The organism is Comamonas sp. 23, from assembly GCF_049601575.1.
GTDB lineage: Bacteria > Pseudomonadota > Gammaproteobacteria > Burkholderiales > Burkholderiaceae_C > Comamonas > Comamonas squillarum.
Window position 1 is genome coordinate 2,562,825 of record NZ_CP187127.1, and the last position, 57,671, is coordinate 2,620,495.

Here is a 57,671-nt window from a genome sequence, read left to right on the forward strand (position 1 = left end):
TAGGATGGCAGGTTTTGGGACTACCACCGTACCGATATGACCTCTCACACACTCGCTTTGGGTGCTGGCCTGGCCGCCTTGCTCGCTGGCAGTAGCTGGGCAGCTTCAAGCTCGCCATCCACCCCCACCCCACCATCGGCACCACAGACCTGTACCGAACAGGCTTCAGACGCCTGTTTCCAAGGCTTTGCGCTGCCGGGCCAGGCCGGGCGCATGCATTTCTATGCCTCGCAGGCGCCGCAGGCCGAAAAGGCCGACGGGTCGGCCGGGCCGCAAACGGTGCTCTTGATCATGCATGGCTTCCCGCGCGATGCCAACCGCAGCTTCAATGCCGCGCTGGACGCCGCGCGCAAGGCGGGGCGCCTGGATGAGACCCTGGTCATTGCGCCGCTCTACCAGGTGGGCAGCGACAAGGCCGAGCACTGCCGTACCAAGGGCACGCCTGCGCCGGAGCCAGGTGATGCCTTGTGGACCTGTGGCAGCTGGCTGGCCGGACAAAACTCCCAGGCCGGTGCTGGCAGGACCCCGATCAATGCCATTGCTGCGCTCGATGCCTTGGTCGCCCATATCCACCAGCGCTGGCCCAGCGTGCGCCACATCACCTTGGCGGGATTTTCTGCCGGTGGACAAATGCTCCAGCGCAGCATCGGCTTTGCCCAGCAGCCGCCTGCCGGTGTATCGCTGCGCTATGTCGTTGCGGACCCTGGCACCTGGCTGTACTTTGATCCGCTGCGCCCGCAGCCCCAGCGCGCGGGCCGCGATGTGGACTGGGCGGCCTGCAGCGATGGTGGTTGCGACTACCGCATGCAACTGCCTCAAGAGGCATCCTGCCCGGGCTACCACGACTGGAAATACGGCACGCAGGCGCTGCCGTCCAGCCTGGGGCCCGCCGCTGCGCAGGCGCGCGAGCGCTACCGCCAGGCGGATATTCACTATCTGGAAGGTGCCCTCGACAACCATGCCGGCAAGGGCACGAGCTATGGCGCGCTCGATAAATCTTGCGCTGCCATGCTGCAAGGGCCGTTTCGCCGCCAGCGGGGGGAGGGCTATGCCGCCTATGTGGCCCAGGTGCTGCAGCCAGTGCGCCCGCAGCCGCTGTCCATCGTGCCGGGCTGCGCCCATGATGTCGCCTGCGTATTGCCCTCGGATGCAGCGCGGCCGGCCTTGTTTGGCATCCTGCCTTGATGGCGCGCTGTGCGGCTCTAACGAGGCGCGCGGAGCGCTTTAGCGTGCGGGCTGGGTTGCAGGCAGCGCAGCTGGGATTGCCGCAGCAGGTGCCGTGCTGGTCAGCATGCTGCGGTCCAGCACCTCGATATCGTTCAGCGCCAAGGTGCCGGCCGCCTGCTTGAGCTTGAGCTGGCCCAGCAAGGTGTTGTAGCGGGCAAGGGCCAGGTCGCGCTTGGTCTGGTAGAGCTGGCTTTGGGCGTTGAGCACATCGATATTGATGCGCACACCCACCTGGTAGCCGGTCAGGTTGGCATCGAGCGCGAGCTGGCTCGATGCCTCGGCGGCTTCCAGTGCCTTGACCTGGCTGGCGTTGGACTGCAGGCCAAAGAAGGCGCTGCGCACGTTCTGCGCCACGGTGCGGCGGGCATTGTCCAGGTCGGCCTCTGCCTTGCTCTCCAGCGCCAGGGTTTCCTTGACCCGGTTCTGCACGGAGAAACCGGCAAACAGCGGCACATTGAGCACCACGCCCACGGTGGCCTGGTTGGCGTTGTAGCCATGGGTGGGCATGGTGATGCTGCCCTTGGGGTAGAGCTGGCGGCCAACAGTGGCCTGCAGGTCGATGGTGGGCAGGTGGCCGGTTTCGGCCTTCTTGGTGTCCAGCCGGGCGTTGGTGGTGGCCAGCTGGGCGATGCGGATCTGGGGCTGCTCGCTCTGGGCCTGGTCCACCCACATCAGCACATTGTCGGGCGTGGTCGCCGGCAGCAGCACCGGTTGCTTGAGCGGCCAGGGCTGGTTGCCAGGCGTGCCCACGGCATTGTCCAGCGCCAGGCGCTTGACGGTCAGGTCATTCTCGGCGGCGATCTCTTGCGCACGCACCAGGTCATAGCGGGCCTCGGCTTCGCGCGAATCGGTGATGGTGGCCGTGCCCACATCAAAGTTGCGTTTGGCAGCGGCCAGCTGCTCCTTGACGGCAGCCTTTTGGGCCTGCACAAACACCATGCTGTCCTGCGCGGCCAGCACATCAAAGTAGGCCTGGGCCACCCGCACCAGCAAATCCTGGCTCGCGGCATCGAGCTGCAGCCGGGCGATATCGCCGCCCAATTTGCCTTGTTCCAGCGCAATGCGGTTGGCCGGGCGGTAGAGCGGCTGGCTGGCCGTGATGCCAATCTGGTGGTCGGGGCCGTTCAGGCGCAGCTCGGGGTTGTTGATGGCCGTGTGGCTGTACTGCGACTGCGCCTGCAGGCCCACCTGCGGCAGCAGCCCGGCGCGTGCCTGCTCGCCCCGGGAGATGGCCGCGTCCAGGTTGGCGCGGGCCGACTGCCACTGCGCGTCATAGCCGCTGGCCTGCTCCACCATCTGCATCAGGCTCTGGGCCTGCGCCGGCAACTGGGCCAGGCCCAGCAGCAGCGCAGCAGCTGCGGCGCAGGTTGTTCTCAGACGAGGCAGGGCAGGGGCTTGGTGCATGGTGCAGAAGGGGGTGGTACAAGGGGAGGCGCGGCCAGGCCAGAGGCCCGATGCCGCGCCGCAAACGGCGCGGGCCGCAGGTCAGTAGCGCGGCACCGAGGGGTCGCGCTCGGCCGTCCAGAGGTCGATGCCACCAGTCAGGTTGCTGACCTGGCTGTAGCCCTGGCGCTCCAGGAACACGGCGACCTGCATGCTGCGCATGCCGTGGTGGCAGAGGCAGGCGATGGGGCGGTCTTCATCGAGTAGGTTGAGCGACGCGGGAATCTGCTGCATCGGGATATTCAGCAGCTCAAAACCTTCGGGCTTGACCGACGCAGTCCGCAGCTCCCAGGGCTCGCGCACATCCAGCACCAGGGGGTTATGGTCCGCATGCTGGGCCAGCCATTCGTTGAGTTGCGCGGGACGGATTTGCTCCATACATCACTTTCTGCAGCGCAGCCGGCCCCCAGGCCGCCGCGCTGCGGGGGTCATCAGAACTTGAAGCGGGGTGCCTCGGCAAAGCCCTTGAGGCGGGCCACCACGGTGTCCCAAGGCTGGCTGATCGTCAGCTTGCCTTGCGTGCGGGTGTAGACGGTGGTGCGCATCATCGGCTCCGTGCCCACAAAAGCGATCAGACGGCCGCCTTCCTTGAGCTTGTCGAGCAGCGCCGCTGGCACTTCGTAGACCGAGCCGCTCAGCACGATCACGTCATAGCTGCCGCCGATGGCCTGGGCGTTGGAGCCGTCTTCCAGCACCACATCGACATTCTTGATCTGGGCGCGGTGCAGGTTGGCGCGGGCCAGCTCGACGAGCGCGGGCTCGATCTCCAGCGAGGTGACCTGCTTGGCCAGGCGCGACATGAGCGCAGCCATGTAGCCCGAGCCGGTACCGATTTCCAGCACGTTTTCATGGGCTTGCAGCTTCAGGTCCTGCAGCACGCGTGCTTCGACGCGGGGAGGAAGCATGCAGTGGCCATTGGCTACGGCTTCTTCGCCATCATCGCCCAGCAGTGGCAGCTGGATGTCCATGAACGCCATGTCCTGCAGGCCATCGGGAACAAATTCTTCACGGCGCAGCGTGCCGATCAGCGCCAGCACCTGTTCGTCGCCCAGGCTCCAGGGGCGAACCTGCTGCTCGACCATGTTGTAGCGTGCTGCGCGGTATTTATCATCCGTGCTGGGGGACATGTTCAGTGGCAAACTCATTGCAGACTCCGGTTGGCTTGTTGGGGGTGGGGCAAGAAAAAACCCCTTATTTTAGGCCGCTTAGGGTTCCATAGCGGGACGCCGCCACTTTTGGGAGGCCCATTTCGCAAAATCATCGAGGTAGCAGTACACCACGGGCACCACCACCAGGGTCAACAGCGACGAGGTGATCACCCCGCCAATCACCGCCTGGCCCAGTGGCGCGCGCTGCTCGGCCCCTTCGCTCATCGCAAAGGCCAGCGGCACCATGCCAAACACCATGGCCAGGGTGGTCATCAAGATGGGGCGCAGCCGCACCTGGGCCGCCAGCAGCAGTGCCTGCTCACGCGGCAGGCCCGGCACCATCTGGCCGTCTTCGCCGGGTTGGGGCTGGCGGGCGCGTATCGCAAAGTCCACCAGCAAGATCGCATTCTTGGTGACCAGGCCCATCAGCAAGATGACGCCGATGATCGAGAACATCGACAAGGTGGTGCCAAACATCATCAAAGTGAGCACCACGCCAATCAAGGTCAGTGGCAGCGAGGTCATCAGCGCCAGCGGCTGCAAAAAGCTGCGGAACTGGCTGGCCAGGATCATGTAGATAAAGATCACCGCCAAGGCCAGTGCCGAGAGCGCGTAGCCAAACGACTCCTGCATGTTCTTGGTGCTTCCGGCAAACTCGTAGCGGTAGCCGGGCGGGAAGGTGGTCTGCGCCAGCACCGCGCGGATATCGGCTGCCACTTCGCCGGCGCTGCGCTGGTTGGCGTTGGCATTGAAGGCGACTTCGCGGTTCATCGCGCGGCGGTTGATGCGGTTGGGGCCGGTGGTCTCGGTCAAGGTGGCCAGCTGGCTCAGGCGCACCGTATGGGGCTGGCCATTGGCGCCGATCGCCGTCAGTGGCAGCTGGGCCAGCATCTGCGGGTTCTCGCGCGCCTCGGGCGCCAGGCGCACCCGCACGTCATAGGTCTGGTTGTCGCCCGCGCGCCAGTTGCCCACCGTGTCGCCTTCCACCAGGGTGCGCAATGCGGTGGCCACCTGGCCCATCGGCAGGCCCAGGTCGGACGCGGCATCGCGGTTGAACTGCAGCTGTACGATGGGCTCGCGCTCCAGCACGCTGCTGTCGAGGTCCACCAGGCCGGGGATGTGCTGCAGGCGCTCGCTCACCTGGCGCGCCAGGCGCTCGAGCTCTTGCAGATCCGGGCCTTGCAGTGAAAACTCCACCTGCTTTTGGCCGCCCACCGCTTCGAGCAGGCCCACGTGCGTCACCTGGATGCCGGCGATCTGGTTGAGCTCAGCGCGCAGGCTGGCCGATATCTGCTGCACATCCTGGCTGCGTTCGCTGCGGTCCACCAGGCGCACATACATGCTCGCGTAGTTCTTGCCATTGGCGTTACCGGTGTTGATCGTGGTCAGGGTGTAGCGCACGGCCGGGTTGCGGCGCACCACGTCCTCGACCTGGCGCGCGCGCGCCTCGGTCGCCTCTACCGACGCGCCCACTGGCACATTGAAGCGGATCTGGGTTTCGGAAAAATCGGCGCGCGGCACAAACTCGGTGCCCAGCAGTGGCAGCAGCAGCAGGCTGAGGATAAAGATCGCCAGCGCCACCAGCAGGCTGGTCAAGCGGTGGCGCAGCGCCCAGGCCAGCATGCGCTGGTAGCCGGCGCTCAGCTGCTCGGTGGCGGCCTCAAAGCCGGCCAGCGCCCGGTCGAGCGCCCGTGCAAGCCCGTTGCGCGCGGGCTTGCCGCCCTTGTGCACGCTGGGGTCATGCCAGACGCTGGAGAGCATCGGGTCCAAGGTGAAGCTGACAAACATCGACAGCAGCACGGCGACCACAATGGTCAGGCCAAACTCATGAAAGAACTTGCCGATGATGCCGCCCATAAAACCGATGGGCAGAAACACCGCGACGATCGACAAGGTGGTGGCCAGAACGGCCAGGCCAATCTCCTGCGTGCCTTCCAGCGCCGCGCGGTAGGCCGATTTGCCCATCTGCAGGTGGCGCACGATGTTCTCCCGCACGACGATGGCGTCATCGATCAGCAGGCCCACGCACAGCGACAAGGCCATCAGGGTCACCATATTGATCGTGAAACCAAAGGCATACATGAAAAAGAAGGTGCCGATGATGGAGATCGGCAAGGTCAGCCCGGTGATGACCGTCGAGCGCCAGGAGTGCAGGAACAGATACACGATCAGCACGGTGAGCACGGCGCCCTCGACCAGGGTCTGGCGCACATTGTCTACGGCAACCCGTATCGGGCGCGAGGCATCGGCAATCGGCTCCAGCCGCAGGCCCGGCGGCAGCTCGGGCGTGATCTCGGCCACCGCGCGGCGCAGGCCGTCGACCACCTCGATGGTGTTTTCCTCCTGCGATTTCTGGATCGACAGCAGCAGGGTGCGCGTGCCGTTGTACAAGGCCAGGTTCTTCAGCTCCTGCGCGCCATCCTGCACGCGCGCTACCTGGTGCAGGTAGATGGGCGCGCCATTGCGGCGGGCCACGATGATCTGGTTGAAGTCCTCGGGCCGCTTCATGCGGGAGTCAATCTGCACCAGCCGGTCCTGCTCGCGCGAGCGCACCGAGCCCAGCGGCAGATCCTGGTTTTCGCGGCGCACGGCATCGGCCACTTCGCTCGCCGAGATGGACAGCGCCTCCATCTGCTGCGGATTCAGGTAGACATTGATCTCGCGCGGTGTGCCGCCCACGAGGCTCACGGCCCCCACGCCGCGCACATTCTCGAGGCGCTTCTTGAGCACCTGGTCCGCCCAGGAGGTCATCGCAATCGCGCTCGGTGGCGTGCCCCGGCTCGGATCGGGCAGCAGGGCCAGCGACCAGACGGCGGCGTCCGCCGGGTCAAAGCGGATCACGCGCGGGTCTTTGACCTCGTCGCGCAGCAAGGGGCGCACGGCAGCGATCTTCTCGCGCACATCCTCAGCCGCGCGGCGCCCGTCCACATAGATCTGGAACTCCATGATGATGACGGCCGTGCCCTCGTAGCTGCGCGAGGTAAGGGCGCTGATGCCGGCGACCGCATTGACCGCTTCCTCGATCTTTTTGGTGACTTCGCTCTCGACAATCTCCGGCGCAGCGCCGGGGTAATCGACCGTGATGACGACCACCGGAAAATCGATATTGGGAAACTGGTCGACCTTGAGGCGCTGCAGCGAGAACAGGCCCAGCACCACCAGCGCGGCCATCATCATCGTGGCCAGCACCGGGTTGTTCAGGCTGAGGCGGGTGAACCACATGGATCAGGACGCGGGCAATGCGGATGGGGGCGGTGCTGCAGACTTAGGCGCATGCTTTGGGGCGGCATCTGGCGCAGGGGCCAGCCGCACCGGCGTCGCTGCGCGCAGCTGGCCCACCTGGCCACCCAGAATGCGTTGGCCGGCCTGCAGGCCCTGGGTCACCGCGACCCAGGTCTTGCCATCGCGCTGGCTGCGCGCGCCCAGCACCACGGGCTGGTGCTGTACCCGCAGCGTATCGCTGCGTTCGCCCGATCCGCCGTTTGGGCTCAGCAACTGCACATAAGGCTCTGGCTTGTCGGTGCGCACGGCAGCCAGCGGCACGGCAAGCGTCTGCAGCTCGCCGGTAGCCAACTGCCCCTGCAGGTACAGCCCTTGGCGCAGCGCCGGTGCGGCAGCGCCTGCGGGCGCCGCTGGCGGCGCAATGCGCAAATACACCGTTACGCTGCGGCTGCTGGCATCGGCTTGGGGGTTGATGCGCACCACCTGTGCGCTGACGGTCTGGCCGCTGCCATCGACCTGCAACTGCGCCGTCTGGCCCAGGCGCAGCTGCAGCGAATCGGCCGCCGGCATCTGGGCCTGCAGCTCCAGCTCACGCAGGTCGACAATCTCCAGCACATTGGCGTCCGGCCCGACCTTTTCACCGTTGCTGACCCATTTGCGGGCCACCTGGCCCTGGATGGGGCTGCGCAGCACCGTGTCACTGAGGTTTTTGCGCAGCACATCGGCGGCCGAGCGGGCCGCCAGGTAGTTGGCCTGCGCAGCCTGTAACTGCGACTGCGAAGATTCAAGGGCCGTCGCCGAGATAAAGCCCTGGTTGGCCAACGCGCGGTTGTTGTCGTACTGGCGCTGCTGGATATCTTGCTGCGCGCGGGCGGCGTCGGCCTGCTGCTGGGCCTGGGCCAGGCGGGCCTGGCTCTCGGTGCTGTCCACCCGGGCGACGACCTGGCCCGCTTGCACCGGGTCCCCCTCGCGCAGTTGCAGCTGCTGGAGCTCGCCGGCAATGCGGGCCTTGATGATGGCGGTATGCACCGCCTGCACCGTGCCGCTGATGGGCAGGCTCAGCACCAGGGTCTGCGGCGCCACGGTGATCGCGTCGCTGGCGGCCAGCTGGTAGACCGCCTGCGCCTTGGCCTGCTCGGCCTGGGCGAGGGCTTGCTGGCGCTGCTGTTGGGTTTTCAAACCACGCCACAGCCCGCTGGCGAGCAGGGCGACGACCACGGCAGCGGCCAGCCAGGGCAGTGCGCGCTTCATGGGACAGCACCCTGAGGTGGGCGGCCCAGCCCATGCATCAGCGCATCGGCTTGCATCTGCAAAAAGCGTGGCACATCAAAATCCGGGTTGGGCAGGCAAAAGCCGCCGGTGCTTTTGACGCTGGCGCAAAAGATCAGCGGGGCCAGCACCAGGGTCACGCCATAGTCAAGGTCCAGCGGGGCGAGCTCACCGCGCTCCATGCCCCGGCGCAGCACGCGCTCGATCAGGCGGTTGCCAGGCAGCACCACTTCCTGGCGGTAGAAGGCCGCAATCTCGGGAAAGTTATGCGCCTCGGCCATCACCAGGTGCGGCAGGCCGCAGGCCTTGGTCGAGCCAATGCGCTGCCACCAGACCTCGTAGCAGTAGTGGACCAAGGTGGCCGTGTCATGCTGGTAGCTGTCGAGCTCCAGATCCCACTCGGCAAAGCGGCTGCTGAGCACATGGCGCACCACGGCCTGGAACAGCTCTTGTTTGCTCGGAAAATACAAAAACAGCGTGCCCTTGGAGACCCCGGCCTGCCGGGCCACTTCTTCGACCTTGGTGGCCGAATAGCCTTTGCTGACAAACAGGTCCAGCGCCGCATCCAGCAGCTCGCCGGGCCGGGCCTCTTTGCGGCGGCTGCGGCGGGGCGCAGGCGTGGCCAAAGCAGGTGGGGGAGGCGGGGAGGACACGGTGGGCAGCGCAATCAAAACAGTTAATGACCAATGGGTTAGTAATGTAGGCGGCTGCCCGCGACAAGTCAAGCAAAACGACCTGAAAGAAATAGAGCACCCATTCGCATCAGGCTGTCTTTTTCTCTGTTAAAAATGGTTCCGGCCCCCGCCTTTTCTCAGCGAGCCGGAGTCCATTTTTGCCCTTTTTGTTGCCGGAGTCATGATGTCCAGTGAAACCCAGTCCCCCGTGGAAAAAATCTATCTCGCCGGTGGTTGCTTTTGGTGCACCGAGGCCGTGTTCGGGCGGGTGCGTGGCGTCGTCAAGGTCGTCAGCGGCTATGCCAATGGCCAGATCGCCAATCCCACGTACGAGCAGGTCTGCACGGGCACGACGGGCCATGCCGAATGCGTGGAGCTGACTTTCGAGCCGCAGGTGCTGCCGCTCGATAAGGTGCTGCACATCTTCTTTGCGACGCATGACCCCACCACCTTGAACCGCCAGGGCAACGATGTGGGCCCGCAGTACCGCAGCGGCATCTACACCACCACGCCCGAACAGCTGGCCCAGGCTCAGGCATTTGTCGACAAGCTCAATGCCTCGGGTCAGATGGGCGCGCCGGTGGTCACCGAGGTGGAGCCGCTGCAGCATTTCTGGAACGCCGAGGCCTACCACCAGGACTATTTCGACAACAACCCGCGCCAACCCTATTGCACCTACGTGGTGGCGCCCAAGGTCGACAAGCTGGAAACCCGCTTTGCAGACTGGTTGAAGTAGGGCCGCTTGCCTGCCGGGCCCGTACGATGGGCATAATGCAACACAATTGCATCAAAGCCATTGCTCCCAGCCACCGATGTCCGCCCGCACTCCATCCCCCGCCACTGCCGCTTTAAGCGTGCAGTCCCTGCCGCCCGGCATGCGTGCCACGCGCGCCACCAAGGCCTTGCTGGCTCTGGTCGGCAGCCAGCCGGGCATGCAGTGGTCCGTGGCCGAGGTGCAGGCCCGTCTGCAGAAGATGGGCGTCGATGTCAACCGGGTCACCAGCTACCGCCTGCTCGACCGCCTGGCCGCTGCCGGCAAGCTGGTCAAAAGTGTAGATGCCGAGCGCCTGACGCGCTATGCGCTGCGGGCTGAAGCACAGGAGCCGCTGCAGGTGCGCTATGAATGCACCGACTGCCATTCGGTGCAAAGCCTGGAGGAGCGTGCCGGTGACGCCGCCACGGCCCAGGTCAACCAGGCGATGGCGCAGTACCTGCAGGTGCTGCAGGAGCAGGGCCTGGCGCCGGAACAGACCGAGCTGCGTCTGCAGGGACTATGCGCCGACTGCAAGCACGACCCCAAAAAATCCTGATCTCCACTCAGGCCCGCTTGCGGCCAATCAGCCCCGTCGACAGCATGGTGCCGCCAATCACGACGGCACCGCACCCCAGCATCCAGGCGGTGATGGGTTCTGCCAAAAACCAGTTGCCATAGACCAGCGCAAACACTGGCGCCAAAAAGGTGACCGCAATCGCGCGGCTCGGCCCGGCCGTCTGGATAATGTGGAAATACAGGATATAGGCCACGCTGGTGCACAGCAGCGCCAAGGCCGCGACGGCCAACCACGAGCCCCAGGACGGCGTCTGGCTGGGCCACATCGCAATCGTCGGGATCAGCAGGCAGAGGCTGGCACCGACCATGCTGCCGGTGGCGGTTGCCAGCGGTGGCACGCCCACCAGGTAACGCTTGGCAAAACTGGCTGCCACGCCGTAGCTCAGTGACGCACACAGACAGGCGGCGATCGCGGCATAGGCGCTCCAGCTGGCCGCGCCAGCGGTGGCGGGCTTGTCATGCAGCGCGAGCAGGGCCACGCCGGTAAAGCCGATCAACAGGCCGGTGACGCGCAGGCCGGTGATGCGGTCGCCCAGCCAGAGCCAGGCCACCAAGGCGCCAAACAGCGGGGCGCAGGCATTGAGCACCGAGGCCATGCCGGTGGGCATATAAACCACGGCATAGGCGAACAGCGAGAAAGGAATGGCCGAATTGATGATGCCCGAGAACAGCACCGGCTTCCAGTGCTGGCGCAGCGCGGGCCATTCGCCGCGCAGCAGCATCAGCGGCAGCAAAAACAGCGCAGCCAGGATGACACGCAAGCCGGCCGTAGGCACGGCACCAAACTGCGAAGCGCCCAGGCGCATGAACAGAAAGGACGCGCCCCAGAGCACCGCCAGCAGCACAAAGGGGGGCAGCCAGCGGCTGGCGCTCGGCGCAGCTGCGGCAAGGGCGGGGCTAGGGACAGACGCAGCAGCAGAGGATGGGGTGGGGCGCATAGGATCTCGCAAGGGCAGACAGCATGCTAGCGGGCACCGTGCTTGCCATTGGTGACATTCTTGCGGTGTATTGATGCGCGCCGTGCAAGGAGCAGTAAAAGCGCAGTGGCGGCGCGGCAAACCCGCGTCTGGCTGGGTCCCATTGTGCGTTTGGCGCTGCGGCGCCCTGGTCACCATATGGACAACTGGCCGGCCATCGCCTCGAGCGTGCCTACAATAGCTGTCTCGCAGCAAAGGCGCGGCTTCTCATGGAGGCCGTTTTTCATGCCTGTTTTGCGCCAACAACAAGGTGAGTTCTGTGCCGATTTCTTCTGCAATCTTCAAAGCCTATGACATCCGCGGCGTTGTGCCGAGCACGCTCAACGAGAGCGTGGCACTGAAGCTGGGCCGGGCCTTTGGCCAGCAGGCGATTGCCGCTGGCGAGCTGGTGGTCGCCGTGGGGCGTGATGGCCGGCTGTCAGGCGATGCGCTCAGCCGCGCGCTGATGCAAGGCCTGGTGGAAGCCGGTATCGAGGTCATCGATGTGGGCCGCGTGACCACGCCCATGCTGTATTTTGCCGCCAGCACCTTGTGCCACAGCGGCATCCAGGTGACCGGCAGCCACAACCCCAAGGACTACAACGGCTTCAAGATGGTGCTGGCCGGCCGCGCGATCTATGGCGAAGAGATCCAGAAACTGCGCCAGATCATGGAGAAGGAATGCTGGCGCTTCCAGGGCGGCGGCAAGCTGCGCCAGGCCGATGTGACGGCCGCCTATGTCGAGCGCATCGTCTCGGACATCAAGCTGGCGCGGCCCATGAAGATCGTCGTGGACAGCGGCAACGGCATTGCTGGCGCCACCGCACCTGGCATCTTCCGCGCGCTGGGCTGCGAGGTGACTGAGCTCTTCTCCGAGGTCGATGGCAACTTCCCCAACCACCATCCCGACCCCAGCAAGCCCGAGAACCTGCGCGACCTGATCGAGGCACTGCAGACCGGTGATGCGGAACTGGGCCTGGCCTTTGATGGCGATGGCGACCGCCTGGGTATCGTGACCAAGGATGGGCAGAATATTTTCCCCGACCGCCAGATGATGCTGTTCGCCCAGGATGTGCTCTCGCGCGTGCCTGGTGGCGAGATCGTCTACGACGTCAAGTGCTCGCAGCGCCTGGCGCCGGCCATTGAGGCGGCCGGCGGCAAACCGGTGATGTACAAGACCGGGCATTCGCTCATCAAGGCCCGCATGCGCGAGACCAATGCGCCTTTGGGCGGCGAGATGAGCGGCCATATCTTCTTCAAGGAGCGCTGGTACGGCTTTGACGACGGCACCTACGCCGGCTGCCGCCTGCTGGAGATCCTGAGCAAGGCCCAAAACCCTTGCGCGCTGCTGCATGCGCTGCCCAGCAGCTACAGCACGCCCGAGCTCAATGTGGAATGCCAGGAGGGCGAGCCGCACAAGCTGAGCGCCCAGCTCCAGGAGATGGCGGCCGATGTGTTCAGCGCGCCGGCCCAGATCAACACCATTGATGGCCTGCGCGTGGACTGGCCCGATGGTTTTGGCCTGATCCGAGCGAGCAACACTACGCCCGTGCTGGTGCTGCGCTTTGAAGGCCATACCCAGGCAGCCCTGCACCGCATCCAGAACGAGATGAAGGCGCTGCTGCTCAAGGTCAAGCCCGATGCCGTCATCGGCAGTGCGTCGCACTGAAGGACGACGCAGTCCATGGGTCTGAGCCTGACGCTCTACGGCTGGGGCGCACGGCTTGCCCGCCCGCTGGTGCGGCGCAAGCTGGCGCGCCGCGCGGTGCAGGAGCCTGGCTACGCCCAGGGGGTGGAGCAGCGCTTTGGCAATTATGGCGACCTGCCGCGCTACCAGGCCGTGCCCGAGATGCCGCTGGTCTGGATCCATGCGGTTTCGCTGGGCGAGACAAGGGCTGCTGCCATCTTGCTGCGCGAGCTGCGGCTGCAGATACCGGCCTTGCGCCTGCTGCTGACCAATGGCACGGCCACCGGCCGTGAAGAAGGGCAAAAGCTGCTGCTGCCCGGCGATATCCAGGTCTGGCAGCCCTGGGATGACCGCGCCAGTGTCAGCGCCTTTTTGCGCCATTTCCGCCCCACCATCGGCATCCTGATGGAGACGGAGATGTGGCCGGGGCTGGCCTCTGGCTGCCAGCGCGAGCGCGTGCCGCTAGTGCTGGCCAATGCCCGGCTCAATGAGAAATCGCTGCGCGGCGCCCAGCGCCTGGCTTGGCTCGCGCGCCCGGCCTACCGCAGCCTGCGCTCGGTGATCGCCCAGACCGAGGCTGATGCCAGCCGCCTGCGCTCCGCAGGCGCCGAGGTGACTGCGGTGCTGGGCAATCTGAAATTCGATGTCGAGCCCGATGCCGCGCAACTGGCCCAGGGCCAGGCCTGGCACCAGGCGGCGGGCAAACCGGTGGTGATGCTGGCCAGCAGCCGCGAGGGCGAGGAGGCCCTGTGGCTGCAGGCGCTGGCGCAGCTGCGCAGCAGCGACCCGCAAGCCGCCGCAAGCGTGCAATGGCTGCTGGTGCCGCGCCACCCGCAGCGTTTTGACGAGATTGTGCAACTGCTGCAGGGTGCCGGTTTGCAGGTATCGCGCCGCAGCCAGTGGCAGAGCGGGCCGCAGCCCGCCGATGTCTGGCTGGGCGACAGCATGGGCGAGATGCAGCTGTACTACGGTCTGGCCGATGTGGCCTTGCTGGGCGGCAGCTTTGCACCGCTGGGCGGGCAGAACCTGATCGAGGCGGCCGCTTGCGGCTGCCCGGTCGTCATGGGGCCGCATACCTTTAACTTTGCGCAGGCGGCAGACAGCAGCGTGCAAGCCGATGCCGCCCTGCGCGTGGCAGGCATGGACGAGGGCCTGCAGCAGGCTGTGGCCATTGCCAGCGATACGAGCCGCCACAGCCGCATGCGCCGCGCGGCACTGCAGTTTGCCCAGGCACACCGGGGCGCAGCCAAGACCACGGCGCAGCTGGTGGCCGCGGTGCTGGAGTCGACCGAGGGCTTTGTCAATTCCAGCTTTGAGGCCTCGCTGTTCGACGAGGATTCCGTCTAAACCGTTTTCGGGCTGGCGTTCATGCCTTGGGGCGGGTGGCAAAGGCCAGCACAAAGGTCAGCGCCAGGGTCGGCAAGGCCGATCCCGCTTGCGGCGCCCAGGCGGCCAGGCTGTGGTAGAGCGCGATGCCGCCCAGCCACAGCGCCAGCGGCAGCAGCTGCACGCCGGCCTGCGGGTAAGAGAGCTGGTAGCCGCCCCATGACAGCCGGCCCAAAATCACGCCAAACAGCGGTACAAAGACAGAACTCAGGATCAGCAAGAACGGCTCGAGGCTGTGCATCGGCAGCACCATGGCGAGGCCGGTGCTGGCCACCGCCATCACAATGCCCCAGGTACGCACACGCCAGGCGGGCAGCAGGCTGTGGGCCGATACCGCGCCCGAGTAGGCATCGCCATAGGCGTTGTCCACTTCGTCGAGCAGCACCAGCGACAGCGCAACCAGACCGCCCTGGGCCAGCAGCAAGGCGGCCACCAGGTCGGTGCTGGGCAGCACCAAAGCCACCAGCACGCCCAGCGCATAGCACCAGATATTGGCAATGCCAAAACCGATCCAGGTGCCGGCCATCGCGCTGCGGCCATGGCGCCCGTAGCGGGCATAGTCGGCCACCAGCGGCAGCCAGGAAATGGGCATGGCCACCACCAGGTCGAGCGCGGGCATCACGCCCATGCCGCCAGCCCCTGGCCTGCTCCATAGCGCGGGCAGGCCTTGCTGCAGCGCCATGCCGACAAACTGCCAGCTCAGCCACAGCAGCGACAGCACCACCAGCGGCAGCGCGATGCGCGAGATCAGCTGGCGCACCAGCCGCACCATGGAGCCCGTCATCAATGCCACCAGCAGGCCGCCCCAGAGCAAGGTGGCCAGCCAGGGCCAGTACGCGGCCTGCATGCCGCCTGCCTGGCGGCCAATGGCCACCGTCGATTCGCGCATCACCACCAGCTCGAACGCACCCCAGCCCAGCAGCTGGACGATATTGAGCAGCACCGGCAGCTTGGCAAAGTGGCGGCCATAGACATGGTGGATCAGTCCGGCGCTGGACAGACCGGTGTCGCAGCCGATCTTGCCCACCCAGGCGAGCAGTCCCGCCCCCACCACCGAGCCGCCGACAATCGCCATCAGAGCCTCGGGCGTGGACAGCGCAGGCATCAGATAGGCCCCCACCTGCATCACCAGCAGGCCCACCCCTAAGCTGAACCACAGCGAGGCCAGATGCCAGCCATTGAAAACACGCTCCTCTTGAGCGACGGGATGGAGGGCGACGTTGGAGGCGGAAGAAGCGTTGGCGGTCATGGCCTGTTATTGTTTGAAGTGCTTGTAGTTAGGTTGCAGTGCAAGGCAGTCCGGACGCCTGCAAGTGCGGCTATTGTGCCCAGCCTTCATGCCCCTAAAGAGATGACTACAATCGCCAGCGAGATGACGATACAGACGGACCCTTCTACCTGGATGCGCGACGGCGTAAGCCCCAGCTGCGTGGTGCTGCCCTCGCGCGGAGAGGGGCTGCTGCTGGATTTTCTGGCCCAGCGCCTGCCGCTGGTCAGCGCTGCGCAGTGGCTCGAACGCCTGCAGGCGGGCGATGTGGTCGATGGCGCGCGCCAGAGTTTGGGCCCCACACAAGCCTTTGTGCCCGGCATGCGGGTGTACTACTGGCGCAAGGTCGAGCAGGAGCTGCCCATCCCTTTTGATGCCGAGGTGCTGTATGAGGACGAGCGCCTGCTGCTGGTGGACAAGCCCCATTTCCTGCCGGTGCTGCCGACGGGAAAATATGTGCAGAACTCCTTGCTGGTGCGGCTGAAGAACGCGACCGGCAATGCCCATCTGTCACCGCTGCACCGCATCGACCGCGATACCGCCGGCCTGCTGCTGCTGTCCAAGGATGCAGCCACGCGTGGCCAGTACCAGGCCCTGTTTCGTGACCGGGCGATGGACAAGAGCTATGAGGCAGTGGCGCCCTGGCGGACGGACCTGGTGTTTCCGCGTGAGCACCGCAGCCGCATGGAAGAGAGCCAGCGTTTTTTTCTGATGCATGAGGTGCCTGGCGAGCCCAACAGCCACAGCCATATGGCGCTGCTGGAGCAGCAGGGCGCCTGGGCGCGTTATGCCTTGAAGCCCGTCAGCGGCAAGCGCCACCAGCTGCGTGTGCACATGGCGGCGCTGGGGCTGCCGATCCGCAACGATGCCTTCTACCCGGAGGTCAATGACCCGCCCGAGGGTGACTTCTCGCGGCCCTTGCAGCTGCTGGCGCGTGAGCTGCGCTTTGTCGATCCGGTCACGGGGCAGGCGCATGTGTTTCGCAGCCGGCGCCAGTTGCTGCCCCTGGCTGACTAGAAGCAACAAAGCCGCCCAGCGGCGGCTTGTGGTGAGAGCAGGGTAGTTGGTGGCCTTAGCGGCTGAAAGACCCCATGGCCTCGCCCAGTTGCACTGGCTTGGCCGCGGCCCAGTCGGCGTTGAAGGCGCTTTTGCCTTCGGGCAGCAGCAGCACGATGGTCGAGCCCAGCAAAAAGCGGCCCATCTCATCGCCTTGTTCGAGCACAATCGGCTGGGTCTGGTAGTCCCAGCTGCGCACCTTGCGGGTGCGGGGGGGATTGACCTGGCCGTGCCAGGTGGTGGACATGCTGCCGACAATGGTCGCGCCCACCAGCACCATCACGACCGGGCCAATGCGCGATTCAAACACGCAGACCACGCGCTCGTTGCGGGCAAACAGCCCGGGCACGCCCCGCGCGGTCAGCGGGTTGACGGAGAACAGGTCCCCGGGCACATAGACCATCTTTTGCAGCTTGGCGCGCAGCGGCATGTGGATGCGGTGGTAGTCGCGCGGGCTGAGGTAGATGGTGGCGAACTGGCCGTTGTTGAACTGCGCGGCCAGCTGCGCATCGCCGCCGAGCAACGCGGTGGTGCTGTAGCTGTGGCCCTTGGCCTGGAAGATCTGGTCCTGCGCAATGGCGCCGCACTGGCTGATGGCGCCATCGACCGGGCAGACCAGGTCGGCCTGGGCCATCGGCCGCACGCCTGCGCGCAGCTCGCGGGTGAAGAAATCGTTGAAGCTCTTGTACTGCGCAATATCGGGCTGCGCCGCTTCATCCATGTTGACCTGGTACTTGCCGACAAACCAGCGGATGAAGCGGGTGGTTGCGCCGCCCAGCTCTGCCGACGCCAATGAGCCGGCCAGCGCGGTCATCCATTTCTTGGGCAGCAGGTATTGGGGCAAAACAGCAATTCGATCGCGCATGGTCAGGGCCGTCACAGTAAACCGCCGATTCTATCGACACTGTGTCGTACCGATGACAAATTGCGTTGTGAAATGCAGCTTTTGTCGGCCATATGCTGACATTTTGTCGCCAAATGCTGGGGTCGTGATGCCGATGCTGCCTGCAGGGGCGACAGCACCGGCTGTGCCTGTAGTCCAGCGTCTGATTATGATGACAGACCTCCAGCCTTGATCTCGCCTTCTGTCTCGCCATGTCTCCAGCACGCCCCCCATCGCAACCCGCAAATGCTGCGCCAGGCTCGGTCAGCCGCCGCGCGCGGCTGCAGCTGTGGTTGCGCAACTTTCTGCCATCAGCGGCGCATGTCAATGGGCTGGAGCTGGCGCGCATGGTCGTGGGCGCAATGGTGGTGCTGTGGCTCACAGGCATGGCCAGCCAGACCTGGGGTCAGCATGACCACAGCCCCTGGCTGTTTGCCGCGATGGGAGCGAGTGCCTTGCTGCTGATCGGCACGCCATCGAGCCCCATGGCGCAGCCCTGGCCGGTGATTGGCGGCTCGATGCTGTCGGCGCTGGCCGGTTGGGTGGCGGTGTTGGTGTTTCCCGATCCGCTGCTGGCAGCGGCTGTGGCGGTGGGCCTGGCCATCATGGTGATGGTGGTGCTGCGCTGCCTGCACCCGCCGGGCGCGGCGTTGGCGATGTGGATGGCGATTCAGGGCTGGCACGATGTATCGGTGCTGCTCAACCCGGTGGCGCTGAACCTGGTCGTTCTGGTGCTGCTGGCCACCGCCTACAACCGCATGACCGGCAAGCGCTACCCCGCACCCCAGCACAGCCAGAAGGCGCAGGCCGCACAACCCTCACGCGCCTCGAGCGCGCGCATCGAGGGCAGTGATCTGGACGAGGCGCTGGAGCGCTTCAATGGCGTGCTCGATGTCAGCCGCGCCGATCTGGAAGCGCTGCTGCAGGGCGCAAGCCAGGCCGCCTTCAAACGCACCTTGGGCAATATGCGCTGCGAAGATGTCATGTCCCACCCGGTGCATGCCACGCGGCCCGAGGGCAGCGTCCAGGACGCCTGGGCCCTCATGCAGCAGCATGGCGTCAAGGCCTTGCCGGTGGTCGATGCCGCGCAGCGGGTGGTGGGCATCATCACGGCCACCGATCTGCTCAACCACGCGCTGACGGCGACACCGACCGCGCTCAGCAGCAAACTCAAGCACTGGGTGCTGCGCAAGAAAGACAGCGGCCAGCGGGTGGGCGACTTGATGACCGCCGAGGTCTCCAAGGTGGGCAGCTACGACCGCATGGTCGACCTGATTGCGATCTTCTCGCGCGCCCAGCTGCACCATGTGCCGGTAGTCAACCGGCAGGGCAAGCTGGTGGGCATCATCTCCCAGACCGATCTGGTGCGGGAGATGGCAGCTGCGCTGTCGCTGCCGCACGAAGACGCCTGAGGCGAACGCTGGGTGATGGGCATGGCCCAAAACAAAGCCCTGCGACAGCAGGGCTTTGTGCTTCAGGATGCGTAGAGCCGTCCTGGGTGTGGAGCGGGGCGCGTGGCCCCGCTACCTTCGCAGCACCAGCCAGCCAAAGGCCCCCAGCGACAGCAGTGAGTAGATCAGCCCGGGGGCCGCCGCGGTCAGCATCGGGTGCCAGTTCTGCAGATTGCCGGCAAAGCCGAACACATTGTTGAGCAGGAAGAAGCTGATGCCCGCCATCACGCCGCCAAACACATAGCCGGTGATGCCGCCCGAGCGGAAATGCAGGTAGGCAAAGGGGAGCGCCAGCACGACCATCACCAGGCAGCTGATGGGGTAGAACACCTTGCGCCACAGCTCGATCTCGTAGCGCTGCGCGCTTTGGCCATTGGCCTGCAAATGGCTCACGTAGAGGAAGAGGTCGTAGGTGCTCATCTGGTCGGGCTTGAGCACGGCCGCGGCCACCATGCTGCTGGTCACCGCAGTCGGCCAGTCCATGGTGTCCAGGTTCTTGACCTCGACCCGTGCCTGGCGCTGGTCGCCCAGGTAATAGCGTTGCTCCTGGATATGGTGCAGGTGCCAGACGCCATTGCCAAACTTGCCGCCGGCGGCCGTGAGCTGCATCTGGATGCGGCCCTGGTCGTCGAAGTTGTAGACCCGCACGCGCTGCAGATCGCCTTCGGGCGAGATGGCGCGCACATTGATCGCGGCCATGCCGTCCTCGCGCTTCTCGCGCAGCCAGGCGCCGGTGCGGCCCGTGCTCAGCTGGCCAAAGCGCTGTGCGCGCACCAGCTGGCTGGCCTGCTCACCGGCAGGCGCCACATAGTCGCCAATCGCAAAAGTGAGCACCACAAAGGCCAGGCCAATGCTCAGCAGGCTGCCCAGCGCTTGCCAGGGGCCCAGGCCACTGGTGCGCAGAATGGTGAACTCGGAAGTCTGCGCCATGCGCGCCATCACAAAGATGGTGCCGATCAGCACGGTGATGGGCAGCAGCTCGTAGATGTGGTTGGGGATGTTGAGCGCCACGCTCAACAGCGCATCCTTGAGCTCATAGGTGCCGGTGCCGATCCAGCGGAACTCATCGACCAGGTCAAAGAAAAAGAACAGTGCCAGGAAGGCGAGGGTGACAAAGCCGACGGTCACGGCGATGTCCCGGTAGATCATTTTGCGAAAGGTCTTCATGCGCGGCTCCCCTTGCGGCGTACCCATTGCATCAGCGAGAACTGCTGGTTGCGGCTGAGCAGCAAGGTCCAGGCGAGCAGGGCCGTCAAGCCGTGGATCAGCACGAAGGAGAGCGGCAGCGAGGCTTTGCCCGAAGACACCCAGTTCTGGGCAAAGGTCATGAGGTTGTAATAGACGATGAAGGCAAACAGGGCGAACACCAGGCTGCTGCTGCGGCCCGCGCGCGGGTTGACGCTGGCCATGGCCAGGCCCAGCACGACAAAATTGATCGCGGCGATCGCCAGGCCCAGGCGGTAACCCAGCTCGCCCAGCAGGCGGGGCTGGTCACTGGCCATCAGCTCGCGCGTGGGGATGTTTTTCACGGCGCCCATGTCGTTGGGGTCAATCGTGGCGGCGCTGCCGATGCGAGTGCCGTATTCCTTGAAGTCGCTGACCTTCAGGCCCGGATTGTCCTTGGATTTCTCGATGCGCTGGCCGTCATTGAGCACGGCAACGCGGGCGTTTTCCTGCACTTCGAGGTGGGCGCTCTTGGCGCTGGTCACAGTGTCCTTCTTCTCTTCGTTGGTGACGATGAAGACATTGCTCGCCTCGAGGTCCGAGTTGCGGTCGCGGTCGATGAAGAACACGCGCGAGCCGTCGGACGACTCCTGGAATTCCCCAGGCGCGATGCGGTCGACATCTCCGCGCTGTTCATATTGCGCGCGAAGCTGCACAATCTGCTGGTTGGCCCAGGGCCATACCAGCAAGGCCAACACCGCAATGACGACCATGATGGGCCAGGAAAAGCGCATCAGCGGGCGCAGAAAGCTGACCAGACTTTGACCACTGCTGAACCACACGGCCATTTCACTGTCGCGGTACATGCGCGACAAAGTCGCCACCACCGCAATGAACAGGCAGAGGCTCAAAATGGTGGGCAACTGGCCCAGCACGGTGTAGCCCATCACCAGCAACACATCGGAAGGGTTGACGCTGCCACGCGAGGCCTGGCCCAGCACTTTGATGAGCATCATCGTCATCACCACAGTCACCAGCACCACCAAGGTGGCACCAAAGCTGCGGGATAGCTCTTTACGGATCGAGGAATCGAATAACATTGGCGAGAAGGAAAGCACCGATTATGAACTTTGAACTCAAAACTCTGGATTTGGCTTCGGCCGCATTGCAGTCTGGCGACCTGCTGATCGTGTTGGTGGCTGACAAGCAGCCCAAAACCAGTGATGCATTGTCCACCCTGATTGCGCACGCGCAGAAAAATGGTGATTTTGAGGCAAAAACCGGCAAGTTGCTGGCCATGTATGCGGTGCCCGCCATCGAAGCCCGGCATTTGTTGCTGCTGGGCATTGGCGATGGTTCCCCCCAGGCCGTGCGCCAGGCGCTGGCGGCTGCTTCCGCTCCACTGACGCGTGAGGGCATCGAGCGCGCAGCTGTTGTGAGCGCCCAGCCGCTTGACGCTGCTTCGCTGCACGCATTGCTGCAATGCCTGGCAGACAGCGCCTACCTCTACCGCACCACCAAGCCATCGGCCAAGGCCGTGGCGCTCAAGTCCGTGGTGCTGGGCGCGCCCAATGCTCCTGAGCTGGAGCAGGCGTTTGAGGTGGCCAAGGCCACCGCCCAGGGCGTGGCCTTTGCCCGCGAATGGGCCAACCGCCCTGCGAACTACGCCACGCCCAAGCTGCTGGCCGATGCGGCCGAATCGCTGGCCGAAGAGCACAAGCGCATCAAGTGCAAGATCCACAAGCCCGAGGACGTGGCCAAGCTGGGCATGGGCGCCTTCATCGCCGTGGCTCAGGGCTCCAAGGAGCCGCTGCGCTTTATCGAGCTGCATTACCACGGCGCCGACAAGGACCGCCAACCGGTGGTGCTGGTGGGCAAGGGCATCACCTTTGATACCGGTGGCATCTCCATCAAGCCTGCGGGCGATATGGACGAGATGAAGTACGACATGGGGGGCGCTGCCAGCGTGCTGGGCACCTTCCGTGCGCTGGCTGAGTTGAAGCCCGAGATCAATGTGGTGGGCCTGATCCCGGCCTGCGAAAACATGCCCGATGGCGGCGCGGTCAAGCCCGGTGATGTGGTCACCAGCATGAGCGGCCAGACCATCGAAATCCTGAACACCGACGCCGAAGGCCGTCTGGTGCTCTGCGATGCGCTGACCTATGCCGAGCGCTTCTCGCCCAGCGCCGTGGTCGATATCGCCACCTTGACCGGTGCATGCGTGATTGCGCTGGGCGCCCAGCGCAGCGGCCTGTTCTCGAACAACGATGCGCTGGCCCAGGCCTTGCAAGCCGCTGGCGAGCAGGCGCAAGATACCTGCTGGCGCATGCCGCTCGATGACGAATACGCCGAAGGCCTGAAGACCAACTTTGCCGATGTGGCCAATGTCGGCGGCCGGCCGGCCGGCGCCATCACGGCCGCCAAGTTCCTGCAGCGCTTTGTCGGCAGCATGGCCTGGGCGCACCTGGATATCGCCGGCACCGCCTGGCGCAGCGGCGCCAAGAAGGGCGCCACCGGCCGCCCGGTGGGCTTGCTGCTGCAGTACCTGCTTGGCAGCGCCCAAGGCGCAGCACCTGCCGAACAAGCCAAGACGGTCAAGCCCGCCAAGGCCAGCAAGGCGGACAAGCCTGCCGCAGCGGCCAAGCCGGGCAAGGCGGCGGTCAATGTGGACGGCGCTGACAAGGCGGACGCCCAATAAGCACAGCCTGCCTTATGACGACCTCCACGACGGTAGCCTTTCACTTCAACGCGCCCAGCAAGCTGGCCTATGCCTGCAAGCTGGCGCGCAAGCTCCAGCGCATGGATATTCCGCTGGTGGTGCTCGGCGAGCCGGCCATGGTGGCCCAACTCGACGAGGCGCTGTGGTCCTTTGGTGGTGCCAGCCAGTTTCTGGCCCACTGCCGGGGGGATGCCGCGCCGCAGGTGCTTGAGCGCTCGCCCACGGTGCTGCTGAGTGAGCTGGCCGATAACCTGCCGCATACCCGTGTGCTGCTGAACCTGGGCGCGGAGATGCCCGCTGACGTTACCCGCTTTGAGCGGGTGATCGAGGTGGTCAGTGCCGACGATGAGCAGGACCGGCAGCAGGCGAGGGTGCGCTGGCGCGCCTACGCCGCCATGGGCTATGCCATCGAGCGCCGCGATCTGGTGATGAAGTCGGAGGACTGAGCCATGACCGAGTCCAGAATCCCTCCCAAGTTTGTGCCCACCTTGACCGAGGAAGCCGCACAGGACGCCGCGGACGCGCTGCCCCAGGTGGTGCCCGGCGGGGCTGCCGCGGGCGCGCCCGACAGCACACCGGCTGGCGTGGATGTGCTGCGCAGGCGCCGCGATGCGGATGTGCCGGCCTCGGGCGCCTGGGCGCAGCCCGCTGCCGATATTGCCGACCTGCCCACCTACAGCGGCTGGGCGCAGCAGGCAGATGCAGCATTGCCATTGGGCAGCAGCGCGCAAGCTGTTGCCGCCCCCAATCCGCCTGCAGCGGACAGCAACAGCCTTCCGAGCTTGGTGCAGGGCGTAGGCCCAGCGGCCGCCTTGCCGCCCGCAGGCGCAGGGGCGGTGGTGGATGACAGCGATGGCCAGGGCAACCCCGGCCTGGTGCAAAGCGCGCTGGGCGGCGAGGGCATGGCCGTGTCGGATGCGACCAGCCACCTGGTCGAGTCCGCGGCCGAGACGGCGCAGGCGCTCGAAGACGCGATCACCCGCCGCGTCACCCGGCGCGTACAGGAGACCTTGGACACGCGCCTGTCGGCTGCCGTGCTGAAGGTGGTGGAGCAGCAGACGGCCTTGCTGCAATCGTCGCTGCAACTGGAGATTGACAGCACCATCCGTGAGGCAGTGGCCGATGCGGTGGCCCGCATTTTGCGCGAGACCCAGAATCCGCAGCGCTAGGGATTCTTGCGTTATCTGCTTTTTGATGACAAAAAAGACCTAGTGAAATAACCGGCGGTTGTAAAGAACTAAAATTTCGTTCTTTGCGGCTGTCTGTCGCATCGCTTACAGTACGGCTATTCACGGTTTTTCGAGCGCCCGCCTCAAGCTGCAGGGCGCTTTCTTTATTCCAATGATTGAACTACGGGGTATCACCCAAACCTACCCGGGCAAAAACGGCCCGGTCCATGCGCTGCGCGGTGTCGATCTGAGCATTGCCGCTGGTGAAGTGTTTGGCATCATCGGACGCAGTGGTGCGGGCAAGAGCTCCCTGGTGCGCAATATCAACCTGCTCAACCGCCCCACCACTGGCCAGGTGGTGGTCAATGGCAAGGAGCTGACGGCGATGGACGATGCGCAGCTGCGTGCTGCGCGCCGTGAGATCGGCATGGTGTTCCAGCACTTCAACCTGCTGTCCTCGCGCACGGTGTTTGACAATGCCGCGCTGCCGCTGGAGCTGGCAGGCATGAGCAAGGCTGCCATCAAAAAGCGCGTGGACCCGCTCCTGGACCTGGTGGGCCTGGCAGCGCTGAGTGACCGCTACCCCTCGCAGCTGTCGGGCGGCCAAAAGCAGCGCGTGGGCATTGCCCGCGCGTTGACCAGCGAGCCCAAGGTGCTGCTGAGCGACGAGGCGACCTCGGCGCTGGACCCGGAAACCACGCGCTCGGTGCTGGCCCTGCTCAAGCAGATCAACAAGGACATGGGTTTGACGGTGGTGCTGATCACGCACCAGATGCAGGTGGTCAAGCAGATCGCCGACCGCGTGGCGGTGATGGAGGCCGGCAAGGTCGTCGAGATGGGCTCGGTCATCGAGGTCTTCACCCGTCCCCAGCAACCCATCACCAAGAGCCTGATCGACGAGATCGTGCCCCAGGAGCTGCCCGCCAGCGTCATCGACCGCGTGCGCAGCCTCAATGGTGCGCTCTCCAGCGGCCAGGGCAAGCTGCTGCGCTTGTCCTATGCTGGCAACCTCGCCTACCAGCCCATCCTCTCGCGCCTGATCCGTGACTTTGGCCTGGATGTGAGCATCCTCAACGGCCAGGTCGATGAGATCCAGGACCAGACCTTCGGCTTCCTGGCGGTCTACGCCAGCGGTGATCTGGCCCAGCTCCATGCCGCTGTGGAAGCGCTGCGCGCCTCGGGCGTGATGGTGCAGGAAGTCAATACCGAGGCCTCGGCCGCTTAACACCCGCAAAGAGGTCATCGATGTTTGAGAATTTTTCTGAAATGATGCTGCAGCTGTTTGCCACGTCCTTGTGGGAGACGCTGATCATGGTGGGCATCTCCGGCGTGGCCGGTGCGCTGATCGGCATTCCGCTGGGTGTGTTTCTGCGCCTGACGGACCATGGCGGCATCTTGCAAAACGGCGCTGCCAACAAGATCGTCGGCTGGCTGGTGAATGCCGTGCGCTCGACACCCTTCATCATCTTGCTGGTCGCCATCATCCCGTTCACCCGCTTTATCACCGGCTCGTCCATCGGCACGGCCGCGGCCATTGTGCCGCTGACGCTGGCCGCTGCGCCTTTTATCGCCCGCCTGGTGGAGACCTCGCTGCGTGAAGTGGACCATGGCCTCGTCGAAGCGGCCCAGGCCATGGGTGCGACCTCCTGGCAAATCGTCTGGAAGGTGCTGCTGCCCGAGGCGCTGCCCGGCATCGTCGCGGGCCTGACCATCAGCTTTGTGTCGCTGACCGGCTACTCGGCCATGGCCGGCGCCATTGGCGGCGGCGGTCTGGGCGATCTGGGTATCCGCTATGGCTACCAGCGCTTTTTGCCGGACATCATGCTGGCGGTGGTGGTCATCCTGATCATCTTTGTGCAGCTGGTGCAAAGCCTGGGTGACTGGGCGGTGCGGCGCCTGAGCCACAAATAATCCGCTGGCGCAAACGCTTGCCCGTCCAAAGCCCATGTGCCCTGCCCATGGGCTTTTTGCTTGGGGCCAGCCGCGGCTGTCACCCAAGGGCATTGCGCGCTCTGGGCGCTGCCTACAATGGCGCATTGCCCACGCCTTGGAGACTGCCATGAATGCCGCCTTGCCCACCGCCACGGCCACTGCCACCGCACATGCCCTGCCACTTCAGGCGCTGGATCCCGCGCAATGGCTGCGGGCCAAGCCCTTGCTCGATGAGAACTGGATCCACGCCCACCCGGCACTGGCGCGGGCCTTGCCGGTGGTGCTGGCCCGCGATGTGGGTCAGGACTGGCACAAGGCCGGCACCTTTCGCCACCATTTGCTGGGGGTGACGCGGACCTTGCAGCTGTGGCAGCAACCGGAAGATGTCAAGCTGCTGGGCCTTTTGCACAGTGTCTACGGCAATGCCTTTGTCGACCTGGTCAAGTTCGATGCCAGCAGCGAGCGCAGCCAGCTCGCCGCGCTGGTGGGCGAGCCTGCCGAGCAGCTGGTCTACGAGTTCTGCATTCTCTCGCGCGCCCAGTTTGTGCAGAAGGTGCTCGCTGGGGCCATCGAGCCCGATGGCGCCGTGCTGCTGGACCACAAGGGCGCGCCGCGCCGGGTTGCGCCCTATACCGTAGCCGCCTTCATCATCGTCAGCATGGCCGACACCATCGAGCAGTGGTTCAGCTGGCAGGACGATATTTTCTCCAGCTTCCCGCAGGTGCCCCAGCGCCCGCAAAAGGCGCACTGGATGGCCTCGCTCTGGCCCGGCCCGATGCGCCCCAGCGGCCGCATGCTGTCGCAGATTGCCAGCCTGGGCCTGGCCTTGCAGCACCCGGCCTTGCAGGGCCTGCTGCCCACGCCGCCGGTGTTTGCCAACTGCACCCAGGGTCTGAGTCCATCGGCCGATGCGGCGGCCGCGTCGCTCTACTGGTCGGTGATCCAGCAGGACCAGCCGCTCACGGACCTGGATGTGGCCACCGGCGTGCTGGAGCAGGCCGTGCAGCTCAACCCCTGGGTGGGTGAGCCGCAGATGGTGCTGGCCCAGCTCTACCTGAGCGCCGGGCGCGAGGCCGATGCGCTGGCCGCTGCCGACAGCGCGCTGCAGTGTTTCAGCCAATGGGGCAATGCCTGGGATAAGCGCGTGCAATGGGATGCCTGGGTCGCCTGGACCCGCATCCTGCAGCAGCACGCCAGGAACGGCAACTGGCCCGAGCGCCTCGACAAGCTCAACAACGTCGCACTGCGGCCGGAGTAAAACGCGCCCCGACAGCGGCCGGCGGGTTGTAAGCAAATGGCAAAAAGTTCTTTGTTGCGTTGCAAAATCGGGCGTACAGTTCGGTATCGCATTTGAAAAGGTATCGCTCCCGTGCAAAAACGTACATTGCTGCAATCCGTGCTGGCCCTGGCTTTGGCCGCCGGTGTCTCTGGCGCCGCAGTCGCACAAGACAAGGAAATCAAGATCGGTGTGACCGCTGGCCCGCATGGCCAGATCATGGAGCAGGTCAAGAAGATCGCCGAAAAAGACGGCCTGAAGATCAAGGTCATCGAGTTCAGCGACTACATCCAGCCCAATGCCGCGCTGCAGTCCGGTGAGCTCGATGCCAACAGCTACCAGCACAAGCCCTATCTGGACGCGCAGATCAAGGACCGTGGCTACAAGTTTGTGGCCGCCGCCGACACCGTCAATTTCCCGATCGGCATCTACTCCAAGAAGATCAAGAAGATCGAGGAGTTGAAGGAAGGCGCGCGCTTTGGCCTGCCCAATGACCCGACCAATGGTGGCCGCGTATTGCTGCTGCTGCAGGCCAATGGCCTGATCAAGTTGAAAGACAGCGCCGGTCTCAAGGCCACGCCGCTGGATGTGGTCGAGAACCCCAAGAAGCTGCGCTTTGTCGAGCTGGACGCCGCCCAGCTGCCGCGCTCGCTCGATGACCTGGACGCCGCTGCGATCAACACCAATTTCGCGATCTCGGCGGGTCTGAACCCCAAGTCCGACGCCATCGTGGTTGAAAACGCCAAGAACCCCTATGTGAATATTCTGGTGATCCGCGAAGCGGACAAGAACCAGCCCTGGGTGGCCAAGCTGGTCAAGGCATACCACAGCGAGGAGATTCGCAAGTTTGTCGACACCCAGTTCAAGGGTGCGGTGATGCCTGGCTTCTAAGCGACTCTAGACACAACAAAAAGCCTCGCGGTTTAGGACTGCGAGGCTTTTGCTTTTAAACGGATCGGCTTAACCGCTTTAACTGCGCACCGGTGGCTTGGCCTTGGCGCGTTTGCTGCCGGGCACCACGGCCTGGGTCGCCTCTGCCGGCAGCGGCTCGACCTTGACGATGGCCAGCGACATATTGTCGCCCGAGCCCGAAGCGCGCATGCGGGCGCGCTCGATGAGGAACTGGCTGGCTTCGCGCGGCGAGAGCAGGCGTGTGATCGATGACAGCTCATCGGGCGAGAAGTAATGCCATATACCGTCACTGCAGGCCAAGAGCACATCGCCTTGCTTGAGCATGGGGATGCGGTGGTGGATCAAAGGCGGGTCATCGGCCGTGCCCAGGCAGTGCAGCAAGATATTCGATTGCGGGTGGTAGCGTGCTTCTTCCAGCGTGATCTGGCCCTGGTCGACCAGGGTCTGCACATAGGAATGGTCACTGGTCTGGTAGAGCAGCTGCCCGTCACGGAAATGGAAGATGCGCGAATCGCCCGAATGCACCCAGGCGCAAGCGCCGTTGGGCAAAATCAGAAAAGCCGCAATAGTGCTGTGGGGCTCTTGCTCGGCCGCAATGGCCACCAGGCGGATCAGCAAATGGGCTTCGCGCACCAGGTTGCCGAGCATTTCTTCGGCATTGTCGGTCTCTGGCGAGTAGCGCTCGAACACCTGCTTGGCTGTCAGCATCACCTGGTCCGATGCTGCACGCCCGCCGCTGCGCCCGCCCATCCCATCGGCCACCACGGCCAGCACGCAGCCCTTGGCGCGCGGGTGGGCGAGCATGATGACCTGGTCCTGCTGGTAGGGCCGGTCGCCTTTGTGGAGGCCGGTAGCGGCAGAGAGTCGGTAGCTGGTGCTCATGCGCGAGGGGGTGGTGGGCAAGTGGGGTGACGAAGGAGGAATCATAGAGCAGATTGCCCGGCGGGGCGCCAAAGCATGCGGGGTGATGCTGCCAACCGATGTTTGTATACCAACGTCTGGGGCCGTTGGGCAAGCGCAAGCCGGGGCAGGGCGTCGAACGCGCTAGACTGCGATGCCCGCGAAACCGCTCTTCACCGATGCCCCGTCCTCCCGCCCTTGCCATTGATGCCCCGCTGCGCCTGCGTCCGCAGCAGGAGCAGATGATCGCGGCCATCGAGGCGGCCTGGGCCCAGGGCCAGCGGGTGGCGATCGAGGCGCCCACGGGCACTGGCAAGACCTATGCCTATCTGATAGCGGCCTTGGACCGCCAGGAGCGCTTTGTGGTTAGCACCGCCACCCGGGCGCTGCAGGACCAGCTCGTAGACCGTGACATCCCGGCGCTGCTGGCCCACCAGGGCCTGCAGCGCAAGGTGGCCGTGCTCAAGGGGCGGGAGAACTATGTGTGCCTATTGGGCCTGGAGCAGGCGCGCAGCAAGCTGCAAGGCCAGCATGCGGGGGCGTTGGCCCAGGTCGAGCGCTGGGCGCAGAGCACGCAAGGGGGTGATCTGTCCGAGCTGGACGATATCAGCCATCTGACCAGCCTCGTGCCGCACATCACGGCCAGCCATGACGAATGCCTGGGCCAGCGCTGCAGCCACTTTGAGCGCTGCTTTTCCAACCAGGCCCGGGCCCGCGCCGCGCAGGCCGATATTCTGGTGATCAACCACCATCTGTTTTTCAGCGAGCTGCGCCACCGCCAGATGCTGGGGGTGGGACACGGCTTTGTGCCGCTGGCGCAGACCATGGTGATGGACGAGGCCCACCAGCTGCAGGCCATTGGCCTCAAAGTGCTGGCCAAGGGCCTGAATGTGGGCGATATGCGCGACTACCTCCAGACGGTGGAGCGCGAGACCAGCCTGCATGCACGCGGCTTTGCGCCCTGGCATGCCCTGCTGCAGCAGGTGCAGCAGGCCTTGGTGCAGTGGATGGGGGCCGAGCAGCGCTTGCTGGGCCCCGCCGATGCCCCCACCGATGCGGCAAGCCGCACCACAGGCCGCCAGGCGCTGGTCAACCTGCACAACCTGCTATCGGCCCTGGTCGCCGCCTTGCAAGGGGTGGCCGGCAGTGCGGCCGCAGTGGCCCAGCTGGCAGGCCAGGGCGATGTGATGCTGCAGGCCTTGCGCCAGTGGGCCCAGGGCGGCGGCCAGGACCGGGTGCGCTGGTGGGATTCCCCCGGTTATGTGCGCGCGGGCCAGGCGGGCGACCTGCAGGCCCATGGGCGCTATGCCTGGCGCCAGGGCTTTCGGGAGTCGCCCCTGTGGCTGTGGCAGGCGCTGCAGGCGCTGGGCCCCCAGGTGCAGGCCAGCAGCTGGCTGGGTCAGGGCGTGCAGCGCTGGCTGTTTACCTCGGCCACCTTGGGCGATGATGCGGCGCTGACCTGGTTTGCCCAGGGCCTGGGCTTGCGCAGTGACAGCAGCGATAACAGTGAGACTGGTGATGCGCCCTTGCTCGCCAGCCTGCGCTTGCGCAGCCATTTCGACTGGGGCCAACAGGCCCGGCTCGTGGTGCCCCAGGGCCTGCCGGGCACTGATGCACCGGCGGCCGAGCGCGCGCAGGCACTGGCCCAGTGGCTGCTGCCTCATCTGAAGGCGCTGGGCGGGCGCTGCATGGTGCTGTGCACATCAACGGCTGCCATGCAGGCCTTGGCCCAGGCCTTGCGCCAGGGCCTGCAGGGCCAGGCCATCACCGTGCTGCAGCAGGGCGAGCAGCCCAAGCGCCGCCTGCTGCAGGCCATGCGCACGGCGCCCGGCGGCAAGTCCGGCCGCGTGCTGGTGGGCACCCTGGGCCTGTGGGAGGGGGTCGATCTGCCTGGCGAGGCGCTGCAGCTCCTGGTGATCGACAAACTGCCGTTTCCGCCGCGCCATGATGTGCTGCATGCAGCGCGCGTGCAGGCGCTGCGGGCTGCGGGCCGGGATGCGTTTGAGCGCTATGTCCTGCCGCAAACGGCGATGCAGCTGCGCCAGGGCGTTGGGCGGCTGATTCGGTCTGCCAGCGACCAGGGTGTGGTGGTGATCGCCGATGAACGCCTGCACAGCCGCAGCTATGGCGCGGCCTTGCTGGCGGCGCTGCCGCCGCTGCCCAGTCTGGATGACGCAGCCTTGCCGGCGTTTTTGCAAACCTTGGCAGAAAAAGAGCTCCGGCCGTAAGAAAACGGCTGCTGCAAGTGGTGACCCGCAACAGCCGCTTGGCTATCTAATCACGCGCCTCAGGCGCGTAGCATCACCACATCTTCCACCAGGGGCGCTCTTCCTTGCGGAAGCCATTGGCCAGCAGACGGGTGTTGGGGTAGCTTGCTTCCAGCACGCGCTTGGTGTCGGCGGCCATGTCGGCCATGTTCAGGCGCTCGTAGGACAGCATCAGGATGTAGAGCGCGTCCTCTTGTGCAGGCACTTCCTTGTAGTCGGCAATAGCGGCTTGCGCGCGGTTGACGGCGGCCACATAGGCGCCGCGCTCGTAGTAGTAGCGGGCGACGTGCACTTCGTACTGAGCCAGCGAGTTGACGATGTAGCGCATGCGCTTTTCAGCGTCGGGCGCGTACTTGGACTCGGGAAAGCGCGTGGTCAGCTCACGGAACGATTCGAACGAATCCTTGGCGGCCTTCTGGTCGCGCTCGGACAGGTCCTGCTTGGACACCCAGGAGAAAAGACCCAGGTTTTCGTTGAAGTTCACCAGGCCCTTGAGGTAGAGCGCATAGTCCACGCCTTCGCTGGCGGGGTGGAGCTTGACAAAGCGGTCCAACGTGGCAATGGCCTGGGCCTTTTCACCGCTCTTGTACTGGGAATAGGCCTTTTCCAGCTGGGCTTGCTGCGCCATCGCGGTGCCAGCGGCACGGCCTTCGAGCTTTTCATACAGCGGAATGGCCTTGTCGAACGAGCCGGACGACGCCTCGTCACGCGCTTCCGAATAAATCTTGTTCGGGCTCCAGCCGGCGGTGGGATCCACATCGGTCGATGAACAGCCTGCCAGCAACGCGGCAAGTGCTACAGAAGCGATAGCGGGAACCTTCGATTTGGGGTACGCAAACAGCATTTTTGGCTTGAAATCCATGGACGGAAAGCTGAAAAACTGCGTGGGGCGGCAAAGCCCGCCACGCAGCGGGGCAGCCCGTGCCGCGCCCTCTGATCTGGGCCATTGTAATCGGCGCGCAGCCCGCTGCCGCAGAGCCGGACTTGTCGCCTGTAGGGCTGTGTAACATTCCGCGCCGGATATGCCATGGTTTGCAGCGGCGGTGCTGCGGCTTTCCTACAATGCAGGGATATGTTCGTACACCTTCGCATCCATTCCGAGTTTTCCATCATCGACAGCACCAATCGCGTGGGCGATTTGATCAAGTTTGCTGCGGGTGATAGCCAGCCGGCGATGGCGCTCACCGATTTGAACAGCCTGTTTGGCGCCATCAAGTTTTACAAAGCCGGGCGCGGCGCAGGTGTCAAACCCCTTCTGGGCGCCGAGCTGACCTTGGAGCCTGAGGTGGCAGGCGGGCCGCTGTCGCGCATCATCGTGCTGATCCAGAGCCAGCAGGGCTACCTGAACCTGTCGGAACTGCTGGCGCGTATCTGGATGGCCGACACCATCAAAGCGCAGCCGCAGTGCACCTGGGCCTGGCTGGAGGAGCTGTCAGACGGCCTGATCCTGCTGTCGGGCGCCCAGGCCGGCCCCGTCGGCCAGGCGCTGATGCGTGGGGATGAAAAGACCGCCCGGGGCGTGGCACTGCGCCTGGCGGGGCTGTTCCCGCACCGTTTCTATATCGAGCTGCAGCGCGCTGGCCGCGCCGATGACGAAAGCCATGTGGCCGCTGCGGTCGCGCTGGCTGCCAATCTCAAACTGCCAGTCGTGGCCACGCACCCGGTGCAGTTCACCAAGCCTACCGATTTTGAATCGCACGAAGCCCGCGTCTGTATTGCCGAGGGCGAGACCCTGGGCAATAAAAAGCGCGTCAAGCGCTTTACCCGCGACCAGTACCTGAAATCTGCTGCCGAGATGGAGGCCCTGTTCGCCGATCTGCCCAGCGCGATTGCCAATACCGCCGAGATCGCCCGCCGCTGCAGCGTCACCCTGCAGCTGGGCAAGTACTTCCTGCCCGATTTCCCCACGCCCAATGGCATGCCGATTGACGCGTATTTCCGCAAGGCCTCGTTCGACGGGCTGGAGGAGCGCCTGCAGCTGCTGTTTCCCAACGCGGCCAAGCGCGAGGCCGAGCGGGCCAAGTATGTCGAGCGGCTGGAGTTCGAGCTGGGCATCATCTTGAAGATGGGTTTTCCCGGCTACTTCCTGATCGTGGCGGACTTTATCAACTGGGCCAAGAACAATGGCTGCCCGGTGGGGCCGGGCCGGGGATCGGGGGCGGGCTCGCTGGTGGCCTATGTGCTCAAGATCACCGATCTGGACCCGATCCACTACAACCTGCTGTTCGAGCGCTTTCTGAACCCAGAGCGCGTCTCGATGCCCGACTTTGACGTGGACTTTTGCCAGGCCAACAGGGACCGGGTGATCGACTATGTGAAGGACCTCTACGGCCGCAATGCGGTGAGCCAGATTGCGACTTTCGGCACGATGGCCGCGCGTGCGGCGATCCGCGACGTGGGCCGCGCGCTGGATATGAGCTATGGCTTTTGCGATGGCATCTCCAAGCTGATCCCAAACAAGCCGGGCCTGCATGTGACCTTGAAGTACCCGCCCAATCCTCCGAAGGACGGCGACAAGTACACCTATGCGATCAAGGAAGAGCCGATCCTGGCCGAGCGCATCGAGAAGGAAGAGGACGTCAAGACCCTGATCGAGATGGCCCAGAAGCTCGAAGGCATGACCCGCAACATCGGCATGCACGCAGGGGGCGTGGTGATTGCGCCGGGCAAGCTGACCGATTTTTGCCCGCTCTACCAGCAGCCGGGCAGCACCTCGGCGGTGGCCATGTATGACAAGGACGACGTCGAGGCCGTGGGCCTGGTCAAGTTCGACTTCTTGGGCCTGGCGACCTTGACGATTCTGGAGATCGCGCGCGAATTCATCATCAAGCGCCACAAGGGGCAGGAGAACTTCAAGTTCGAAGAGATTCCGCTCGACGACGCCCGCACCTACCAGCTCTTTTCGGCCGGCAAGACCGAAGCCGTGTTCCAGTTTGAATCGCGCGGCATGCAGCAGATGCTCAAGGAAGCCAAGCCCAGCCGCCTGGAAGACCTGATCGCGCTGAACGCGCTCTACCGGCCGGGCCCGATGGACCTGATCCCCAGCTTTGTGGCGCGCAAGCACGGCAAGGAAGTGGTGGAGTACCCGCATCCGCTGGTCGAGAAGGTGCTGTCCGAGACCTACGGCATCATGGTCTACCAGGAGCAGGTGATGCAGACCGCCCAGGTGCTGGGCGGCTACAGCCTGGGCGGCGCCGACTTGCTGCGCCGCGCGATGGGCAAGAAAAAGGTCGAGGAGATGGTGCAGCACCGCGCCACCTTCCGCGAAGGGGCCTCCAAGATCGGCATCGACGAGGCCAAGGCCGACGAAGTGTTCGATTTGATGGAGAAGTTTGCCGGCTACGGCTTCAACAAGTCGCACGCCGCGGCCTACTCGCTGCTGGCCTACCATACCGGCTGGCTCAAGGTGCACTACACGGCCGAGTTCTACTGCGGCAATATGACCGTGGAAATGGACAACACCGACAAGCTCAAGGTGCTGTACGAGGACGCGCTGAAAATGGGCGTGACCTTTGAGATGCCCGATGTGAACCGGGGCCACCACCGCTTCGAGCCGGTGACCGACAAGGTGATCCGCTATGGGCTGGGCGCCATCAAGGGCACTGGCCAGGCCGCCATCGAGGCCATTGTGGCTGCGCGCGAAGGTAAGGGCACAGGGCCGCAGGGCGATACCAAGGGCCCGTTCAAGAGCCTGTTCGACTTCTGCCTGCGCGTGGACCGCAGCAAGCTCAACAAGCGCACGGTCGAGGCGCTGATCAAGGGCGGTGCCTTTGACAGCATCCAGCTCAACCGCCGCGCGCTGATCGAATCGGTCGACGTAGCCTTTGAATTTGCCGCCACCACCCATGCCAACGCCAACCAGGGCGGCCTGTTTGACATGATGGGCGATGACGCCGTGGGCTCGAGCACGCAGGAGCCGCCACTGGCCGATGTGCTGCCCTGGGGCATCAAGGAGCGCCTGGTGCAGGAGAAGACCGCCATCGGTTTCTACCTCTCGGGCCATTTGTTTGACGAGGTGGAGCTGGAGGTGCGCCAGTTTGTGCGCACCCCCATCTCCCAGCTCAAGGACAGCCGCGAGCCCCAGACGGTGGCGGGCATCATCAGCGACATGCGCGTCATCAACGGCCAGCGCGGCAAGCTGGTGCTGTTCAAGATCGACGACAAGTCCGGTGTCATCGAGGGATCGCTGGATGAGGCCACCTGGAACCGCCACAAGGAGCAGCTCAAGGACGATGAATTCGTCATTCTGAGCGCCCGTATCGGGCAGGACCACTTCAGCGGCGGGCTGCGCGCCAAGGCGCAGCATGTCTGGGGCCTGGCCGATGCGCGTGCCCGTTTTGGCCGCTATCTGCTGGTCAACACCGACCGCCACCAGCCCGATGTTGCGCGGCTGATTCAGGAGTTTCCCGCAGTCGAGGAGCACACCGACGAGGGCGTGCTGCGCCACGGCCTCAAGATTCGCCTGGGCGTCGTCTGCGGCCAGGGCCAGGCGCGGGCCGGGGTGGAACTCAACCTGGGCGACGCCGCACGCTTTTTCCCCAGCGACCAGGCCATGGCGGCCTGGTCCCAGGAAGCGGGCCACGAAGCCATCAAAATCGTTTACGAAAGCATGGCCTAAGAGCAATTGTGCCCGGGCTGAAAAACGGCTGGACCAGCGGTTGCTGGTGCCGCCGTATTGAAGTTCATAAAAGCATCACCATCTTTGTCCATGTGGAAATTTAGCCTTATAGAATGATCTCAATGGCCACGAAACCTGTTGTTCCTCCCTCGCCGAATCTGCCTGCAACGCCCCAGCCCCCGGAGGACGGCGGCGGGGCGCTGGTGGTCGAGCGCATCGCCCAGCGGGTGGAGCCACCGAAGATGTACCAGGTGGTCATGCTCAACGATGATTTCACGCCGATGGAGTTTGTGATTGAGGTACTGCAGCATTTTTTTGGCAAGAGCCGGGAGGCGGCCACGCAGATCATGCTGAAGATCCACCTGGATGGGAAAGGTGTCTGCGGGGTGTACTCGCATGAAATCGCCGAAACCAAGGTGGCGCAGGTGATGGATGCCGCCAACGGAGCGGGTCACCCGCTTCAAGCCGTATCGGAGCCTGTTGAATAACGGAATCTGGTCCTCATCTAGAAGCAAGTTGAGTGTATTTGGCAAGCAATAAAGGAGTTTCAAATGATTGCTCAGGAACTGGAAGTCAGCTTGCACATGGCTTTTGTCGAAGCCAGGCAGCAGCGCCATGAATTCATCACCGTGGAGCATTTGCTGCTGGCCTTGCTGGACAACCCGAGTGCTTCCGAGGTGTTGCGCGCATGCTCTGCCAATATCGACGATCTGCGCGCGTCGCTGACCAATTTCATCAAGGACAATGCCCCGCAGGTGGCCGGTGAAGACGAAGTGGACACCCAGCCTACCTTGGGTTTCCAGCGCGTGATCCAGCGCGCCATCATGCATGTGCAAAGCACCGGCAATGGCAAGAAGGAAGTGACCGGCGCCAATGTGCTGGTGGCCATTTTTGGCGAAAAGGACTCGCATGCCGTGTACTACCTGCACCAGCAGGGCGTCACGCGCCTCGATGTGGTCAACTACATCGCCCATGGCATCAAGAAGAACGACACGCCCGAGCTGCCCAAGTCCGAGTCCAGCTCGGATGCGGAAGAGGTGGGCAGCAACAACGCCGAGCGCGCTGAAAAGGCCTCGCCGCTGGAGCAGTTCACCGTCAACCTGAACCAGCAGGCCAAGGATGGCAAGATCGATCCGCTGATCGGCCGCCAGTACGAGGTCGAGCGCACGATCCAGATCCTGTGCCGCCGCCGCAAGAACAACCCGCTGCTGGTGGGGGAGGCCGGCGTGGGCAAGACGGCGATTGCCGAGGGCCTGGCATGGCGCATCACGCAAGAAGATGTGCCCGAAGTGCTGGCCGAGGCCACCGTCTACTCGCTGGACATGGGCTCGCTGTTGGCGGGCACCAAGTACCGCGGTGATTTTGAGCAGCGTCTGAAAGGCGTGCTCAAGGCCTTGAAGGACAAGCCCCATGCGATCTTGTTCATTGACGAGATCCACACCCTGATCGGTGCCGGTGCGGCCTCGGGCGGCACGCTGGATGCGTCCAACCTGCTCAAGCCGGCGCTGTCGAGCGGCCAGCTCAAGTGCATTGGCGCAACCACGTTCACCGAGTACCGCGGCATCTTCGAAAAAGATGCAGCGCTCTCTCGCCGCTTCCAGAAGGTCGATGTGGTCGAGCCGACCGTGCCCGAAACCATCGATATCCTGAAGGGCCTGAAGTCGCGCTTCGAAGAGCACCACAACGTCAAGTACGCGGTGGCCGCTTTGCAGGCAGCCGCTGAACTGTCGGCCAAGTTCATCAATGACCGCCATCTGCCCGACAAGGCGATCGATGTGATCGATGAGGCCGGCGCCGCGCAGCGCATTCTGGCGCCCTCGAAGCGCAAGAGAACCATCGGCAAGACCGAGATCGAAGAGATCGTCGCCAAGATTGCACGCATTCCGCCGGCCAACGTCAGCAATGACGACCGCGGCAAGCTGCAGACCCTGGAGCGCGACCTGCGAAGCGTGGTCTTTGGCCAGGACAAGGCGCTCGAAGTGCTGTCCTCGGCAGTCAAGATGGCACGCTCTGGCCTGGGCAAGGTCGACAAACCGATTGGTTCGTTCCTGTTCTCGGGCCCCACGGGTGTGGGCAAGACCGAAGCGGCCAAGCAGCTGGCCTACATCCTGGGCATTGACCTGATCCGCTTTGACATGTCCGAGTACATGGAGCGCCATGCGGTTTCGCGCCTGATCGGTGCGCCTCCGGGCTATGTCGGTTTCGACCAGGGCGGCCTGCTGACCGAGGCCGTGACCAAGAAGCCCCATGCGGTGCTGCTGCTCGACGAAATCGAGAAGGCGCATCCGGATATCTTCAATGTGCTGCTGCAGGTGATGGACCACGGCACCTTGACCGATAACAACGGACGCAAGGCCGACTTCCGCAATGTGATCATCATCATGACCACCAATGCGGGTGCCGAGACGATGAACAAGGCCGTCATTGGCTTTACCAACCCGCGTGCGGCGGGCGACGAGATGGGCGACATCAAGCGCCTGTTCACGCCCGAGTTCCGCAACCGGCTGGATGCCATCGTCAGCTTCAAGCCGCTCGACGAACAGGTCATTCTGCGTGTGGTCGACAAGTTCCTGCTCCAGCTCGAGCAGCAACTGGCCGAGAAGAAGGTCGAGGTCACGTTCAGCGACAAGCTGCGCAAGCACCTGGCCAAGACCGGCTTCGATCCGCTGATGGGTGCGCGGCCGATGCAGCGCCTGATCCAGGACACGATCCGCCGGTCGCTGGCCGACGAGCTGCTGTTTGGCCGCCTGACCGATGGCGGGCGCCTGAGCGTCGACTGGGACGACAGCAACGCCGACAAGCCCGAGGTGATGCTCGACATCCAGCCGCTGCCCAAGAAGGAGCGCGCCAAGCAAGAGCCGGCCGAGCCTGAAGAGGAAGTCGCCGCCGATTGAGGCCCCTGCGCCTTGAGGACAAAAACAGCCGCTCCATGCGGCTGTTTTTTTGCGCCGGGCTGTCACGGTGGCAGGCTACACTGGGCAGTCCCCTCAACAGGAGCGCGCTGCTGTGGCGTCCCTCTCTCCGTATCTGACCAAGGAAAATATCTTCGCGGTGCTGTCCGTGATCTGGCCGATTTACCTCGGGGTGGTGGGTATCTGGATTCTGATGCAGCGCCGCGCGCCGGTGGCCACCTTGGGCTGGCTGCTGTCCATGGGCTCCTTGCCCGTGGTGGGGCTGATCGTCTACTACTTCATCGGCCCGCAGCGCATGAAGCGCCAGCGCATCAAACGCCTGCGCGCCCGCAACAAAAACCATGTGCGCGAGACCACGCGCCGCATCCGCGACGGCCAGCCCGAGGCCCCGGCCCAGCTGCGCGAGATGGTCAAGCTGGTCGAGGCCACCTGCGGCTTCCCGATCACCTCGGCCGAAAGTGTGGAGTTGCTCAGCGGCGGCGCGGCCACCTTTGACCGCATTCTGGAAGACGTCGCACAGGCCCGCCACCATGTGCATCTGGAATACTATATTTTCGAGCCCGACCAGACCGGCACGCGCCTGCGCGATGCGCTGGTCGAGCGGGCCAAAGCGGGGGTCAAGGTGCGCATGCTGGTCGATGCGCTGGGCTCCAAGCGCGTCAACCGCAAGTTCATCGCGCCCTTGCTGGCAGCGGGCGGCGAGTTTGCGGTGTTCCACCCCACTCGCATCGGCAGGCGTCTGCGCCCGGTAATCAACTTCCGCAGCCACCGCAAGATCCTGGTGGTAGATGGCCAGATCGGCTTTACCGGCGGCGTCAATATCACCGACGAAGAAGACCGCCGCGTCAACACCAACGCCTACCACGATGTGCACCTGCGCATGGCGGGGCCCATCGTCACCTGGCTGCAGACCACCTTCTTGGAAGACTGGGCCTATGCGCTGGAAAAGTCGGCCCAGGACATGCCTGCCAACCTGGACTTGCTGCTGCCCGATATGCCCGATGGCCGCCACGCGATGCAGCTGGTGAGCTCAGGCCCGGACAACCCGACCGAGCCCATCCACCGCGCCCATGTGGCCGCCATCCAGTCAGCCACCGTGCGGGTCTGGCTGACCACGCCTTACTTTGTGCCAACCGAGCCGGCCATGTATGCGCTGACCAGCGCCGCGCTGCGCGGCGTCGATGTGCGGCTGCTGGTGCCGGAGAAATCCGATTCGATCTTTGTGACGGCCGCTGCCCGCTCGTACTACGAGGAGCTGATCAGCGCCGGCGCCAAGGTCTACGAATACAGCGCGCGCATGCTGCACTCCAAGACCTTGGTGGTCGATGACAACCTGACCATCATCGGCACGGCCAACTTTGACAACCGAAGTTTTCGCCTGAACTACGAGGTGTGTGCGATTGGCTACGGGCCGGAGCTGAACGCCCGGCTGCAGGACCAGTTCAACACCGATCTGATGCGTTCCAAGCAGGTCGCTTCGCGCCGCAAGCAGCGCTTTTTGCCCCGGCTGGGTGATTCGATCGCGCGCTTGTTCTCGCCGCTTCTGTAGTTGCGGGCCCACGTTGCTCTGCGGCAGTGACCGGAGCAGGCATACTAGCGGGCATGCAGAACTTCTCGTCCGCCTCCGCCAGCTTTTTCTGGCATGACTACGAAACCTTTGGCGCCGTGCCGCGCCGTGACCGGCCGGCGCAGTTTGCCGGCATCCGCACGGACATGGACCTCAACGAGATCGGCGAGCCGGTCATGCTGTACTGCCAGCCTGCGCTCGATTACCTGCCCAGCCCCCAGGCGAGCCTGATCACCGGCCTCACGCCCCAGCACTGCCTGGAGCAGGGTGTGCCTGAGCACCAGTTTGCTGCGGCCGTAGAGGCCGAGCTGGGCCGCCCGGGCACCATTGGCGTGGGCTACAACACCATCCGTTTTGATGACGAGGTGACGCGCTACATGCTGTGGCGCAACCTGCGCGACCCCTATGCCCGCGAATGGCAAAACGGCTGCGGCCGCTGGGATCTGCTCGATGTCGTGCGCATGGTCTATGCGCTGCGCCCCGAAGGCATCCAGTGGCCCCAAAAAGATGATGGCTCGGTCAGCTTCAAGCTCGAAGACCTGGCCCGCGCCAACGGCATCCTGCATGAATCGGCGCACGATGCACTGAGCGATGTGCGCGCCACCATTGGCCTGGCGCGCCTCATCAAGCGCCTGCAGCCGCGCCTGTTTGATTTTGCGCTGGGTCTGCACAAGAAGGACCGTGTGATGCAGGAGCTGGCCCTGCCAGCCACCTCCGCCAATGCCCGGCCTTTTTTGCATGTCTCGGGCATGTACGGGGTCGAGCGCGGCTGCATTGCCGTGGTCTGGCCGCTGGCCCAGCACCCGACCAACAAGAACGAGGTCATCGCCTGGGATCTGGCCCAGGACCCCAGCCACCTCGCTGAGCTGTCGGTCGACGAGATGCGCCTGCGCATGTTCAGCGCAGCTGCTGATCTGCCCGAAGGCGTGACGCGCCTGCCGATCAAGACGGTGCACCTGAACAAATCGCCGATGGTCGTCAGCAGCCTGCGTACGCTCAGCGCCGAGCAGGCCGCCCGCTGGCAGATCGACATGGACCAGGCCCTGCGCCATGCCGCGATTGCCCGCGATCTGCCCGATATGAGCGCCACCTGGGCTGCCGTGTTTGACCGCCCACCGCTCGAGGGTGTGGATGTGGACCAGGATTTGTACAGCGGCTTTATCGGCCAGGCCGACCGCCGGCGCCTGACCCAGCTGACGACCATGCACCCGCAGGAGCTGGCCGTTGCCAAGCCCGGTTTTGACGATGAACGACTGCATGAGCTGCTGTTCCGCTACCGGGCGCGCAACTTTCCCGATTCGCTCAACCCAGAGGAGCAGCAGCGCTGGCTGGAGCTGCGCGTGGCCTTTTTGCAAGAGGGCTTGGGCGGCGCGCGCACGGCCGAGCAGATGTTTGCCGAAATCGACCAGCTGTCGGAGACGGCCGATGAGCGCGCCGAAGAGCTTTTGGGCGCACTCTACGACTGGGCCGATGCGATCATGCCCGATGCCTGAGCGGCATTGAATCAGGCTATCGCCAGCGCCAGGGCCTGCTCCAGGTTCTGGCGCGCCTGCGCCTCCAGCCGGGCCCGCATGTTCGCCGTCTGGTAAATCGCCGGGCGCTGCCAAAAGCTGCGCAGCACCGCCTGGCGGCGCAGCGCATAGTCGGCAGCGGGCACCCAGGCATATTCGGCCTGGATCTGCGCCTGGTACTGCGCAAAACGCGCGGCTGGCGCGCCCAGGATAGACAGATCTATATCGAGCATCCAGGCGCTGTCTGCCGGCAGCGGCGCTTGCGCGGGCTGGAAATGGCAGGTGGCCATGACCAGTGCATCCACCCGCTGCACGGCATCGGGCGCGGCACCGGCTGCCTGCATCACCGCTTGCGCCCAGTTGGCACTGCGCAGTTCATTGTCCTTGGCCTGCGGGTCATAAATCGCGTCGTGAAAGCACAGGGCCAGTGCCAGCTCTGCCGGCTGCGCTATCTGCGGGCGCAGCTGCTCGAGCCATTGCAGACATTCGGAAATATGCTGCAGGCCGTGGTAATGGCGATCCGGCCCGGTATGCGCTGCCAGCAGCTGGGGCAAGGCGTTGGGCGCAGGGGTCAGGCCCAGATCCTGCCAGGCCCGTTCCCAAGCGGCGCTGAAGATCTGGGCATCCGAGGCGCGTGCACTGCTTGCCATGACCACTCCTTGAGGCATGCTTCCCGCCATCAACCAAAGAACTGGTAGCAGACCACAATGGCGGCCACCACGCCCGAGAACTCAGCCAGCAGCGCGCAGGGCACCGCATGGCGCGCGCGCTGGATGCCGACCGCGCCAAAGTACACCGCCAGCACATAGAACGTGGTCTCGGTGCTGCCCTGGATGATGGCAGCGGCCAGCGCCGGGAAGCTGTCCACGCCATGGCTTTGCATGGTCTCGATCAGCATCGCGCGCGCGGCGCTGCCCGAGAAGGGCTTGACCAGGGCAGTAGGCAGCGCATCGACAAAGCGCGTGTCCATACCGCTCAGATCCACCAGCCAGCGGATGCCGTCGAGCGCATAGCCCAGCGCGCCCGAGGCGCGAAAGAGCCCCACGGCGCAGAGCATGGCCACCAGGTAGGGAAGCAGGCCCTTGGCGACATCAAAGCCTTCCTTGGCGCCTTCGATAAAGCTCTCGTACACGGGCACCTTGCGCAACGCGCCCACCACGACAAACAGTACCACCAGGCCAAACAAGGTGAGGTTGCCCAAGAGGGAAGACACCTGCGCCATGGCCGTGGACGTCAAGGTCGCCAAAAAGGCCATGAATCCGGCCAGCACCAGGCCGACCGGCAGCAGATAGGCCAGCACCACCGGGTGCGACAGCGGCAGGCGCTGCACGATGGCCACCGACACCAGGCCGACCAGCGTCGAGACCGAGGTGGCCAGCAAGATCGGCAGAAACACCAGGGTTGGGTCGGGCGCGCCTTGCTGCATGCGGTACATGAAGATGGTCACTGGCAGCAGGGTCAGCGACGAGGCATTGAGCACCAGAAACAGAATCTGCGCATTGCTGGCGGCCGTGGGCGAGGGGTTGATCTCTTGCAGCGCGCGCATGGCCTTGAGGCCAATGGGGGTGGCTGCGTTGTCCAGCCCCAGCGCGTTGGCAGCAAAGTTCAGCGTCATCAGGCCCAGCGCCGGGTGGCCGCGCGGCACATCGGGCATCAGCCGGGCAAACAACGGCGCAAGCCAGCGGGCCAGCATATCGACCAGGCCGGCCTTTTCCGCAATCTTCAAAAAGCCCAGCCACAGCGTGAGCGTGCCAAACAGCAGCACCATCACCTCGACCGAGAGCTTGGCCATGGCAAACAGCGCCTGCACCATGTCGCCAAAAATCTGCGCATTGCCGCCCACCAGCCACTGCGCGAACGCGGCCAAGGCCGCCACCACAAAAAAACCCAGCCACAAGCCATTGAGCATGGGACATCCTTCGTCATCCGGCGCGCCGCAGCACCGGGGCGGTGCGCCATGCCGCTGATTGTGCGCGATGCCGCAGCCTGCCCGGCGCTGGCCCATGCGGAAACTGGGCCAGGTGCTGCAAAAGCCTCTCTGGGCACCCCGCGCTTATGCGGGAAAACCACAGGCATGCGGGCTGCAGCCCGCACCCGTTTGTCAGCGCGATGCAAGGCAAAGGGAAATAATGGCTGCACAACAAAAGATGGAGACAGACTTCGATGAGCCGTTTTGCCGACTTTTACGCCCGCTCGATCCACGACCGCGACGCCTTCTGGGCCGAGCAGGCGCAGCGCATCGACTGGCATGTGCCGCCCCAGCAGATCTGTGACTACAGCAACCCGCCATTTGCGCGCTGGTTTGTCGGCGGCCAGACCAACCTCTGCCACAACGCCATCGACCGCCATGTGGCCGAGCGCGGCGACCAGGCCGCGCTGATCGCGGTATCGACCGAGACGAATACCGAGCGCAGCTACAGCTATGCCGAGTTGCACCGCGAAGTGCAGCGCATGGCCGCAGCGCTGCTGGCGCTGGGCGTCAAAAAGGGCGACCGGGTGCAGATCTATATGCCGATGATTGCCGAGGCCGCCATCGCGATGCTGGCCAGCGTGCGCATCGGTGCCATCCATTCGGTGGTGTTTGGCGGCTTTGCCTCGGGCTCGCTCGCCACCCGCATTGACGATGCCCAGCCCACGGTCATCATCAGCGCCGATGCCGGCTCGCGCGCCGGCAAAGTCGTGCCCTACAAGCCCTTGCTGGATGAGGCCATTGCGCTGGCCCGCCACAAGCCGCAAGCGGTGCTGATGGTGGACCGGGGCCTGGCTCCCATGCAGTGGGTCGCTGGCCGCGACCACCGCTGGGCCGATCTGCGTGCCCAGCACCTGGATGCCCAGGTGCCCTGCGAATGGGTGGAGGCCACCCACCCCAGCTACACGCTCTACACCAGCGGCACCACCGGCAAGCCCAAGGGCGTGCAGCGCGATACCGGAGGCTACACGGTGGCGCTGGCCGCCAGCCTGCCGGCGATCTTTGATGCAAAGCCCGGCCAGACCTTTTTTTGCACCAGCGATATCGGCTGGGTCGTGGGTCACAGCTACATCATCTATGCGCCGCTCATCGGCGGCATGGCCACCCTCATGTACGAAGGTGTGCCGCTGCGCCCGGACCCGGGCATCTGGTGGAGCCTGGTCGAGAAATACAAGGTCACGCACATGTTCTCGGCGCCCACCGCGATCCGTGTGCTCAAAAAGCAGGACCCGGAGTACCTCAGCAAGTACGACCTGAGCAGCCTGCAGGCGCTGTGGCTGGCCGGCGAGCCGCTCGATGAGCCCACAGCCAGCTGGATCAGCGGCGCCATCGGGCGCCCCATCATTGACAACTACTGGCAGACCGAGACCGGCTGGCCGATCCTGACGCTGTGCAACGGCGTCGAGCCCCAGCCATCGCGCTTTGGCAGCCCGGGCAAGGCCGTGTTTGGCTACCACATCAAGCTGATCGATGGCGAGACCGGCGCCGAGCTGGCCCTGCCGATGCAAAAAGGCGTGATCGCCATCGAAGGCCCCTTGCCCCCTGGCTGCCTGATGACCGTCTGGTGCGATGACCAGCGCTTTGTCAACACCTACTGGAAGAGCATTCCAGGCCGCCTGGTCTACAGCACCTTTGATTGGGGTGTGCGTGACAAGGACGGTTACTACTTCATCCTGGGCCGCACCGATGATGTGATCAATGTCGCCGGGCACCGCCTGGGCACACGCGAGATCGAAGAGAGCATCTCCGGCCACCCCGATATTGCAGAAGTTGCCGTTGTCGGTGTGGCCGATGCCTTGAAAGGCCAGGTCGCGCTGGCCTTTGCCGTGCCGCGCAGCAATGCGGTGGCGGGCGACAGCGCCGCCTGCAGCGCGCTGGAAAAATCCGTCTGCAACCATGTCGATGCCCAGCTCGGTGCCGTCGCGCGGCCAGCGCGCGTCTACTTTGTCGCCACCTTGCCCAAGACGCGCAGCGGCAAACTGTTGCGCCGCGCGCTGCAGGCGGTGGCCGAGAAGCGCGACACGGGCGACCTATCAACGATGGAAGACCCGGCAGCGCTGCAGCAGGTGGTGGCGGCGATGGCGGCGGCTGAGCGCTAAGGCGAGTCTCCAGCAAGAGCGCCTTGCGCGCTCCTTGGAGGCTGTCTGGGCACGCATCCAATGGGGTTGTGGACGCATTGAATCAACGCGTACCCTCCAGCCCGGATTACAGCTGGCGCGCCAAGCCAGCACAGGCAGACCCTGCAAGCGCCGATCTGATGGAGGGTATTTGCCTTACATGGGATGCGCTGACCCGTCGATACAGTGAAATTTTCCAATTTGACAGGAGTTGCGCCATGGCCCAAGAAAATCCGCGTGAAAAATTGTGGGAACTGATCAAGGACATTCGCTTTGCGATGATCACGCACCAGCATGAACATGGCAGCTTGCATGCCGCGCCGATGACCACGGCCAACAAAGAGGGCATGAACGAGGATAAAAATCTGTATTTCTTGTTGGGTAGGGATTCCGATTTGTCCCGGTGCCTGAGCACCTCCAGCGCCATTAATGTGTCGTACGCCGATCCCAATAAGGACAGCTATGTTTCCGTATCGGCAACGGGGTCCATCAGTGACGATCTGGCGCTGAAAGAGCAGTTGTTCAGCCCGATGGCCAAAGCATGGTTTCCCGATGGCCCGTCCGACCCCAATTTGCAGATCCTGGTGGCGCGGGTTGATTTTGCCGAATACTGGGATGTGAAAGAAAACAAGCTAGTGCAGCTGTTCAAGATGGCCAAATCAGCGGTGACCGGTGAACGACCCGATGGCATGGGCGAGCACCGCGAGATCAAGCTGTAAATCTCGGGCCATCGGCTCCAACTGCATGCCCTGCACCATGGCCCATGGCGCAGGGCATGCCTCGTTCAGGCTGCGCTGGCGTGCTGCATGCCATAGGCCCGCTCCACCTTCGCCACCCGCACCTGGTAATGCGCATACCAGCGCTCGGCGCCCATGCGCTGGGCAACCAGGTGGTCGCTCTGGGCCTTCCAGCGGCGGATGTCGTCCTCGGTCTGCCAGTATGACACGGTAATGCCCAGGCCGTCGCTGCCCCGGGTGCCCTCAGCGCCCAAAAAGCCGGGTTGTTGCTCGGCAAGCAGCACCATCGCATCGGCCATGTCGGCATAGGGCTGGTGCTCGGTGTCGGTGCGCTGCGAGGTGAAGATGACGGCGTAGTACGGAGGCTGGGGGGTGTTGGCAAAGGCGGCGCTGTGCATGGCGGTGGTCTGGGTGGGCGCGAACAACAAAAAAGCCAGCATGGAGGCTGGCTTGGCGGGTTCAGGGTGCGGGCATCACAGCCTAGAATCCCTGCATTAGCTGGCTCAGCGGATCAAGTCCTTGAGCTTATCGGGCTGGCCGTTGGCCTCGTCGGCACCTTCCATCGGCGCCTTGCGCTTGGTGATGCTCTTCCAGCCATCGGCCAGTGCCAGCTCGGCATTGAGCTTGATGAAGGCCAGCTGGTCTGCGGGCACATCTTCCTCGGCGTAGATGGCGTTGGCAGGGCACTCGGGGATGCAGACGGCGCAGTCGATGCATTCGTCCGGATCGATGGTCAGGAAGTTCGGGCCTTCGCGGAAGCAGTCAACAGGGCAGACGTCCACACAATCGGTGTATTTGCACTTGATGCAGTTTTCGGTGACGACGTGGGTCATGGAATGGTTTTCGCCAGTGATTCAGACAAACAAACAGCGGAGGATTTTACGGTTTTTGTGCACAAGCACCTAGCCGACCTCCGAATAACGTGGTTTTTAACTGCGGGACTGCTGGCTTTACTCCACCAGTACCGCAGCGGCCGTGCTGTTGGAGGCCGTGTCCACGAGGATCAAGGAGCCCAGCTCACGCGAGCGCACAAAGGCCGCTGCCGGAATCGCTTCTTGCAGGCTGATCTCCACCCGGCCGATGGCATTGGGTTCGAGCTGCTCGGCGTCCTGGCGCTCCAGGGTGTTGATATCCAGGCGATTGAGCACCTTGCGCACCTTGGCCTTGATCCAGCGGCGGCCATGCAGCGCCCAGTAGACGCGGCCGGCCAGCAGGGGTTCATTGTCCATCCAGGCGATGGTGGCGGTGATCTCGCGCGTTGCCGGCCAGGCAGGCTGCTCGGCGGGGGTGTCAAAGTCATCGTCGGCGGCATTGGTCGCAGCCGCTGCCGGGGCCGCAATGATCCAGTCGCCGCGCGAGACATCGACCTCGCGGTCCAGCACGATGCCGGCGCTCTGGCCTGCGCCGCGTGCGATGGGCTTGCGGGTGTGGTCCAGCACTTGGGCCACGCTGGCGCGCTGGCCGCTGGGCAGAATCTGCACCGCAGTGCCGGGCGCGACATCGCCAGTGCCCACACGGCCCCAGAAAATGCGGCGGCCCTGGTGAGTGTCGGCCGAGGCGGAGAACTTCTCCACCCACTGCACCGAAAACGCCAGCGGTTGACCGGCATCAGCCGGCGTGGTCGGCAGCGTCTCGAGCAGCTCCAGCAGGCTCGGGCCCTGGTAGCCGGCCCAGTCGGGGTGCGCGGTCACCACGTTCCAGCCCTTCAGGGCCGAGACGGGAATAGTGGCTGCCACGGTGATGCCGGCCGCCTGGGCGAAGGCGGCCAGCGCATTGCGGATATTGGCAAAGGCCAGCGCCGGGTCGGCCACCGCGTCGAGCTTGTTGACCGCAAACACCAGCGAGTGCACGCGCAGCAGATGGGCCAGCAGGCTGTGGCGGCGGGTCTGGGGCAGCAGCGCGAGCTGCGGGTTTTGCCAGTCCAGCTTGGTGGCATCGACCAGCACCACGGCCGCGTCAGCGCTCGATGCCGCGGTCACCATGTTGCGGGTGTACTGCTCATGGCCGGGCGCATCGCCAATGATGAACTTGCGCGTTTCGGTGGCGAAGTAGCGGTAGGCCACATCGATGGTGATGCCTTGCTCGCGCTCGGCGGACAGCCCATCGGTGAGCAGGGCCAGGTCGGTCTCGCCGCTGCGCTGCACGCCGGCGAGCTGGTCTTGCAGCACCGATTTGCTGTCGACCAGCAGGCGGCCGATCAAGGTGGATTTGCCATCATCGACCGAGCCGCAGGTGATGAAACGCAGCGCCGATGCGGTGTGCAGGTGGTCTTGGGCAGGGATGCGCACGGCGGTCAGGGTATCGGTAGTCATCAGAAGTATCCGTCTTTCTTGCGCTTTTCCATCGAGGCATCGCTGGTCTTGTCGTCCATGCGGGTAGCACCTCGCTCGCTCACATCGGCGGCCAGCGTCTCCAGCACGATGTCGTCGGCCGAGGCGGCATCGCTGCTCACCGGGCAGGTACAGGTGATGTCACCGACGGTGCGAAAGCGCACGGTGCGGCTCTCGACCGTTTCGCCGTCGCGGGCGGGGGTGAGCGGCGTGATAGGCACGAGCAGGCCCTTGCGCTCGACCACATCGCGCTGGTGGGCGTAGTAGAGGCTAGGCAGCGCGATGTTTTCGCGGGCAATGTACTGCCAGACATCGAGCTCGGTCCAGTTGCTGATCGGGAACACGCGGAAATGCTCGCCCGGGGCCAGGCGGGTGTTGAACAGGGTCCAGAGCTCGGGGCGCTGGGCCTTGGGCTGCCACTGGCCAAAGCTGTCGCGGTGGCTGAAGATGCGTTCCTTGGCGCGGGCCTTTTCTTCGTCACGGCGGGCGCCGCCAATGAGCGCGTCAAAGCGGAACTCCTCGATCGCTTCGAGCAAGGTCACCGACTGGTGCACATTGCGCGATTCGCCGGGGTGGGCCAGACGCACGGTGCCGCGCGCCATCGAGTCCTCGACGCTGCGCACGATCAGATCGGCACCCAGTTCCTTGGCGCGCAGATCGCGGAAATCGGTCACTTCAGGGAAGTTGTGGCCGGTGTCGATCATCAGCAAGGGGTAGGGGATGCGGCCGGCGCCAAAGGCTTTTTCGGCGCATTTGAGCATGACCAGCGAATCCTTGCCGCCGGAAAACAACAGCGCAGGGCGCTCAAAGGCGGCGGCGACTTCGCGCAGGATAAAGATGGTTTCTTCTTCCAGCGCATCGAGGTGCTGGTTGCTCAGGTGGTTGAGCACATCGGTTTCAACACGGGCGTTCATATCGGATGGACTTTCTTGTCGGGCGGGCTGCATGCGGTCAGTGGGCGATATCAGTGCGCAATGTGCAGGCCGCATTCGCGGTTGTCTTCGCCCTTGGTGGGATCCACATAGTCGAAGTTGTTCGGCAGACCGTGTTGTTCGCAGTAGTCGTACAGATCCTTGGACGACCAGTGCAGCAGGGGCGCGACCTTGATGAGGCCATCGGGGTTCAGACTGACCGGATCCATCTGGGCACGCACGGCCGTGTCGGTGGCGCGCAGCGCGGTGAACCACACGCGCGGCTGGGTCTCGCGCAGCGCGCGGGCAAAGGGCTCGAGCTTGACCTCTTCGGTAAAGGCGGCGTGGCGCGGGTCATCCAGCGCGGGCGTGGCGCCTTCGACGGCTTCACGGTGGGCGCGCGAGCGGCGTGGCAGGTAGATCTGCAGGTTCAGCCCCAGCTGGCGCGTCACCTCGTCGGCAAAGCGGTAGGTGGCCTCGGTGTTGTAGCCGTTGTCCATCCAGACCACGGGCACATCGGGCTGGACCTGGCTCACCAGGTGCAGGATCACCGCTTCAAAGGGGCGGAAATTGGTGGTCACGATGCTGGTCTGGCCCAGCGACAGCGCCCAGCGCACCAGGGCTGCGGCGTCCTTGCCCAGCTCGGCATTCACGCGGGCCAGTTCTTGCGGGGTGAGGGTGGTCGTGCTCATGCGGCAGCCTGGTCAAAATGGGGCTTGGCTTCCACGTCGCCTTGGTAGAACCCGGCAAAACGCTCGAACTGGCGCGCAGCATCGGCCACGTCCACGCCTTCCTTGAGCACCGCGCTGCTGAAGCCGGTGCGGTGCATCTGCACCAGCTGGTCGATCAGCACATCGCCCAGCGCACGGATATCGCCCTTGAAGCCACGGCGGCGGCGCAGCAGGTAGGCCTGGCTGAACGCACGGCCATCGGTGAACGCGGGAAACTCGAGGTCAATGCGCGCCACGCCATCGAGTGCCACCTGCAGCGCATCGGCATCGTTGGCCAGCAGCAGCACGCTGCGGTCGCCTTCGCCGGCGGGCTGGTGGTCGCCGGCGGCCAGGATCTGGAAATCGTTCGGAATGCTCATCGTTGTTCTGCTCAATGCTCAGGCTTGGGTGATTTCTGCGGCGGTGTCAGCGGCTTCGGGCAGGCGGGCAGACTTGCCCGCTTCCTTGAAGGGATCCAGGCCCACGCGGCGCACGGTGTCGATAAAGCGCTCGCCGTTGCCACGCAGATCGCGGTAGGTGGAGAGGACTGCCTCGATCACCCCAGGCACTTCGGCGGCGCTGAACGAGGGGCCAATCACCTTGCCAGCCTGGGGCGCGCCCGACAAGGTGGCACCATCGGAGCCGCCCACGGTGATCTGGTACCACTCCTTGCCGTCCTTGTCGACGCCCAGGATGCCGATATGGCCGCTGTGGTGGTGGCCGCAGCTGTTGATGCAGCCGCTGATATGCAGGTCGATATCGCCAATGTCGTCGAGCTCGTCCAGATCCTGGTAGCGCTCGGTGATGGCTGCTGCAATCGGCAGGCTGCGGGCATTGGCCAAGGCGCAGAGGTCACCGCCGGGGCAGGCGATCATGTCGGTCAGCAGGTCCACATTGGTGCTGGCCAGGCCCAGGGCCTTGGCCTTCAGCCACAGGTCATGCAACTGGCTCACATGCACCCAGGGCAGCACCACGTTCTGGTCGTGGGTCACTCGGGCTTCGCCGGCTGAGAACTGGTCCACCAGCTGGGCCAGCGCATCGAGCTGCTCGCCCGAGGCATCACCCGGTGCCTGGCCGACGCGCTTGAACGACAGCACCACCGCGCGCAGCTGCGGGTTTTGGTGGGCGCGCACATTGCGGCTCACCCAGCGGCCAAAGGCTGGCTCACGCACGCCTTGCTCGGTCAGCTGGTGCTTGGCCTCGGTGGCGTTGACCTGCGGATAGCCCGACAGGTCCGGTGCCACAAAGCAGGCCGCCACGCGGTCAAACTCGGCCTGGGGGATGGTGTGCGGGCCGCCATCGACCTCGACGATCTGGCGGAACTCTTCTTCCACCGAGTCGATATAGACCTGGCCTTCAGCCTTGACCAGGATCTTGATGCGGGCCTTGTACTTGTTGTCACGGCGGCCGCGCTCGTTGTAGACGCGAACAATCGCCTCGATGTAGTTGAGCACCTGGTTCCAGGGCAGAAACTCGCGGATCGGAGTGCCAATGACGGGCGTGCGGCCCATGCCGCCGCCGACAAACACCTTGAAGCCGATCTCACCGGCTTCGTTCTTCGTCAGATGCAGGCCCACATCGTGCCAGCCAGTGGCGGCGCGGTCTTCTTGCGAGCCGCTGATCGCAATCTTGAACTTTCGCGGCAGGAAGGCGAACTCGGGGTGCAAGGTGGTCCATTGGCGCAGCACCTCGGCGTAAGGCCGGGGGTCGACCAGCTCGTCCACCGCCACGCCAGCGAGCGCATCGGTGGTCGTGTTGCGGATGCAGTTGCCGCTGGTCTGGATGCCGTGCAGGTTGACGCTGGCGAGCAGGTCCATCACATCGGCGGACTTGGACAGCGGAATCCAGTTGAACTGCACATTGGTGCGGGTGGTGAAATGCGCGTAGTGGGTGGGCAGGTAGGTGGTGCCCATCGCGCCCTGGGTCTTGAGCGCATCCTGGTAGAGCTGGGCGTCGGGCGCGTCGTACTCGCGGGCAATGCGGGCCAGCACGCGGATCTGCGCGGAGTTGATCTCGCCATAAGGCACTGCCACCCGCAGCATCGGTGCGTAGCGTTGCACATACCAGCCGTTTTGCAGACGCAGCGGGCGGAATTCTTCTTCACTCAGCCGGCCCGTCTCCCAGCGTTGGAGCTGGTCACGGAACTGGTCGGCTCGGGCCTGGACAAACTGGCGATCAAATGGGGTGTATTGGTACATCGTGGTGCGGAAGTTGCAGCTACCGAGCCCTGGTGTGCCCGCTGCCCCAATGGCGGCGGAGCTGGGCTGTTGCGATGTACTGTAAAAAAATTTCATATAAACTCAAACTACATTTTTCTCAGTCCTGTATGACATTGAGTTATATGAAAATGGCAAATGCTAGTGAGCAAATCGCATATGGGACGCTGTAGGGCGCCCCAAAGACAGGGCGGAGCGGAGGTGGCGTCTGCTCCGCCCCTCACTCTAAAAAGGCATAGCGGGCACCGCAGGCCACCCCATGGACAGGGCGTAGCGAAGACGGCGTTCGCATTCGCCCCTCCCGCTAAAGCGCTCGCTTATTTGCAGTAGCGGTCGCTGGCCAGCGCCAGGGCCAGCGGATTGGGCAGTGGCAAGGGCTCGGCATGCAGACGGGCGGCCAGCAGCTCGGCGCAGAGCAGCGCCCAGGTCAGACCGCGCGACCCCATCGCCGTGGCGACCCAGGGGCTGGCCAGGCCTTCAGGCAGCGTGTGCAGCGCCTGCAGGGCCTGCGTGGGCAGCAGCGGGCCCACCAGCGGCAGCCGGTCGGTCGATGCGCAGCGCAGCTGGGCCCAGTGCTGGGCGCGCGCAAAGGCCTGCGCATCAGGCCGGTGGCCTTCCGGCAGCAGGGTTTGCAGCTTGGCCCCGTTACCGGCATGCGCTGTGGCGGCATCCTCGGCCGACGGCGGCAGTGCGGATTGGCCACGCTCAAAGCTCGATCCCATGACCCAGGCCGCGTCTGCATCCTGCCCAATGCGGAAATAGGGCACCCAGCTGCCATGGCCGTTGACGGGTTGGTGGGCCGCGGGCGCCTGGCCTTCGGCATAGCGGCCCCAACTGACCTGGCCCCGGATGGTTTGCAGCGCCTGGGCGGCGGCCAGGCTTTGGCCGTTGATGCGGATGCTGGCCGATTGCGGCCCGGCGCAGAGGACGACCAGATCGGCCTGCGCCCATTGCTGGCCTTGGCCATCGCTCAGCGACCAGAGCGGCTGGCCCTCGGCGGTCTTCAGCGCGTCGAGCGCCTGTACCTGGGCATCGCCGACAAAATGGATGCCAGGGTGGTCCAGCAAGGCCTGCACCAGCGCGGCCGGCCGCAGCCAGCCGCCGCGCGGGTGCCAAAGCGCGGGGGTATCGGCCGGCAAGCCCAGCACTTCGAGCGTGGCGGCGCTGGCCTCTTCACTCCAGTCGGCCGCCGGCGCGGCCAAGGCGTCCTTCCAGGCAGGAGGCCGTTCATGGGCGCTGCGGCGGGTGGGCACGGCCGCGGGGCTGTCGCTGTGAGCAGCGGTTTCATCGGGCGGCGTGGCGAGTTGCCTGCGCTCCAGCACCCCGGTCATCTCCCAATCTTGCCCTGCTTGCAAGAGCTGCTGCAAGCATTGCAGGCTGCAGCGCTGGCCGGCGCGGGTGATGCGCGAGAGGGGGCTGTCGTCGCTGCTGGTATGGGGCGCAAAAATGCCAGCGGGCAGCGCAGAGGCACCGGCGGCCGGATGGCTGGCGGTATCGAGCACGGTGACCTGCCAGCCGCGCAGCGCCAGCTGGCGCGCGCAGGCAGCTCCGGCAATGCCGGCGCCGACAATGGCCGCGTGCCCACCGCCGCCCGCCAGCCGCGCTGGCAGGGCCTGCGCGCCCAGCGGCCACAGCGGCGCCTTGCGCGGCTCCCACTGGGGGGCAAAGGTCGCCTGCAGGTTGTCGCGCTTGGGCGGCACGCCCGGCACCTTGCGCACCGCAAAGCCGCACTGGGCCAGGTCGCGGCGCAGTTGGGCGGCAATGGTCCAGGTCGCCAGCTGGGTGCCGCGCCGGGCGCAGCGTGCCACGGCCTTCAAGCTGTGCAGGCTCCACATATCGGGGTTGCGCGCAGGGCTGAAGCCGTCCAGGTAGATGCTGTCTGCGACCAGCTCCTGCTGGCGCAGCATGGCCTGGCTGTCGCCAATCAGCAGGCTGAGCAGCACCCGGCCACCGGCCAGGCGCAGGCGGTGCACGCCCGGCAGCAGCCCCCACCACTGGGCGGCGAGTTCTTCGGCCAGCGGCAGCAGATGGGGAAACTTGCGCGCCTGCGCCAAGAGGTCGGCCGCTGCGATCGGAAAGGCCTCGGTCGAGACAAAATGCAGCAGGCCCGGGCGGGCCGGGTCTTGCTGCCAGGCATGCCAGGTGACCAGAAAATTGAGCCCAAAGCCAAAGCCGGTCTCCAGAATGCGCCATTGCGGATGGCCCGCCCAGGCCTGGGGCAGGCCGCAGCCGGCCAGAAACACCTGCTCGGCCTGGGCCAGTGCATGGGCGGCTTCGCTGTGGTAGCGGTCACCAAAGCGGGGGCTGTAGGGCGTGCCGTCGGCCATCCATTGCACGGTCTCAGTCATGGCTTGCAAAGATTATTTCTCAAAGAAGGGGGATTGTAGGGAGTTCAGTCCCAGCGCGCGGCGCAGCATTCCCTGGATGGCGGTTTTGTGACAATTTGTTGTTAAACCCGTACTATCATGGCTCCATGCCTGATCGACCGTCTGCCCGTTCTCTTGCCGCTCACTGCTTGTGGCTCGCGCTGGCCTGTGCTGCACCCGTCCACGCCCAAACGCAAGCCCACATGCCCGCCCAGGCCCAGCCTGCCGTCTATGCCGCTGCGCAGGCAGAGCAAACGCCGATGCTGGCGACCTTGAAAAACCTGGTGCATATCGAATCGGGCAGCCGCGATTATGGCGGCGTGAGCTATATCGCCCAGGTGGCGGCCGAGCGGCTGAAAGCACTGGGCGGCGAGGTGCAGATCATTCCGGCGACGGATGTGGTGCGGCTGGAAGATACGCCCGAGCAAGTCGGCCCTATGGTGCAGGCCATCTTCAAGGGCCGGGGGCAGTCGCGCATCATGATGATTGCGCATACGGACACCGTCTACCAGCGCGGCGATGTGGACAAGCAGCCGTTCCGCATTGAGGGCGATCGCGTCTACGGCCTGGGTGTCGAGGACGAAAAGCAGGGCGTGGCGCTGGTGCTGCACAGCATCGCGATGCTGCAAAAGGTGGGCTATGACAGCTTTGGCGAGATTACCGTGCTGTTCAACAGCGACGAGGAGATCAGCTCGCCGGGCTCGCGCCGGCTGATCAGCGCACTGGCGCGCGACCAGGATGCCATTTTCTCGTTCGAGAGTGGCGGCCTGCAGGGCAGCCTGCACCTGGCCACCAGCGGCATTGGTGCCATGTTTTTGGATGTGCAGGGCAAATCGTCCCACGCCGGTGCCAAGCCGGAGGCTGGGGTGAATGCGCTCTATGAGCTGTCGCACCAGCTGCTGCAGATGCGCGATCTGTCGCAACCCGACAATGGCCTGAAGCTGAACTGGACCATCGCGCAGGCGGGCACCAGCCGCAATGTGGTGCCGCCGCATGCGCAGGCGCAGGCCGATGTGCGGGCGCTGCGGGCGCAGGACTTTCAGGCGCTGCAGGATGCGGTGCAGGAAAAAATCAAGAACCGCCTGCTGGAGGGCAGCCAGGTGACGGCCCGCTTTGAGCTGCGCCGCCCGCCGATGCAGGCGAGCGACGCCGCACGCCGCATCGCCGCGCAGGCACAAACCATTTACCGCGAGGAGCTGGGCTTGCCGCTGCATGTGAACGACGTAGCACTGGGCGGCGGCACCGATGCCGCTTTTGCCGCCCTCAACACCCGGGGTGGCGTGGTCGAGGGCATGGGCGTGTGCGGCTATGGCGCGCATGACATGTATGGCGAATACATCCTGCTGGACTGCATTGCGCCGCGCCTGTACCTGGTGGCGCGCATGGTGATGGCGCTGTCGGAGCCGCCGACCGCACCCTGATCGCCGGGTTCCAAGCAGGGGTGGGGTTCAGCCCTTTTTCTGCAGCATCTTGATGACGCTGGAGAAGTCCTCCGCGCCATGGCCGGCAATGCTGTGCGCCGCATACAGCTGGCGCGCCATGCCGCCCAGCGGGGTGCTGGCCTTCACGGTCATCGCGCTTTCCTGGGCCAGGCCCAGGTCCTTGAGCATCAGGTCGGTGCCAAAGCCGCCGGTGTAGCCGCGCGTGGCGGCGCTGGCTTCCTGCACGCCGGGGAAGGGGTTGTAGACCTCCAGTGCCCAGTTGCCGCCCGAGCTGCGGCGCATGATCTCGCTGAGCACCTTGGGGTCCAGGCCATTGGCCACACCCAGCGCAATCGCCTCGCTGGTGCCCACCATCAAAATGCCCAGCAGCATGTTGTTGCAGATCTTGGCGGTCTGGCCCGCACCCACATCGCCGGCGTGGAAGATGTTCTTGCCCATTTTCTCGAGCAGCGGACGGGCGCGCTCCAGGTCGGCTGCGCTGCCGCCGACCATAAAGGTCAGCGTACCGGCAATGGCGCCGCCGGTGCCGCCGGAGACCGGCGCATCGATAAAGCCAATGCCCAGCGCCTGTGCGGCCTTGGCCACTTTCTGGCTGGTCGCTGCTGCAATGGTGGAGCTGTCAATGATCAGCGCGCCCTTGGCAATGCCTTGCAGCAGGCCTGCCTGGCTGCCGTTGCCCAGAAACAGGCCTTCGACATGCTGGCTGGCGGGCAGCATGCTGACGATGACCTCGGCGCCTTCGACCGCCTCCTGGGCGCTGGTTGCCGCGCTGCCGCCTTCTGCCACGACCTTGGCCACCGCCTCGCGGCTCAGGTCAAAAGCGCGGACCTGGTGGCCGGCCTTGGCCAGGTTGATGGCCATGGGCGCGCCCATATTGCCCAGGCCGATAAATGCGATAGTTGCCATATTTGTCTCCTTGAAGGTGTT

At 64.7% G+C, this 57,671-nt stretch carries 47 protein-coding genes (1 of these 47 only partly in view); 23 read left to right on the forward strand and 24 right to left on the reverse strand.

Annotated features, from left to right (window positions below; all coding sequences use genetic code 11):
* The first annotated feature begins 36 nt into the window (after nt 1-36).
* Complete coding sequence (locus ACPEE1_RS11530; protein WP_423932699.1) at nt 37-1,185, forward strand: hypothetical protein; 1,149 nt, start codon at nt 37-39, stop codon at nt 1,183-1,185.
* A gap of 39 nt (nt 1,186-1,224) precedes the next feature.
* Here ACPEE1_RS11530 and ACPEE1_RS11535 read toward each other — a convergent pair whose 3' ends face one another.
* The 6 genes from ACPEE1_RS11535 to ACPEE1_RS11560 form a co-directional block, all read right to left on the reverse strand.
* Nucleotides 1,225-2,631, reverse strand: a complete 1,407-nt coding sequence (locus ACPEE1_RS11535) for a TolC family outer membrane protein (RefSeq protein WP_182341643.1) — start codon at nt 2,629-2,631, stop codon at nt 1,225-1,227.
* Between the two features lie 81 nt (nt 2,632-2,712).
* Nucleotides 2,713-3,048, reverse strand: coding sequence for a rhodanese-like domain-containing protein (locus tag ACPEE1_RS11540; protein ID WP_260719632.1), 336 nt, complete (start codon nt 3,046-3,048; stop codon nt 2,713-2,715).
* A 53-nt stretch (nt 3,049-3,101) separates the two neighbouring features.
* Entirely contained in the window at nt 3,102-3,815 is a 714-nt protein-coding gene (locus tag ACPEE1_RS11545; RefSeq protein ID WP_021025840.1) for a protein-L-isoaspartate O-methyltransferase family protein, read from the reverse strand.
* Between the two features lie 60 nt (nt 3,816-3,875).
* Nucleotides 3,876-7,040 (reverse strand): efflux RND transporter permease subunit, encoded by a 3,165-nt coding sequence (locus ACPEE1_RS11550; protein ID WP_116923976.1) that lies wholly within the window; start codon nt 7,038-7,040, stop codon nt 3,876-3,878.
* Nucleotides 7,041-7,043: 3 nt separating this feature from the next.
* The gene (locus tag ACPEE1_RS11555; protein WP_260719630.1) at nt 7,044-8,291 is read right to left on the reverse strand and encodes an efflux RND transporter periplasmic adaptor subunit; all 1,248 of its coding nucleotides are present in this window, start codon (nt 8,289-8,291) and stop codon (nt 7,044-7,046) included.
* Nucleotides 8,288-8,962, reverse strand: a complete 675-nt coding sequence (locus ACPEE1_RS11560; RefSeq protein WP_232539355.1) for a TetR/AcrR family transcriptional regulator — start codon at nt 8,960-8,962, stop codon at nt 8,288-8,290. Before ACPEE1_RS11560 ends, ACPEE1_RS11555 begins: the two co-directional genes overlap by 4 nt.
* Nucleotides 8,963-9,167: 205 nt before the next feature.
* On the opposite strand from ACPEE1_RS11560, the gene msrA reads away from it, so the two are divergent.
* Nucleotides 9,168-9,719 carry a peptide-methionine (S)-S-oxide reductase MsrA gene (gene msrA / locus ACPEE1_RS11565; protein WP_116924453.1) on the forward strand — a complete coding sequence of 184 codons (552 nt, stop codon included), beginning with the start codon at nt 9,168-9,170 and terminating at the stop codon, nt 9,717-9,719.
* Nucleotides 9,720-9,795: 76 nt separating this feature from the next.
* Nucleotides 9,796-10,293 carry a Fur family transcriptional regulator gene (locus ACPEE1_RS11570; protein ID WP_133247954.1) on the forward strand — a complete coding sequence of 166 codons (498 nt, stop codon included), beginning with the start codon at nt 9,796-9,798 and terminating at the stop codon, nt 10,291-10,293.
* 7 nt (nt 10,294-10,300) lie between these two features.
* Here ACPEE1_RS11570 and ACPEE1_RS11575 read toward each other — a convergent pair whose 3' ends face one another.
* Nucleotides 10,301-11,251, reverse strand: coding sequence for a DMT family transporter (locus ACPEE1_RS11575; RefSeq protein ID WP_182341632.1), 951 nt, complete (start codon nt 11,249-11,251; stop codon nt 10,301-10,303).
* 298 nt (nt 11,252-11,549) lie between these two features.
* On the opposite strand from ACPEE1_RS11575, the gene ACPEE1_RS11580 reads away from it, so the two are divergent.
* Both ACPEE1_RS11580 and ACPEE1_RS11585 read left to right on the forward strand, forming a co-directional pair.
* Complete coding sequence (locus tag ACPEE1_RS11580) at nt 11,550-12,938, forward strand: phosphomannomutase/phosphoglucomutase (RefSeq protein ID WP_021025833.1); 1,389 nt, start codon at nt 11,550-11,552, stop codon at nt 12,936-12,938.
* 15 nt (nt 12,939-12,953) lie between these two features.
* A complete protein-coding gene (locus ACPEE1_RS11585; protein WP_423932707.1) occupies nt 12,954-14,303 on the forward strand; it encodes a 3-deoxy-D-manno-octulosonic acid transferase in 1,350 nt (449 codons plus the stop codon).
* A gap of 19 nt (nt 14,304-14,322) precedes the next feature.
* Here the strand turns inward: ACPEE1_RS11585 and ACPEE1_RS11590 are convergent, their stop codons facing one another.
* The gene (locus ACPEE1_RS11590) at nt 14,323-15,591 is read right to left on the reverse strand and encodes a purine-cytosine permease family protein (protein ID WP_116923969.1); all 1,269 of its coding nucleotides are present in this window, start codon (nt 15,589-15,591) and stop codon (nt 14,323-14,325) included.
* A 102-nt stretch (nt 15,592-15,693) separates the two neighbouring features.
* On the opposite strand from ACPEE1_RS11590, the gene ACPEE1_RS11595 reads away from it, so the two are divergent.
* Nucleotides 15,694-16,626: a pseudouridine synthase gene (locus tag ACPEE1_RS11595; RefSeq protein WP_243419196.1), complete on the forward strand. Its 933-nt coding sequence runs from the start codon at nt 15,694-15,696 to the stop codon at nt 16,624-16,626.
* Nucleotides 16,627-16,681: 55 nt separating this feature from the next.
* Here ACPEE1_RS11595 and asd read toward each other — a convergent pair whose 3' ends face one another.
* A complete protein-coding gene (asd, locus tag ACPEE1_RS11600) occupies nt 16,682-17,530 on the reverse strand; it encodes an archaetidylserine decarboxylase (protein ID WP_116923967.1) in 849 nt (282 codons plus the stop codon).
* Nucleotides 17,531-17,760: 230 nt separating this feature from the next.
* Here asd and ACPEE1_RS11605 point away from each other — a divergent pair, with 230 nt between their 5' ends.
* Entirely contained in the window at nt 17,761-18,960 is a 1,200-nt protein-coding gene (locus tag ACPEE1_RS11605; protein WP_423932712.1) for an HPP family protein, read from the forward strand.
* 111 nt (nt 18,961-19,071) lie between these two features.
* Here the strand turns inward: ACPEE1_RS11605 and lptG are convergent, their stop codons facing one another.
* Nucleotides 19,072-20,166 carry an LPS export ABC transporter permease LptG gene (gene lptG / locus ACPEE1_RS11610; RefSeq protein WP_116924452.1) on the reverse strand — a complete coding sequence of 365 codons (1,095 nt, stop codon included), beginning with the start codon at nt 20,164-20,166 and terminating at the stop codon, nt 19,072-19,074.
* Nucleotides 20,163-21,263: an LPS export ABC transporter permease LptF gene (lptF, locus tag ACPEE1_RS11615; RefSeq protein ID WP_116923965.1), complete on the reverse strand. Its 1,101-nt coding sequence runs from the start codon at nt 21,261-21,263 to the stop codon at nt 20,163-20,165. The genes lptG and lptF overlap by 4 nt, the downstream gene beginning before the upstream one ends.
* Nucleotides 21,264-21,286: 23 nt before the next feature.
* Between lptF and ACPEE1_RS11620 the strand changes: the two genes are divergently transcribed.
* The 7 genes from ACPEE1_RS11620 (at nt 21,287) to ACPEE1_RS11650 (ending at nt 28,150) form a co-directional block, all read left to right on the forward strand.
* Complete coding sequence (locus ACPEE1_RS11620) at nt 21,287-22,861, forward strand: leucyl aminopeptidase (RefSeq protein WP_182341619.1); 1,575 nt, start codon at nt 21,287-21,289, stop codon at nt 22,859-22,861.
* 14 nt (nt 22,862-22,875) lie between these two features.
* Entirely contained in the window at nt 22,876-23,328 is a 453-nt protein-coding gene (locus tag ACPEE1_RS11625; protein ID WP_423932717.1) for a DNA polymerase III subunit chi, read from the forward strand.
* Between the two features lie 3 nt (nt 23,329-23,331).
* Nucleotides 23,332-24,051: a hypothetical protein gene (locus ACPEE1_RS11630; protein WP_116923962.1), complete on the forward strand. Its 720-nt coding sequence runs from the start codon at nt 23,332-23,334 to the stop codon at nt 24,049-24,051.
* 172 nt (nt 24,052-24,223) lie between these two features.
* The gene (locus tag ACPEE1_RS11635; RefSeq protein ID WP_116923961.1) at nt 24,224-25,276 is read left to right on the forward strand and encodes a methionine ABC transporter ATP-binding protein; all 1,053 of its coding nucleotides are present in this window, start codon (nt 24,224-24,226) and stop codon (nt 25,274-25,276) included.
* A 20-nt stretch (nt 25,277-25,296) separates the two neighbouring features.
* Entirely contained in the window at nt 25,297-25,962 is a 666-nt protein-coding gene (locus tag ACPEE1_RS11640; RefSeq protein ID WP_021025822.1) for a methionine ABC transporter permease, read from the forward strand.
* A 148-nt stretch (nt 25,963-26,110) separates the two neighbouring features.
* On the forward strand, nt 26,111-27,241 hold the full coding sequence (locus ACPEE1_RS11645; protein WP_116924451.1) for a DUF6817 domain-containing protein: 1,131 nt from the start codon (nt 26,111-26,113) through the stop codon (nt 27,239-27,241).
* A 111-nt stretch (nt 27,242-27,352) separates the two neighbouring features.
* On the forward strand, nt 27,353-28,150 hold the full coding sequence (locus ACPEE1_RS11650; RefSeq protein WP_027010639.1) for a MetQ/NlpA family ABC transporter substrate-binding protein: 798 nt from the start codon (nt 27,353-27,355) through the stop codon (nt 28,148-28,150).
* Between the two features lie 78 nt (nt 28,151-28,228).
* Here the strand turns inward: ACPEE1_RS11650 and ACPEE1_RS11655 are convergent, their stop codons facing one another.
* Nucleotides 28,229-29,053, reverse strand: coding sequence for a PP2C family protein-serine/threonine phosphatase (locus ACPEE1_RS11655; protein WP_182341610.1), 825 nt, complete (start codon nt 29,051-29,053; stop codon nt 28,229-28,231).
* A 197-nt stretch (nt 29,054-29,250) separates the two neighbouring features.
* Between ACPEE1_RS11655 and ACPEE1_RS11660 the strand changes: the two genes are divergently transcribed.
* Complete coding sequence (locus ACPEE1_RS11660; protein ID WP_423932724.1) at nt 29,251-31,299, forward strand: ATP-dependent DNA helicase; 2,049 nt, start codon at nt 29,251-29,253, stop codon at nt 31,297-31,299.
* 73 nt (nt 31,300-31,372) lie between these two features.
* On the opposite strand, the gene ACPEE1_RS11665 is transcribed toward ACPEE1_RS11660, so the two are convergent.
* Nucleotides 31,373-32,182 (reverse strand): outer membrane protein assembly factor BamD, encoded by an 810-nt coding sequence (locus tag ACPEE1_RS11665; RefSeq protein WP_116924449.1) that lies wholly within the window; start codon nt 32,180-32,182, stop codon nt 31,373-31,375.
* A 228-nt stretch (nt 32,183-32,410) separates the two neighbouring features.
* Between ACPEE1_RS11665 and dnaE the strand changes: the two genes are divergently transcribed.
* From dnaE to sbcB, 5 genes are all read left to right on the forward strand, one after another.
* Entirely contained in the window at nt 32,411-35,956 is a 3,546-nt protein-coding gene (dnaE, locus tag ACPEE1_RS11670) for a DNA polymerase III subunit alpha (RefSeq protein ID WP_116923958.1), read from the forward strand.
* Nucleotides 35,957-36,069: 113 nt separating this feature from the next.
* A complete protein-coding gene (gene clpS, locus ACPEE1_RS11675; protein WP_021025816.1) occupies nt 36,070-36,444 on the forward strand; it encodes an ATP-dependent Clp protease adapter ClpS in 375 nt (124 codons plus the stop codon).
* Nucleotides 36,445-36,507: 63 nt separating this feature from the next.
* Entirely contained in the window at nt 36,508-38,850 is a 2,343-nt protein-coding gene (clpA, locus tag ACPEE1_RS11680) for an ATP-dependent Clp protease ATP-binding subunit ClpA (protein WP_423932728.1), read from the forward strand.
* Between the two features lie 112 nt (nt 38,851-38,962).
* Nucleotides 38,963-40,417, forward strand: a complete 1,455-nt coding sequence (gene cls / locus ACPEE1_RS11685) for a cardiolipin synthase (RefSeq protein WP_182341606.1) — start codon at nt 38,963-38,965, stop codon at nt 40,415-40,417.
* Between the two features lie 53 nt (nt 40,418-40,470).
* Nucleotides 40,471-41,928, forward strand: a complete 1,458-nt coding sequence (sbcB, locus tag ACPEE1_RS11690) for an exodeoxyribonuclease I (protein WP_423932731.1) — start codon at nt 40,471-40,473, stop codon at nt 41,926-41,928.
* 11 nt (nt 41,929-41,939) lie between these two features.
* Here sbcB and ACPEE1_RS11695 read toward each other — a convergent pair whose 3' ends face one another.
* Together ACPEE1_RS11695 and ACPEE1_RS11700 are read right to left on the reverse strand one after the other, a co-directional pair.
* The gene (locus ACPEE1_RS11695; RefSeq protein WP_423932734.1) at nt 41,940-42,596 is read right to left on the reverse strand and encodes an N-methyl-D-aspartate receptor NMDAR2C subunit; all 657 of its coding nucleotides are present in this window, start codon (nt 42,594-42,596) and stop codon (nt 41,940-41,942) included.
* 29 nt (nt 42,597-42,625) lie between these two features.
* Nucleotides 42,626-43,855 (reverse strand): nucleoside recognition domain-containing protein, encoded by a 1,230-nt coding sequence (locus ACPEE1_RS11700; RefSeq protein WP_423932736.1) that lies wholly within the window; start codon nt 43,853-43,855, stop codon nt 42,626-42,628.
* 254 nt (nt 43,856-44,109) lie between these two features.
* Here ACPEE1_RS11700 and ACPEE1_RS11705 point away from each other — a divergent pair, with 254 nt between their 5' ends.
* Together ACPEE1_RS11705 and ACPEE1_RS11710 are read left to right on the forward strand one after the other, a co-directional pair.
* Nucleotides 44,110-46,014 (forward strand): propionate--CoA ligase, encoded by a 1,905-nt coding sequence (locus ACPEE1_RS11705; protein ID WP_423932738.1) that lies wholly within the window; start codon nt 44,110-44,112, stop codon nt 46,012-46,014.
* A 68-nt stretch (nt 46,015-46,082) separates the two neighbouring features.
* The gene (locus tag ACPEE1_RS11710) at nt 46,083-46,751 is read left to right on the forward strand and encodes a pyridoxamine 5'-phosphate oxidase family protein (RefSeq protein ID WP_347707636.1); all 669 of its coding nucleotides are present in this window, start codon (nt 46,083-46,085) and stop codon (nt 46,749-46,751) included.
* 65 nt (nt 46,752-46,816) lie between these two features.
* Here the strand turns inward: ACPEE1_RS11710 and ACPEE1_RS11715 are convergent, their stop codons facing one another.
* The 8 genes from ACPEE1_RS11715 to mnmC all read right to left on the reverse strand — a co-directional run bounded on the left by ACPEE1_RS11715 (nt 46,817) and on the right by mnmC (nt 55,284).
* Nucleotides 46,817-47,209 (reverse strand): antibiotic biosynthesis monooxygenase family protein, encoded by a 393-nt coding sequence (locus tag ACPEE1_RS11715; RefSeq protein ID WP_423932741.1) that lies wholly within the window; start codon nt 47,207-47,209, stop codon nt 46,817-46,819.
* Nucleotides 47,210-47,272: 63 nt separating this feature from the next.
* Entirely contained in the window at nt 47,273-47,602 is a 330-nt protein-coding gene (gene fdxA / locus ACPEE1_RS11720) for a ferredoxin FdxA (RefSeq protein WP_021025807.1), read from the reverse strand.
* A 117-nt stretch (nt 47,603-47,719) separates the two neighbouring features.
* Complete coding sequence (locus tag ACPEE1_RS11725) at nt 47,720-49,081, reverse strand: sulfate adenylyltransferase subunit 1 (RefSeq protein WP_423932744.1); 1,362 nt, start codon at nt 49,079-49,081, stop codon at nt 47,720-47,722.
* A complete protein-coding gene (gene cysD / locus ACPEE1_RS11730; protein ID WP_116923949.1) occupies nt 49,081-50,013 on the reverse strand; it encodes a sulfate adenylyltransferase subunit CysD in 933 nt (310 codons plus the stop codon). Before cysD ends, ACPEE1_RS11725 begins: the two co-directional genes overlap by 1 nt.
* A 50-nt stretch (nt 50,014-50,063) precedes the next feature.
* Nucleotides 50,064-50,702, reverse strand: coding sequence for a phosphoadenosine phosphosulfate reductase family protein (locus tag ACPEE1_RS11735; protein WP_423932746.1), 639 nt, complete (start codon nt 50,700-50,702; stop codon nt 50,064-50,066).
* Complete coding sequence (locus ACPEE1_RS11740) at nt 50,699-51,100, reverse strand: DUF934 domain-containing protein (protein ID WP_116923947.1); 402 nt, start codon at nt 51,098-51,100, stop codon at nt 50,699-50,701. The genes ACPEE1_RS11735 and ACPEE1_RS11740 overlap by 4 nt, the downstream gene beginning before the upstream one ends.
* 18 nt (nt 51,101-51,118) lie before the next feature.
* Nucleotides 51,119-52,918, reverse strand: coding sequence for a nitrite/sulfite reductase (locus ACPEE1_RS11745; RefSeq protein ID WP_423932750.1), 1,800 nt, complete (start codon nt 52,916-52,918; stop codon nt 51,119-51,121).
* 335 nt (nt 52,919-53,253) lie between these two features.
* A complete protein-coding gene (gene mnmC, locus ACPEE1_RS11750) occupies nt 53,254-55,284 on the reverse strand; it encodes an FAD-dependent 5-carboxymethylaminomethyl-2-thiouridine(34) oxidoreductase MnmC (protein ID WP_423932752.1) in 2,031 nt (676 codons plus the stop codon).
* Nucleotides 55,285-55,409: 125 nt separating this feature from the next.
* Here mnmC and ACPEE1_RS11755 point away from each other — a divergent pair, with 125 nt between their 5' ends.
* Nucleotides 55,410-56,723, forward strand: coding sequence for a glutamate carboxypeptidase (locus ACPEE1_RS11755; RefSeq protein ID WP_423932755.1), 1,314 nt, complete (start codon nt 55,410-55,412; stop codon nt 56,721-56,723).
* 27 nt (nt 56,724-56,750) lie between these two features.
* Here ACPEE1_RS11755 and mmsB read toward each other — a convergent pair whose 3' ends face one another.
* Nucleotides 56,751-57,671, reverse strand: partial view of a 3-hydroxyisobutyrate dehydrogenase gene (mmsB, locus tag ACPEE1_RS11760; RefSeq protein WP_260720271.1) — the 3' portion only. 9 nt of this gene lie beyond the right edge of the window; 921 of the gene's 930 nt are visible here — the last part of the coding sequence; its start codon lies off the right edge, out of view — the gene reads right to left on this strand; its stop codon occupies nt 56,751-56,753.

Coding starts and splice junctions, on each gene's coding strand:
- ACPEE1_RS11530 (WP_423932699.1), top strand. CDS start 37: ATGACCTCTCACACACTCGCTTTGGGTGCTGGCCTGGCCGCCTTGCTC.
- ACPEE1_RS11535 (WP_182341643.1), bottom strand. CDS start 2,631: ATGCACCAAGCCCCTGCCCTGCCTCGTCTGAGAACAACCTGCGCCGCA.
- ACPEE1_RS11540 (WP_260719632.1), bottom strand. CDS start 3,048: ATGGAGCAAATCCGTCCCGCGCAACTCAACGAATGGCTGGCCCAGCAT.
- ACPEE1_RS11545 (WP_021025840.1), bottom strand. CDS start 3,815: ATGAGTTTGCCACTGAACATGTCCCCCAGCACGGATGATAAATACCGC.
- ACPEE1_RS11550 (WP_116923976.1), bottom strand. CDS start 7,040: ATGTGGTTCACCCGCCTCAGCCTGAACAACCCGGTGCTGGCCACGATG.
- ACPEE1_RS11555 (WP_260719630.1), bottom strand. CDS start 8,291: ATGAAGCGCGCACTGCCCTGGCTGGCCGCTGCCGTGGTCGTCGCCCTG.
- msrA (WP_116924453.1), top strand. CDS start 9,168: ATGTCCAGTGAAACCCAGTCCCCCGTGGAAAAAATCTATCTCGCCGGT.
- ACPEE1_RS11570 (WP_133247954.1), top strand. CDS start 9,796: ATGTCCGCCCGCACTCCATCCCCCGCCACTGCCGCTTTAAGCGTGCAG.
- ACPEE1_RS11575 (WP_182341632.1), bottom strand. CDS start 11,251: ATGCGCCCCACCCCATCCTCTGCTGCTGCGTCTGTCCCTAGCCCCGCC.
- ACPEE1_RS11585 (WP_423932707.1), top strand. CDS start 12,954: ATGGGTCTGAGCCTGACGCTCTACGGCTGGGGCGCACGGCTTGCCCGC.
- ACPEE1_RS11590 (WP_116923969.1), bottom strand. CDS start 15,591: ATGACCGCCAACGCTTCTTCCGCCTCCAACGTCGCCCTCCATCCCGTC.
- ACPEE1_RS11595 (WP_243419196.1), top strand. CDS start 15,694: ATGACTACAATCGCCAGCGAGATGACGATACAGACGGACCCTTCTACC.
- asd (WP_116923967.1), bottom strand. CDS start 17,530: ATGCGCGATCGAATTGCTGTTTTGCCCCAATACCTGCTGCCCAAGAAA.
- ACPEE1_RS11605 (WP_423932712.1), top strand. CDS start 17,761: ATGTCTCCAGCACGCCCCCCATCGCAACCCGCAAATGCTGCGCCAGGC.
- lptG (WP_116924452.1), bottom strand. CDS start 20,166: ATGAAGACCTTTCGCAAAATGATCTACCGGGACATCGCCGTGACCGTC.
- lptF (WP_116923965.1), bottom strand. CDS start 21,263: ATGTTATTCGATTCCTCGATCCGTAAAGAGCTATCCCGCAGCTTTGGT.
- ACPEE1_RS11620 (WP_182341619.1), top strand. CDS start 21,287: ATGAACTTTGAACTCAAAACTCTGGATTTGGCTTCGGCCGCATTGCAG.
- ACPEE1_RS11625 (WP_423932717.1), top strand. CDS start 22,876: ATGACGACCTCCACGACGGTAGCCTTTCACTTCAACGCGCCCAGCAAG.
- ACPEE1_RS11630 (WP_116923962.1), top strand. CDS start 23,332: ATGACCGAGTCCAGAATCCCTCCCAAGTTTGTGCCCACCTTGACCGAG.
- ACPEE1_RS11635 (WP_116923961.1), top strand. CDS start 24,224: ATGATTGAACTACGGGGTATCACCCAAACCTACCCGGGCAAAAACGGC.
- ACPEE1_RS11640 (WP_021025822.1), top strand. CDS start 25,297: ATGTTTGAGAATTTTTCTGAAATGATGCTGCAGCTGTTTGCCACGTCC.
- ACPEE1_RS11645 (WP_116924451.1), top strand. CDS start 26,111: ATGAATGCCGCCTTGCCCACCGCCACGGCCACTGCCACCGCACATGCC.
- ACPEE1_RS11655 (WP_182341610.1), bottom strand. CDS start 29,053: ATGAGCACCAGCTACCGACTCTCTGCCGCTACCGGCCTCCACAAAGGC.
- ACPEE1_RS11660 (WP_423932724.1), top strand. CDS start 29,251: ATGCCCCGTCCTCCCGCCCTTGCCATTGATGCCCCGCTGCGCCTGCGT.
- ACPEE1_RS11665 (WP_116924449.1), bottom strand. CDS start 32,182: ATGCTGTTTGCGTACCCCAAATCGAAGGTTCCCGCTATCGCTTCTGTA.
- dnaE (WP_116923958.1), top strand. CDS start 32,411: ATGTTCGTACACCTTCGCATCCATTCCGAGTTTTCCATCATCGACAGC.
- clpS (WP_021025816.1), top strand. CDS start 36,070: ATGATCTCAATGGCCACGAAACCTGTTGTTCCTCCCTCGCCGAATCTG.
- clpA (WP_423932728.1), top strand. CDS start 36,508: ATGATTGCTCAGGAACTGGAAGTCAGCTTGCACATGGCTTTTGTCGAA.
- sbcB (WP_423932731.1), top strand. CDS start 40,471: ATGCAGAACTTCTCGTCCGCCTCCGCCAGCTTTTTCTGGCATGACTAC.
- ACPEE1_RS11695 (WP_423932734.1), bottom strand. CDS start 42,596: ATGGCAAGCAGTGCACGCGCCTCGGATGCCCAGATCTTCAGCGCCGCT.
- ACPEE1_RS11700 (WP_423932736.1), bottom strand. CDS start 43,855: ATGCTCAATGGCTTGTGGCTGGGTTTTTTTGTGGTGGCGGCCTTGGCC.
- ACPEE1_RS11705 (WP_423932738.1), top strand. CDS start 44,110: ATGAGCCGTTTTGCCGACTTTTACGCCCGCTCGATCCACGACCGCGAC.
- ACPEE1_RS11715 (WP_423932741.1), bottom strand. CDS start 47,209: ATGCTGGCTTTTTTGTTGTTCGCGCCCACCCAGACCACCGCCATGCAC.
- fdxA (WP_021025807.1), bottom strand. CDS start 47,602: ATGACCCACGTCGTCACCGAAAACTGCATCAAGTGCAAATACACCGAT.
- ACPEE1_RS11725 (WP_423932744.1), bottom strand. CDS start 49,081: ATGACTACCGATACCCTGACCGCCGTGCGCATCCCTGCCCAAGACCAC.
- cysD (WP_116923949.1), bottom strand. CDS start 50,013: ATGAACGCCCGTGTTGAAACCGATGTGCTCAACCACCTGAGCAACCAG.
- ACPEE1_RS11735 (WP_423932746.1), bottom strand. CDS start 50,702: ATGAGCACGACCACCCTCACCCCGCAAGAACTGGCCCGCGTGAATGCC.
- ACPEE1_RS11740 (WP_116923947.1), bottom strand. CDS start 51,100: ATGAGCATTCCGAACGATTTCCAGATCCTGGCCGCCGGCGACCACCAG.
- ACPEE1_RS11745 (WP_423932750.1), bottom strand. CDS start 52,918: ATGTACCAATACACCCCATTTGATCGCCAGTTTGTCCAGGCCCGAGCC.
- mnmC (WP_423932752.1), bottom strand. CDS start 55,284: ATGACTGAGACCGTGCAATGGATGGCCGACGGCACGCCCTACAGCCCC.
- ACPEE1_RS11755 (WP_423932755.1), top strand. CDS start 55,410: ATGCCTGATCGACCGTCTGCCCGTTCTCTTGCCGCTCACTGCTTGTGG.